The 54,843-nt window shown below is 68.8% G+C and carries 38 protein-coding genes and 1 pseudogene; 29 read left to right on the top strand and 10 right to left on the bottom strand.

Translation table 11 applies throughout. From position 1 onward, the window contains the following. The 17 genes from OOT46_RS26485 to OOT46_RS26565 form a co-directional block, all read left to right on the top strand. Positions 1-1,054, top strand: a 1,054-nt coding sequence (locus tag OOT46_RS26485) for a phage tail sheath C-terminal domain-containing protein (RefSeq protein ID WP_265406633.1), incomplete at its 5' end; no start/stop codon positions are given. After that, entirely contained in the window at positions 1,054-1,509 is a 456-nt protein-coding gene (locus OOT46_RS26490) for a phage tail protein (protein WP_265406634.1), read from the top strand. The genes OOT46_RS26485 and OOT46_RS26490, both read left to right, overlap by 1 nt. Before the next feature lie 2 nt (positions 1,510-1,511). Further along, positions 1,512-2,258: a hypothetical protein gene (locus OOT46_RS26495; RefSeq protein WP_265406635.1), complete on the top strand. Its 747-nt coding sequence runs from the start codon at positions 1,512-1,514 to the stop codon at positions 2,256-2,258. 13 nt (positions 2,259-2,271) lie between these two features. Further along, the gene (locus OOT46_RS26500) at positions 2,272-2,439 is read left to right on the top strand and encodes a hypothetical protein (protein ID WP_265406636.1); all 168 of its coding nucleotides are present in this window, start codon (positions 2,272-2,274) and stop codon (positions 2,437-2,439) included. Between the two features lies 1 nt (position 2,440). Beyond that, on the top strand, positions 2,441-3,514 hold the full coding sequence (locus OOT46_RS26505; protein ID WP_265406637.1) for a phage late control D family protein: 1,074 nt from the start codon (positions 2,441-2,443) through the stop codon (positions 3,512-3,514). After that, on the top strand, positions 3,511-4,233 hold the full coding sequence (locus OOT46_RS26510) for a phage baseplate assembly protein V (protein ID WP_265406638.1): 723 nt from the start codon (positions 3,511-3,513) through the stop codon (positions 4,231-4,233). Before OOT46_RS26505 ends, OOT46_RS26510 begins: the two co-directional genes overlap by 4 nt. Positions 4,234-4,240: 7 nt before the next feature. Then, the gene (locus OOT46_RS26515) at positions 4,241-6,322 is read left to right on the top strand and encodes a hypothetical protein (protein ID WP_265406639.1); all 2,082 of its coding nucleotides are present in this window, start codon (positions 4,241-4,243) and stop codon (positions 6,320-6,322) included. Then, positions 6,322-6,726, top strand: coding sequence for a GPW/gp25 family protein (locus tag OOT46_RS26520; RefSeq protein WP_265406640.1), 405 nt, complete (start codon positions 6,322-6,324; stop codon positions 6,724-6,726). The genes OOT46_RS26515 and OOT46_RS26520 overlap by 1 nt, the downstream gene beginning before the upstream one ends. A 16-nt stretch (positions 6,727-6,742) precedes the next feature. Next, entirely contained in the window at positions 6,743-9,004 is a 2,262-nt protein-coding gene (locus OOT46_RS26525; RefSeq protein WP_265406641.1) for a baseplate J/gp47 family protein, read from the top strand. Continuing rightward, on the top strand, positions 9,004-11,949 hold the full coding sequence (locus OOT46_RS26530) for a phage tail protein (protein ID WP_265406642.1): 2,946 nt from the start codon (positions 9,004-9,006) through the stop codon (positions 11,947-11,949). The genes OOT46_RS26525 and OOT46_RS26530 overlap by 1 nt, the downstream gene beginning before the upstream one ends. 17 nt (positions 11,950-11,966) lie before the next feature. Then, positions 11,967-13,802, top strand: coding sequence for a hypothetical protein (locus OOT46_RS26535; protein WP_265406643.1), 1,836 nt, complete (start codon positions 11,967-11,969; stop codon positions 13,800-13,802). A 109-nt stretch (positions 13,803-13,911) separates the two neighbouring features. Beyond that, on the top strand, positions 13,912-16,284 hold the full coding sequence (locus OOT46_RS26540) for a hypothetical protein (RefSeq protein WP_265406644.1): 2,373 nt from the start codon (positions 13,912-13,914) through the stop codon (positions 16,282-16,284). Positions 16,285-16,339: 55 nt separating this feature from the next. Next, entirely contained in the window at positions 16,340-18,097 is a 1,758-nt protein-coding gene (locus OOT46_RS26545; protein ID WP_265406645.1) for a hypothetical protein, read from the top strand. Between the two features lie 6 nt (positions 18,098-18,103). Beyond that, complete coding sequence (locus OOT46_RS26550; RefSeq protein ID WP_265406646.1) at positions 18,104-20,059, top strand: AAA family ATPase; 1,956 nt, start codon at positions 18,104-18,106, stop codon at positions 20,057-20,059. A gap of 14 nt (positions 20,060-20,073) precedes the next feature. Beyond that, positions 20,074-23,418 carry an eCIS core domain-containing protein gene (locus tag OOT46_RS26555; protein WP_265406668.1) on the top strand — a complete coding sequence of 1,115 codons (3,345 nt, stop codon included), beginning with the start codon at positions 20,074-20,076 and terminating at the stop codon, positions 23,416-23,418. A 10-nt stretch (positions 23,419-23,428) separates the two neighbouring features. Next, on the top strand, positions 23,429-26,374 hold the full coding sequence (locus tag OOT46_RS26560; protein WP_265406647.1) for a glycosyltransferase family protein: 2,946 nt from the start codon (positions 23,429-23,431) through the stop codon (positions 26,372-26,374). Next, positions 26,371-27,792, top strand: coding sequence for a hypothetical protein (locus OOT46_RS26565; RefSeq protein ID WP_265406648.1), 1,422 nt, complete (start codon positions 26,371-26,373; stop codon positions 27,790-27,792). The genes OOT46_RS26560 and OOT46_RS26565 overlap by 4 nt, the downstream gene beginning before the upstream one ends. Before the next feature lie 108 nt (positions 27,793-27,900). On the opposite strand, the pseudogene OOT46_RS26570 reads toward OOT46_RS26565, so the two are convergent. Both OOT46_RS26570 and OOT46_RS26575 read right to left on the bottom strand, forming a co-directional pair. Then, positions 27,901-28,084 (bottom strand): annotated as a pseudogene (locus OOT46_RS26570) (IS5/IS1182 family transposase); the annotation flags it as partial. A 41-nt stretch (positions 28,085-28,125) separates the two neighbouring features. Further along, complete coding sequence (locus OOT46_RS26575) at positions 28,126-28,908, bottom strand: class I SAM-dependent methyltransferase (RefSeq protein WP_265406649.1); 783 nt, start codon at positions 28,906-28,908, stop codon at positions 28,126-28,128. A gap of 300 nt (positions 28,909-29,208) precedes the next feature. Between OOT46_RS26575 and OOT46_RS26580 the strand changes: the two genes are divergently transcribed. Then, the gene (locus OOT46_RS26580; RefSeq protein ID WP_265406650.1) at positions 29,209-29,697 is read left to right on the top strand and encodes a hypothetical protein; all 489 of its coding nucleotides are present in this window, start codon (positions 29,209-29,211) and stop codon (positions 29,695-29,697) included. Here the strand turns inward: OOT46_RS26580 and OOT46_RS26585 are convergent. The 3 genes from OOT46_RS26585 to OOT46_RS26595 form a co-directional block, all read right to left on the bottom strand. Next, a complete protein-coding gene (locus tag OOT46_RS26585; protein WP_265406651.1) occupies positions 29,689-30,615 on the bottom strand; it encodes a Fe-Mn family superoxide dismutase in 927 nt (308 codons plus the stop codon). The genes OOT46_RS26580 and OOT46_RS26585 overlap by 9 nt on opposite strands. Before the next feature lie 115 nt (positions 30,616-30,730). After that, positions 30,731-32,026: a chromate transporter gene (locus tag OOT46_RS26590; RefSeq protein ID WP_265406652.1), complete on the bottom strand. Its 1,296-nt coding sequence runs from the start codon at positions 32,024-32,026 to the stop codon at positions 30,731-30,733. 14 nt (positions 32,027-32,040) lie between these two features. Next, positions 32,041-33,015 (bottom strand): chromate resistance protein ChrB domain-containing protein, encoded by a 975-nt coding sequence (locus OOT46_RS26595; protein ID WP_265406653.1) that lies wholly within the window; start codon positions 33,013-33,015, stop codon positions 32,041-32,043. Positions 33,016-33,262: 247 nt separating this feature from the next. Between OOT46_RS26595 and OOT46_RS26600 the strand changes: the two genes are divergently transcribed. Further along, entirely contained in the window at positions 33,263-34,192 is a 930-nt protein-coding gene (locus OOT46_RS26600; protein WP_265406654.1) for a LysR family transcriptional regulator, read from the top strand. An 18-nt stretch (positions 34,193-34,210) separates the two neighbouring features. Here the strand turns inward: OOT46_RS26600 and OOT46_RS26605 are convergent, their stop codons facing one another. The 3 genes from OOT46_RS26605 to OOT46_RS26615 all read right to left on the bottom strand — a co-directional run bounded on the left by OOT46_RS26605 (position 34,211) and on the right by OOT46_RS26615 (position 38,750). Further along, positions 34,211-35,437: an acyl-CoA dehydrogenase family protein gene (locus OOT46_RS26605; protein ID WP_265406655.1), complete on the bottom strand. Its 1,227-nt coding sequence runs from the start codon at positions 35,435-35,437 to the stop codon at positions 34,211-34,213. A gap of 207 nt (positions 35,438-35,644) precedes the next feature. After that, the gene (locus OOT46_RS26610) at positions 35,645-36,730 is read right to left on the bottom strand and encodes an AAA family ATPase (protein ID WP_265406656.1); all 1,086 of its coding nucleotides are present in this window, start codon (positions 36,728-36,730) and stop codon (positions 35,645-35,647) included. Between the two features lie 310 nt (positions 36,731-37,040). Beyond that, positions 37,041-38,750 (bottom strand): site-specific integrase, encoded by a 1,710-nt coding sequence (locus tag OOT46_RS26615; RefSeq protein WP_265406657.1) that lies wholly within the window; start codon positions 38,748-38,750, stop codon positions 37,041-37,043. 725 nt (positions 38,751-39,475) lie between these two features. Between OOT46_RS26615 and OOT46_RS26620 the strand changes: the two genes are divergently transcribed. Beyond that, positions 39,476-41,947: a GH39 family glycosyl hydrolase gene (locus tag OOT46_RS26620; protein WP_265406658.1), complete on the top strand. Its 2,472-nt coding sequence runs from the start codon at positions 39,476-39,478 to the stop codon at positions 41,945-41,947. A 112-nt stretch (positions 41,948-42,059) separates the two neighbouring features. Here the strand turns inward: OOT46_RS26620 and OOT46_RS26625 are convergent, their stop codons facing one another. Together OOT46_RS26625 and OOT46_RS26630 are read right to left on the bottom strand one after the other, a co-directional pair. Then, entirely contained in the window at positions 42,060-42,455 is a 396-nt protein-coding gene (locus OOT46_RS26625; RefSeq protein WP_265406659.1) for a DUF302 domain-containing protein, read from the bottom strand. A gap of 29 nt (positions 42,456-42,484) precedes the next feature. After that, a complete protein-coding gene (locus OOT46_RS26630) occupies positions 42,485-42,868 on the bottom strand; it encodes an ArsR/SmtB family transcription factor (protein ID WP_265406669.1) in 384 nt (127 codons plus the stop codon). A gap of 183 nt (positions 42,869-43,051) precedes the next feature. Here OOT46_RS26630 and OOT46_RS26635 point away from each other — a divergent pair, with 183 nt between their 5' ends. The 9 genes from OOT46_RS26635 to OOT46_RS26675 all read left to right on the top strand — a co-directional run bounded on the left by OOT46_RS26635 (position 43,052) and on the right by OOT46_RS26675 (position 54,821). Next, a complete protein-coding gene (locus OOT46_RS26635) occupies positions 43,052-44,095 on the top strand; it encodes an efflux RND transporter periplasmic adaptor subunit (protein WP_265406660.1) in 1,044 nt (347 codons plus the stop codon). Beyond that, positions 44,092-47,307 carry an efflux RND transporter permease subunit gene (locus tag OOT46_RS26640; protein WP_265406661.1) on the top strand — a complete coding sequence of 1,072 codons (3,216 nt, stop codon included), beginning with the start codon at positions 44,092-44,094 and terminating at the stop codon, positions 47,305-47,307. Before OOT46_RS26635 ends, OOT46_RS26640 begins: the two co-directional genes overlap by 4 nt. Before the next feature lie 2 nt (positions 47,308-47,309). Next, positions 47,310-47,519: a DUF2892 domain-containing protein gene (locus OOT46_RS26645; protein WP_265406662.1), complete on the top strand. Its 210-nt coding sequence runs from the start codon at positions 47,310-47,312 to the stop codon at positions 47,517-47,519. A gap of 11 nt (positions 47,520-47,530) precedes the next feature. Further along, on the top strand, positions 47,531-48,982 hold the full coding sequence (locus tag OOT46_RS26650) for a TolC family outer membrane protein (protein ID WP_265406663.1): 1,452 nt from the start codon (positions 47,531-47,533) through the stop codon (positions 48,980-48,982). A 41-nt stretch (positions 48,983-49,023) separates the two neighbouring features. Next, on the top strand, positions 49,024-50,295 hold the full coding sequence (locus tag OOT46_RS26655; RefSeq protein WP_265406664.1) for an NAD(P)/FAD-dependent oxidoreductase: 1,272 nt from the start codon (positions 49,024-49,026) through the stop codon (positions 50,293-50,295). Between the two features lie 711 nt (positions 50,296-51,006). Then, positions 51,007-51,780 (top strand): sulfite exporter TauE/SafE family protein, encoded by a 774-nt coding sequence (locus OOT46_RS26660; RefSeq protein WP_265406665.1) that lies wholly within the window; start codon positions 51,007-51,009, stop codon positions 51,778-51,780. Between the two features lie 10 nt (positions 51,781-51,790). Continuing rightward, on the top strand, positions 51,791-53,518 hold the full coding sequence (locus tag OOT46_RS26665; protein ID WP_265406666.1) for a nitrite/sulfite reductase: 1,728 nt from the start codon (positions 51,791-51,793) through the stop codon (positions 53,516-53,518). After that, positions 53,515-54,009, top strand: coding sequence for a DUF934 domain-containing protein (locus OOT46_RS26670; protein ID WP_265406667.1), 495 nt, complete (start codon positions 53,515-53,517; stop codon positions 54,007-54,009). Before OOT46_RS26665 ends, OOT46_RS26670 begins: the two co-directional genes overlap by 4 nt. After that, positions 54,006-54,821 (top strand): phosphoadenylyl-sulfate reductase, encoded by an 816-nt coding sequence (locus OOT46_RS26675; protein WP_416136260.1) that lies wholly within the window; start codon positions 54,006-54,008, stop codon positions 54,819-54,821. Before OOT46_RS26670 ends, OOT46_RS26675 begins: the two co-directional genes overlap by 4 nt. The last annotated feature ends 22 nt before the right edge of the window (positions 54,822-54,843 follow it).

A 54,843-nucleotide genomic window follows, 5' to 3' on the forward strand; every position in this document is an offset into this window, starting at 1 on the left:
TGGCGCCACCTACCGGCTGGAGGAGTCGGCTGATGCCGACTTCGCGAGCGCGGCGCCGCTGCACGAAGGCCCGACAGCGCGTTTCACCGTGCTCGGCAGAACGCCGGGCACGCGGTACTACCGTGTGCGCGCCGTGCTGGGCGCGCGCCGCAGCCCGTGGTCGCGCCCGGTGCGCATCGAAGTGGGCGCCCTCGGCCACGAGACGTGCGACTGGCAGCCGCGCGAGCTCCTCGCGATCCACCGGCTGATGCTGCGTGCCGCCGCCGGCCGGGGCGACGTGCTCGCGGTGCTGTCCTTGCCCGAGCACCATGACGCCGCGATGGCGGCCGAGCACGCCGAGGCCTTGCGCGACCCCAGGCCGCACGGCGACGCCTCGTTGCCGCCAGCCATCGGCCACGAGGAAGCGCATGCGTTGTCGCACGGTGCGCTCTATCACCCCTGGCCGGTGATCCGGCGCGACACCGAGATCATCCGCTTCACGCCCGACGGTGCCGCTTGCGGCCAGCTCGCCGCGGCTGCGCTGAGCCGCGGTGCCTGGGTTGCGGCGGCCAACCGGCCGCTGCGCGATGTGGTGGCGCTCAGCCCGCCGGGCATTGAGCCCACGCTCGCGCACCGGCAGCAGTTGCTGGATGCGCAGGTCAACCTGCTGCGCAGCGCCCCGCACGGCTTCGTGATCTCCAGCTCGGACACGCTGACGCTCGACAGCGCCTGGCGCCCGGTCAATGTACGGCGGCTGATGTGCCTGCTGCGCCGGCTGGTGCTGCGGCGCGGCGCCGACTACGTGTTCGAGCCCAACGGCGCCACCCTGCGCCGCACTGTCGAGCGCGGCTTCGAGGCGGTGCTCGACACCCTGTTCCGACGTGGTGCCTTCGCTGGCGCACAGGCGCGCGATGCCTATCGCGTGGACGTGAGCGACGTGCTGAACACCGCACAGCGACGCGACCTCGGCCAGTTTTGGGTGGAGTTGAAGGTGGCGCCGGCGCTGCCGATGAGCTTCCTGACCCTGCGGCTGGTCCGGGAGGGCGAGCGTTTGGTGTCACGGGAGGTGTATTGATGAGCGCCGTGCCGTTCACCGCCTTCAACTTTGCCGTCGAGATCGTTCCGGAGGGTGGCTCGTCGCCGCTCGTCAGTGCCGCGTTTGCCGAATGCGACGGGCTCGAAATGGGCATGGAGGTGAAGACCATCCGCGAAGGCGGCAACAACGACCGCCAGATCCGCCTGGCCGGCCCGGCCACCTTCGGCCAGCTCACGCTCAAGCGTGGCATGACCGAAGCGAGCTTCGAGCTGTGGCAGTGGATGAGCGATAGCGTGGCCGACCCCAGCCTGCGTGCCGAGGCGGAGTTGGTGCTGTTCGCCGCCGACGGCAACACCGAGCGAGCACGTGTGGTGCTACAGCGCTGTCTGCCAGTGAAGCTGAAGGTGCCGGCGCTGCATGCCAAGGACGGCGCGGTGGCGGTGGAGGAGCTTCAGCTTGCGTACGAACGCTTCACCGTCAAGCGGGGACGTTGACCATGACCCAAGCAGCAACTGCCAAGGCCCAGTTGACCGAGCTCGACGAGGCGCTGCACGAAGCGCTACCCGGTGGCAAGCGTGTGACCGTGCAGTTCAATCCCGAGTCACTCAAGCTCACCTTCGCCAACCAGATCCAGAACAACAACACCCGCAGCAACGGCGGCAGTGCCGCAGGCGGCTCCGGCGACCAGGCGCAGGGCACACAGGGCCGCCAATTCGTCGGCGCCGGCACCACCAAGCTCGCGGTGCAGTTGTGGTTCGACGCCAATGCGGTGGACCAGGGCGGCGACCGAATCGACGACGTGCGGCGGCTGACGCAGGAGGTCATCTACTTCATCACACCGAAGGAAGCCAGCTCCGACCCGACCAAGTTCCTGCCGCCGGGCGTGCGTTTCGCGTGGGGCTCGTTCCTCTTCAACGGCCTGGTCGACGGTATCGAGGAGACGATGGACTTCTTCTCGCCCGAGGGCAAGCCGCTGCGCGCGACGATCTCGCTCACGCTGTCGCAGCAGACCATCCTGGTCTCCAGCTTCAGCGATTCCGAACGCGTTGCCGGCCGTCCACGCACACCGGGTACTTCACCGATGACGCCTGCCGCCGCCGGCAGCACCTTGCAGGGCCTGGCCGCCGTGGCAGGTGCGCAATGGCAGCACATCGCGGCGGCCAACGGCATCGAGAACCCGCGCCTGCTACAGGCGGGGCAGTTGGTCGATCTTTCGGCACGCGTGCCGCAAGAACCGTTCTGAAAGGAGAAGCGAGATGCCCGTGGTCATCAACGAATTCGAGGTGGTCGACACGCCGCAGGGGGCACCAGAGCGCCACGACGACGCTGCGCCAACCCCTCAATATGCGCTCCCAGACCCGCAAGACCTGCGCCGCTTGCTCGCGGAACAAGCCGAGCAGCAGATGCGTCTCTGGGCCCATTGAGATGGCCCGCGATCACAGCGCCATCGCTTCTGCCCGCCCGGGTTTCAGGGTCGGCGGCGAGGATCAGCCCAGGCTCGACGCGGGCTTGCTGCGCCTCGTGTGCGGCGAGACCGAGGTGGGGCTGGCGCATTGCGAGGCCGAGTTCGGCAATTGGGGCGACCAGAACGGCCGCACCGGCTTTCTCTGGTTCGATCGCCGCCTGCTGGAGTTCGGACGCGACTTCGTCGTGCGCATCGGCAGCGCCACGGTCTTCGACGGCCGCCTGATGGCGCTGGATGCACGCTTCCCGGCGCAGTCCCCGCCCACACTCGCGGTGCGGGCCGAAGACCGCTTGCAAGACCTGCGCATGACCCGGCGCACGCGCAGCTTCGAACGCATGAGCGATGCCGCCGTCGTGAGTCAAGTGGCGCGCGACCACGGCCTCACGCCTCAGGTGGACCTGGCCGGCGCTGAGCAGGATGTGGTGGTGCAACTCAACCAGAGCGATCTGGCTTTCGTACGTGCCCGAACGCTCGCCGCCGACGGCGAGCTGTGGCTGGAAGGCCAGACCTTGCATGCGACCCGCCGCGCGTCGCGTAACGATGCGCAGCTCGAACTGGCGCTCGGCGCGCGGCTGCGCAGTTTCGAGGTCTGTGCCGACTTGGCGCACCAGCGCACAGCGGTGCGTTGCACTGGCTGGGACGTGACCCGCAAGCAGGCGGTCGCGGCCGAGGCAGCCGCGAGCGCCATTTCCAGCGAGTCCAGTGGCGGCACCAGCGGCCCCGACGTGCTGCGCCAGGCCCTGGGCGAGCGCAAGGACACGGTGGCGCACACCGTGCCGTCCGACGACGGCGCGGCCCGCGGCTGCGCCGAGGCACATTTGCGCGCGACCGCACGGCGCTTCCTGCGTGGTCGCGGCCTGGCCGACGCCGATGCGCGCATCCGCGTAGGACGCCGGATCACGCTGCAAGGCCTGGGGCCCTTGTTCTCCGGCGCTTACGGCGTGGTGGAGGTGTGCCACCGCTTCGATCCGACGCACGGCCTGTGGACCGAGTTCGTCGTCGAACGGCCCTGGATCGGGAACGCCTCCTCATGAACGCTGCCCAACGCCCGATGCTCGACGCGCTGCTGCAGGCTCGCTTGCCCGAAGGCTGGGGGGGGCTTTGGCATGGCGTGTACCCCGCGCTGGTCGTCGATATCAAGGATCCCGAGGCTCAGGGCCGCGTGAAGCTGCAGCTGCCCTGGGTGCCCGATGCGGCGGGAGGGTCCTGCGAGCTGTGGGCACGGCTGGCCACGCTGATGGGTGGCAACAACCGTGGAAGCTGGTTCATCCCCGACGTGGACGATGAGGTGCTGGTCGCTTTCGAGGCCGGCGATGCAAAGCGTCCTTACGTCATCGGCGCACTGTGGAACGGCCGGGACCAGCCGCCCGAGTCGATGGACGGCGCGGGCAGCAACGACAAGAAGGTGGTCTGTTCGCGCAACGGCGTGAAGCTCACGCTGGTCGACCAGGACGGTCAGGAGAAGCTGATCCTCGAAACCCCTGGCGGCCAGAAGATCACGCTGAAGGACGGCCCCGGCGCGGTGGAGATCGCTGACAGCAACGGCAACTCGATCACGCTCGAAACGGCGGGCATCACGATCAGCGCCTCGGCCAAGGTCACCGTGCAAGCCAGCCAGGTCAAGGTGTCGGCGGGCATGGTGCAGGTGGATGCGGGCCTGTCCAGGTTTTCCGGCGTGGTGCAGGCCGACACCGTCATCGCCAACAGCGTGATCAGCGCCTCGTACACACCGGGCGCGGGCAACATCTGGTGAGGCAGCCATGACCCAGCACCCTCTCGCCTGGACCGCACCACCCCCCTTCTGGACCGATTCCAGCGGCCGTGTCGTGCCGCATGGAGACCTGGCGCGCCCGCAGATCCTGCGTTTCGCCACCGACGACTTCATGCCCGAGCTGCTGTCGCTGCTGGAGCATGAGCCCAGCTCGCTGGCGCAGTACGCGGTCTTCAAGGAAACCTGGCGCGGCCCTGCAGGGGCACCTGCTGCCGATGCCCGGCGCTGGCTGCAGCGGGAGCCGAAGCGTCTGCTTGGTGTACGGCGTGCGTCCTCGAAGCGTGCGCCTGCGGTCGGGACGGCCAGCCTCCCGCTGGCGCGCAACACCGCACAGCCTCTCAAGCTGTACCAGCCGGCGCACCTGCGCCACTACCTGGTCAGCGGCTCGCTGGTGTGCCGCACGCCGGGTCTGCCCGACCGGCAGGTGGATCCGGCGCGGCACAAGGTGTCGTTCGTCGTGCGTCGACTCTTCCCCAAGACGACGGTACCACCGCCGAACGAACTGCCCGATCCGGCCGACACCGACCAATGGGACGAGCACGCGTTCCTGCCGAAGGGCCAGGCTGGCGCCTGGCACAAGGTGGGCACCGCCGACAGCGAGCGCGCGGCCGCGCTGCTGCCCGGCGAGGAGCGCCTGGCCATGTTCCCTTCGGCCTTTGTGCAGGACGACGGCCGGCCGCGCCGGCTCTATGTAGGCAGCGTACCAGTGGGACGGCGCGAGGCCTACCAGGCGGCAAGCCAGGCACCGGTCCCGGGCGGCGCGCAGGCGCCGATGGACCCACGGCTGGCCTTGTTCCATACGCAGGTGCTGGCGCCGTGGAAGGCGCTGGTCAACCGGGTGATGCTCAACGGTCCGACAGGCGAGCCCGAGTCCCCCGCACAACGAGCCGCCTGGCTGAAGGCGGCCCGACCCGAGTGGGTGTTCGCGAACACCAGCACCGGGTTCGATCGCAACGCGCCAGATGTCGATGCCCTGCGCGCCACGCGAAGCGGCGTTCAGACCGCGTCGTGGTACCTGCTGCTCGACCTCTCCCTCTACCTGAAGGAACAGCTCAAGTCCGGCTTCTGGGATGTCGTGCAAGCAGGCGGGGTGCCCGTGGGTCCAGCGCGTTCGCTCTACGATGCCTTGAGCAGCGCGGCCATGCCCGGCGAGCTGACGAGCAGCAGCGACAGCTTCACCGCCGGCCCCGCACGCATCGTGGGTGATGCCTATCGAGAAGATGAGGTCGAGTTGAACCTCATCGAGGCGCTGAAACGCATCGTTGAGTTCGAGTCCGTCCTCGAAAGCGCACGAGGCAGTTTCGAGATCCCCTCGGCATCCGGGGCTGCCAAGCCCGCCGGCTGGCCCGACTTCCTGTTTCTCTTCGCCGATCCGTGGTTCGGCGTGCTGCAGCCGCCCGAACCGGACGACTTCAACCCGCCGACAGGCGACTACCTGGCAGAGAAGATCCAGGCCCGCATCCACTCGCTGGCCGGTTTCGTCGAAGCCGCACTGCCGCCGCTGGACGGCACCCGACCCTTGCCCGAACCCGCGCTCGCAACGATGACGCCCGCCGACCTGCGCGAGGCCTGGTACGTGATGCGCCTGGTCTATGAGCGGCCCGATTGCGCGCCATTCCACGGCACCGTGGTGAGCGCCGCGACGCAGCCGTTCCAGATGGCGGGCTTCTTCGATCCCGACGCGCCGGCGCGGCCCATCCGCATCGGCCTGCCGCTGGACATCAGCCCCGCGGGGCTGCGCAAGTTCGACAAGAACACCGCGTTCATGCTGTCCGACATGCTGTGCGGCCAGATCGACCGCATGAAGGGCATCGGATTGGGCGACCTGGTGCGCAGCGTGCTGCCCTGGCCGCTGCACAAGGACCTGAACGTGCCCGAGAAGGGCGACTGCAAGACCAGCGACGGCCTGTCGCTCGGCGTGATGTGCTCGCTCTCTATCCCCATCGTCACGATCTGCGCGCTGCTGCTGGTGATGATCATCGTCAGCCTGCTGGACTTCATCTTCCGCTGGCTGCCGTACTTCATCGTCTGCTTCCCGCTGCCCGGCTTCAAGGGCCGGAAGGAGCCCTGATGGACGCCGCGCGGCTCTACGGTCGAGGCATGGGTTTCCCGCCGCGTGTGGGCCTCGACGGGCGCATCGTGTGGTCCAGCGGCGAGGACAATATCCGAGAGTCCATCCGCATCATCCTGATGACCGAGCCGAGCGAGCGGTTGCGCCTGCCGCAGTTCGGCGCCGGCCTGGGGCGGTTCCTGTTCGAGCCCAACACCGCGGCCACCCATGCGCTGATCGCCGAGCGCATCCGCGATGCGCTGGCGCGTTTCGAGCCCCGCGTGCGCGTGCAGGCGGTCGATGTCACGGCCGACCAGGAAGACCCCCACGCCGCCATGGCCACCCTCACCTACCGGCTGGTCGCCACCCAGGCCCTCGAGCGCGTGTCGCTCGCGGTGTCGGTGGGCGGTGTCTCGCCGGCCTGACCACTGTCTGAATGCCATGCCGATCACCCCCCCTTCCATCGACGACCGCCGCTTCCAGGACCTGGTGCGCGACGCGCTGGCGCGTGTGCCGGTGCACACGCCGGAATGGACACAACTCGGCGAAAGCGACCCCGGCGTCACGCTGGTCGAGCTGTTCGCCTTTCTCACCGAAAGCCTGCTCTACCGTGCCAACCGCGTGCCGGAGGTGAGCCGGCTGAAGTTCCTGCGCCTGCTCGGCCTGCCGCTGGCCGCCGCGACGCCGGCGCGCGGCCTGGTGGTACTGCGCAACGAACGCCCCGACGCGCGCGCCGAAACGGTAGCCGGCGGCACCGAGCTGCGCGCCGGCGAGGTGGCCTTCCGCACCGTGGCGGCCCTCGATGTGCTGCCTGTGGAAGCGCGCGCCTATGTGAAGTTCCGCGTCCAGACGGGCGAGGCCGACGAGGCCTACTACCGCCTGCTCTATGCCGCCGCACAGGCCGAGACCCCCGAGGCCGAGCTCACCCTGTACGAAACCCGGGTGCTCGACATGCGCAGCAGCGTGGACCTGGCGCGCGACACGGTCGATGGCATGTTGTGGTTGGCGCTGCTGCACGCCAAGGATGCCGATCCCGACGCGGTGCGCGCGCAGTTGGCGGGCCGCACGCTCTCGGTGGGCCTGATGCCCTATGTGGACGATGCGCCCAAGACGCTGGGCACCCAGGGCCATGGCGGCGCCGATGCGGCTGCGCCATGGGTGCGCTACGAGATGCCGGCGCTCGATACCACCGCCATCAGCGGGGGCCACCGCCAGGCCACCTACCGGGTGCGCGACGCGCGCAGCAGCGACGACGTGCTGGCGGGGCCCGGCGTGGTGGAGGTGTCGCTGCCTGCGCAGGCGGAGATCGACACCTGGCGCGACCTCGATCCGCTGGAGGCCGGCGTTGGCGACTTTCCGCCCGCGATCGACGATTCCGCGCTGGCCGATCGCGTGCTCACCTGGCTGCGCATCGTGCCCTCATCGTCGGCCCGCGCGCGCTTCCTGTGGGCCGGCGTCAACGCCGTTCGCATCGAGCAGCGCATCGCGGTGGTCAACGAGCTGGTGGGCGAAGGCGACGGCCGCCCGGACCAGCAGTTCAAGCTCGCACGCGCGGGTGTCGTGGCGGGTTCGGTGCGCCTGGACCTTGCGCTTGCCGGCCGCACCGAGCGCTGGCAGTCGATCGACGACCTGATGGCCGCCGGTCCCGAAGTGCGGGCCCTCGATGCACAGCGCGCGCCGGGCCAGGTGTGGCACGACCCACGGCCGAGCGAGGTGTTCGTGGTGGACGCCGAGGCCGGCACGCTGCGCTTCGGCGACGGCCTGCGCGGCCGCCGCCCGCCCGCCGGCGCCCGCCTGGTCGCTCACTACGACAGCTGCGACGGTGCGCGCGGCAACGTGCCAGAACACGCCCTCACCAGCGGCCCGACGCTGCCGCCCGGCGTGAAGCCTGACAACCCCCTGCCCACCTGGGGCGGCGCCGATGCCGAGTCGGCACAAAGCGGCGAGAAGCGGGTTTCAAGTTTCATCCGCCACCGTGACCGCCTGGTCACTGCGGACGACTTTGCCGAGATCGCGCGCCGTGCGCCCGGCGTGGACCTGGCGCGGGTCGAAGTGCTCGCGGCCTACCACCCCGATCTCGGTGCCAGCGAGCCCGGCGACGCGCCCGGTGTCGTGACGCTGATGCTGGTGCCTCGACACGATCCACGCCAGCCCAGCGCGCCGGCGCCGGACCGTGCGCTGCTCGATGCGCTGTGCCGCCATCTCGATCCGCGTCGCCTGGTCACCACCGAGCTGGTGCTGCGAGGGCCCGAGTACGTGCCCTTGTGGATCTCGCTCGGCATCACGGTGGCCGGCGGCTTCGCGGTGCCCGCTGTGCGCGACCGCGTGAAGCAGCGCCTCATTGACTACCTGGCGCCGGCACGGGATGCCGAGCGCACCGCTGCCCAGGCAGTGAGTGCGCTCGCGCTGCCGGGCATGGAGAACGGTTGGCCGCTGCGCAAGGCGGTGAACCGTCTGGAGCTGATGGCCGAGGCCAGCCGCGAACCCGGCGTGCTGCGGGTCGATGAGCTGCAGCTGGCGCAAGGTGCCGAGGGCCAGGTGCCGGTGGACGTGCCGATGCGCGGCCTGCAGTTGCCGCGCATTGCCGGGCTGTCGGTGGAGCTGGGCAGTGCGCTGCCGCTGGATGCCTTGCGCGGCAGGTCCGGCAGCGGCGACCCGCAACGCCGCATCGTGCCGGTGCCGGTGGTTCCGCAGGAGTGCTGATGAAGGACGCCAACGGCAGCCGCTTCGAACTCCTGCTTGGCGAGGCCGACTGGGGGCGTTGCCAGCTCGCGGGCGAGGAAGACCCTGCGCGTACGCTGAGTGACGCCTGGACCGATGCGGATGCGGCCGTGCCGCTGCTGTTCGACCGCGACCATCAGAGCCTGTCGCTGGCACTGCGCATCGCGCACTTCCGTGCCGCGCGCAGCGACGCGCCGGCCGACCCGGCTGCGCGACTCGGTGCGGCGGCTGACGCCTTCGGCAACGTCTACTGGGTAGCCGACGGCGGCGCCCGCATCGATGTGCTCGACAGCGGTTCGCGCGCGGTCGCCGTCCACTGGCTGACCCATCCACCGCCAAGGCCGGTGACGCATGGCGACTTCGCAGCGCTTCAACCTGCGCCGGCCCAGACGTCGCGCTTGCTGCGCGGGCTCGCCGTGACGCGCGAGCACTACCTCGTCGCCGGCCTGAGGCCGCAAGAGGGCGTGCCGGGTGGGCTGTGGGTGTTCGACCTCGTGGCCGGCGGACCGCCCTTGCCACTCGCGTGGCCGGCCGACTGGCCCTTCGATCCACACGACCTGGCGCCGCGACCCTGCGGTGGGCTGGCGGTGCTGGACCGCAGGCATCGGCGCGTCTGGCAGCTCGACCGCCGGCTTGGCATGCACGCGGTGTTTCCGGTGGGGGCCGACGATGCTTCGGGTGCCGATGACTTCCTGCCGCTCGCGGGTGCGCCGCTTGTCACCCCATCGCCTCGGCGCAGGCCCTGGTTCGATCTCGTGGCCGATGCAAGGGGCGGTGCCGACCCGGTGGCGGTCGAGGTACTGGCCGATGGCGCCGTGCTGGTGATGGACGCGGCCGGCCTCGACGGCTTCGCACTGCTGTCGCTCTATGTCGATGGGCTGCTCGCGGCACGCGCCTCCACCCGTGTGGTGCTGGACATCCTCGATGCCGACGAGCGCGCCGGCTTCGCACTGCATGGCCACGATGTGGCCCTGGCCCCCGTGGCGGCCGGCCAGCCGGAGCGCATCGTGATCGCCTCGCAGGAGGGCAACCAGTGCTTCGCATTCGACCTGCTGCGCGACGCCGGGGCCTTGCGCCTGCAGCCGCTGCGCCTGTTCCTGCCGATGCGCCGCTTCGCCGGCAAAGGCCTGGTACGGAGCCGCCCCGACACCGACAGCCGCCTGGCCGAAGACAGTGGTCTGTTGTACGACAGCCTGGGCACCTGGCTGCCACTGGTGGTCGAGAAGCGGCCGCGCTATGCGCGCGAAGCGGCGCTGCAGGCACCGCCGTTCGACAGCGGCGAGCCGGCCTGCGTGTGGCACCGCATCGTGATCGACGGCTGCGTGCCGCCGGGCAGCCGTGTGCGCATCGAGTCGCGCGCGGCGGAGAGCACCGAGCAACTCGCCGACCAGCCCTATCGGCGCGAGCCCGATCCGATGCTGCGGCCCGATGGCAGCGAGCTGCCCTGGCTGTGCGACGGCCCGGGGGCACACACCCATGCGGCGCTCGGCCGGGGCGCGTGGGAGCTGCTCTTGCAGCGGGCGCACGGCCGCTACCTGCAGCTCAGGCTCACCCTCGAAAGCGCCGACGAGCTGGCGACGCCGCGCCTCACGGCGCTGCGCGCCTGGAGCCCGCGCTTCTCGTATTCACGCCGCTACCTGCCGGCGGTGTACCGCGAAGACGCGACCTCGGCCGACTTCCTGGAGCGCTTTCTCGCCAACTTCGAGGGCTTGTTCACGGTGCTCGAAGACCGCATCGCGGCGGCTTCTGCGCTGTTCGACGTGCGCAGCGCGCCGGCCGACACGCTCGACTGGCTGGCCGGCTGGCTGGGCCTGGTGCTGGATCCTGCCGTGGACGAGTCCCGCAAGCGGCTCTTGATCCGCTTCGCGGTGCCGCTGTACCAGTACCGCGGCACCGTGCAAGGGTTGCGCCTGGCCACCGAGCTGGTGCTGTCGCGCTGCGTGAAACCGCAGGACTTCGTGCTGCCGGCGCGCTCGCAGCACCAGCCCTACGGCATTCGCATCATCGAGCAATACCTGACGCGGCGGCTGCCGCGCCAGCTGCTGGGTGAGACGACGCTCGATGTGCCGCGCCGCGTGGCCGAAGGCGCGCGCTGGACGCCGGCCGAGGGCCGCGACGGGCTGGACCGGCGCTACCGTGCCGCGCTGCAACACGCCGGCATCGAGGGCGCGGCCAGCGCAGAGTTCGAGCCGGTGGCGCCGGCGCGGGGTGCCGACGTGTGGCGCGCCTTCTGCGCCGAGCAACTCGGGGCTGTGCCGCAACTGGCCGAGGCACTGGTTGCGCGCTGGCGCGCCCACCTCGCGTCGCTGGACGCCGCCGACCGCCACGGCCTCGGTCCGCGGCTGCCGCGCCATGGTCCGACCGACTCCGATGCGCAATCGCTGTGGCGCGACTTCGTGACCCTGCGCCTGCCGCCCTCCCTGCGGCGCTGGCTGGCGCGCTGGCAGGCGTTCCTGGCCCGGCGCTACCAGCGCATCGAGGCCTACGAGCGCACGTGGGGCCTGCGCTGGCCCGAGTTCGGCCTGGTCCCGGCGCCGGACGTGCTGCCCTCCGCCACCGAGGCCTTGGCCGATTGGGCCTGGTTCGAGACCCGGCTGGAGCCCATGGCGCAGGCAGCGCACCGCTTCAGCGTGCTGGTGCCCAGCAGCGGTCCGCTGGCCGAGGTGCAGGCCCTCACGCGGCACCTCGAATGGGCCCGCCGCGTGGTGCAGATCGAAAAACCCGCGCACACCGTGTTCGACGTGCGGCCGTACTGGGCCATGTTCCGCACCGGCCACGCGCGCTTGGGACTGGACACGCTGCTGGGCGAAGGCAGCCGCGCGCCCTCGCTGGCGCCAGAGCTGATCGTCGGTCGCAGCCATGTGGGGGCGAGCCGCGTGGCGCTGGGGCGGCTTGTGCCGCCGGACCGGCTGCCGCTGGCCTGTTGATCTGAGGAGAAACCATCATGGGATGCTGTGCACCGAACGCCGTCGGACCCGGATCGGCCGCGGCGGACTCCTGCAAGCGCGTCAACTACACGCTGGGCATGCTGCTCGGTGTCGACGATTTCGTGCAGGAGTCGGCCTACCACATCGCGCGCCGGCACGAACTGGCCCGCGAGCTGCTGGGTTACGGCACCGTGCACGGGCTGCAGGTGGTGGTGGAAGCCGACGGCGACAGCGGCCCGCGGCTGCGCGTGATGCCGGGTATGGCCTGGCTGCCCTCGGGCACGCCGGTGTGCGTGAGCAGCGCGCAGTGCGCCCACTTGAATGACTGGCTGGCCGCGCATGCGAGCGAGCTGCCGGCGGCCTCGCCGATGTCGCGCCTGACGCTGTATGTGGTGCTGTCGCATGCGCAGTGCCTGACCGACAACGTACCCATCCCCGGCGAGCCTTGCCGCAGCGACGACGAGCTGATGCAAGCCTCGCGTGTGGCCGACGGCTTCCGACTCGAGCTGCGCCTGGCCCCGCCGCCACAACGCGAAGAAGAGGCGATCCGCGACTTCGTCGCCTGGCTGCTGGCTCTGCCGGCGGTACCCAGCTCACCGCCTTTGACCGAAGCCGAGTTCGTGGAGCAATTGCGCGAAGCCGCGCGCTACTGGCTGGCGCCCACGTCCCCGCCCACGTCACCCCCCGACTTCATGCTCGGCGCGGCCCCCGCAGGGACCAGCGACGCCTTGTTCACCACCGCCTTGCGCTTGTGGACCACCGAGCTGCGGCCGCTGTGGATGGCGCGCTCCGACTGTGGCTGCAGCATGGAGCCGATCGCGCCGAAGGACGATGCCGTGCTGCTGACCGAATTGCAGGTCGAGCTGGTGAACACGGCCGAAGGCTGGCGTGTGAGCGATGCGTCCGACGCAGTGCTGCAGGACGAGAGCCGACGCCCCTTCCTGCTGAGCCTGCGCATGCTGCAGGAGCTGATCGCCCGCCATCCGGCGCCCGACCCGGGCGACAGCGTGGTCACGGAATACGCCTTCGGCCAGGCACCGGATGCCGGCGTGTCGCTGCAGTTCTCGCGTGCCGACCACACCCACGGCACGCCGGCCTGGCCCGAGCTGGGCGGTGACCTCACCGGCCCGATCGACGATGCACGCATCGACAGCCTGCAAGGTGTGCCGTTGGGGGCGGCCAGCCCGCTGGTCGACGGCCAGGTGCTCACGGTCGAGGGCGGGCAGTGGGTCCCGCGTACGCCCGGGCAGCCGGGACCGCCCGAGCGGACCGACCTTGCCGGCGACGTGAGCGGTCCGCCGGCCAGCAACCAGATCGTCCTGCTGCAGGGCCACCGGCTCAATGCATACGAACCTGGGGCCAACCAGATCCTGCGCTACATCGAAGGCGAGTGGATGACGGTGGACCTGCCGCAGGTGCCGCCGGTGTCGGGTGAGTTCGTGGACCGGGGCGACCCCGTGCGGCGCTATCAGATCGTGGCTGCCGCCGAGGTGGACCTGCTGCTGCGCCCGGGCGGCCGGCAACCCCCGCAGCTGCGCCACCGCTACGGCGAGATCGAAGGCCTGGGTGCGATGGTGGATCCGCAACAGCCAGAGCGCGCCGTGATCGGCCTGCGCGTGACGGCGCGCGATGCACGGCAGTTCTCCGGCCACATCGTCAAGCTCACGCCGGTTTGGACCGTGAGGACACGGTTCGGCTTCCGGCTGTACCTGCTCGAAGAGGTGGTCCACGAAGGCCAGGCGTTCATCGAGTTCCGCGTGCTGCTGCTGGCGGACCAGGCCATCGCCGGGAACGAGGAGCTGCCCTTCCGCTTTCAGGTGGAGCTGAGCCGGTTCGAGGAGGTAGCGACATGAAACATTCAGCGTCAACCTGTCTTTCACGGGCCGCCGCGCCGGGCCGCCCCAAGCAAGGCCCGACCCTCTCGGAGGGTCGCTGGCCGTATCCGGCCAGCGGGGTGCAGCGATGAGCGCCAGCGCCCCACCCATACGCGCCGGCACGCCGCTGCTCGAGCAGGGCATACGCGCGGTCAACTTCTTCAACGGCCGGCTGGTGAGCAGCCGCGACCTGTCCCGCGACCAGGAGGCACGCCGTGAAGGCGACGCGCGGCTGGGCCAGGCCAGCGGCGCCGGCGTGGTGTCGGGGCTGGAGGTGTTGCGCCATGGTGCGCCGGCCGATCGTCGGCTGCAGATCCGCGCCGGCCTGGCGCTCAACCGCGCGGGCCAGACCTTGTGCCTGGGCACCGACCAGGTGCTGGCGCTGGTGCCGCAGGCGGACGACCCGACGCCGGACAGCGGCGACGGCTTCGGCGCTTGCCGGCCCTTGAGCGGCGGCAGCTATGTAGCCGGCGACGGCCTGTACCTGGTGACACTGGCACCTGTCGTGCGAGGCGAAGGCCAGGCCGAGGTGCTGGCGCTGGAGCCGGGCAACCTGCGCTGCAACACCGACGTGATGGTGGAAGCAGTGCAACTGCGGCTGCTGCGGGTCAGTGCCGAGCTGCTCGAAGCGCACGGCCTGGACAGCAATGCCGTCGGAGAGGCAGCAGTGTCGCGGCTGCGCAGTGCGGCGGCAGCGGCGTGTTTCGGGCAGGCGCAGCAGGCCGTGGCGCACACCCGACCCGGCAGGCCCGCCGCGCCGGGCCTGCTGGACGACATGCGGGGCCGCGGCCTTGACGATTGCGATGTGCCGCTTGCGCTGGTGTACCTCAACGCCAGCCAGGGCCTGGTCTTCGTGGACCGCTGGGCCGTGCGGCGCCGCGTCGCGGCCGGCGGGGCCTCGCCGACCTGGGCGGCCTGGCTGGGCGAAGCGCGTGATGCGGTCGCTCATGCGCAGCTCGCGCAGTTCCAGGAGCAACTGCTCGACGTGCCGGCGGGGCTGCTGCCCGGCCTGCGCGCGGTGGACTGGTTCACCTGGTTGCCGCCAGCCGGCTTTCTCGACGTCGGGGGGCCGCGGCAGGTGGACTGGCAGGCCTTCCTGGGCGAGCGCCAGCCGATGCGCACGGTGCCGCTGGCGCCAGGCGATGCACCGGCCGTGCTGGCGCAGGCGCTGCAGCGCGATGCGGTGGCGCTGAGCTCCGCGTCCGCGACGCCCCGCTTTCGGGTCTACCGCATCGACGACGGGCCCTGGTTTTTCGTGCGCGAGGCCCCCAACGCGCCGCATGCCGAGGAGGTGTGGCTGGACGGGGAGCGTGCGCACCTGCCCGGCGTGAGCGATGTGCAGGCGGCGATCGATGCGCTGTCTTCGCGCAGCTGCCGGCAACTGGTGCTGCGGCCGGACAGTGACGAGGCACGGGCGCAGGCGCTGCTGGACGCCCTGCCCGAGGGCACCCACTTGATGCTGTGCATCGAGGCTGGCACGCTGGCACTGAAGCGACCGCTGCAGCTGCGCCGGCTGGGTCATGTGACGGTCCATGGTCATGGTGCCGGCTCGCTGCTGCATTGCGCCAGCGCGGAGGTGGCCTTGCACGTTGAAGCCTGCGCATCGCTGACCATCGAGGCGGTGGCTTTGCGAGCCGACCACCCGGGCCAGCGCAAGGCCGCCGGCATCGGCCTGCTGGGCGCGCTGACGGTGGCGGACACGCCGGACGTGCAGGTCCGACGCGTCAGCGCCCGGTGCGGCCACGGCGGTGCGTTCGGTGCGGCGGCCGTCGTGGTGACGCACCATGGCACCCAGGGTGGCCGGCGGCGCGTCCAGGTGGAGGATTGCGAGCTGCAGGTAGGCAGTGGCCAGCAGGGGCTGCTGTGCATCCACACGGACATCACGACCGTACGCGGCAACACCGTCGCTGCGCTCGACAGCAAGCGACCGATGCTGCGCGGCATCGTCGTGGCCGGCGATGTCGCGCGAGAGGTGTGCGTGGCGCACAACGTGGTGGAACAGGCGGCGCAGGGCATCACGGTCGCGCTGCCGCGCCGCGAGGACCAGCAGGACCCGCCGTTGACTGTCGAACACGGGGTGCTGATCGGCAACCGCATCACGGTCGAGGTGGATGTGGGTGACCGCGCGATCCCGGGCTATGGCCTCTTCGTCGGCAACGTGCTGTCGCTGCTGGTGCAGGCGAATCGGATCAGTGCGGGGGGCACGCCGGGAGGCACCCAGCTGCTGCGCGGGCTGTACCTCAACGGCTTGTTCGGCCGCCGGCTGGCCCTGCGCGACAACCACTTCAGCGCACTCGCAGTGGGCATTGAGGTCGTGGCTCAGGGGGATCTCCCCGGCGAGCCGGGCGAATGCCTGTGGATCGCCGAGGCCAACCTGGCCGAGCACGCCCAAGAGGTCCTCGTCGCCGACGAGCTGGTGATGGCGCTGCTGCGCCGGCAGAACAACGTGGTGACGTCATGAAGCGTTGGTGCCTGCCGATCGCAGCAGGGGGTGCGAAACCGGAAAGACGCAAGCCATGCCGAGGTGGCCGGTGAAGGCCGATGCCGTCCGCACCGCCCGCGTGCCGGCGCGCCTGTCGCGCTGGCACGGCACCCGGCCCCTGCTGGAGCACTGGCTGGCCGATGCCGACGTGTCGCGCCACGGCCTGCCGTCGCAGGCCATCGTGCTGGTGCGCCGGCTGCAAGCGCCCTGGGCGCTGCTGGGCAGCCGGGACCGCAGCATGCGGTACGGGCCCTTGGCGGCCGCCCTCGCCGGTGCCAGCCGCCCGGCGCACGGCGAGTACGGCGGCGACGCGGTGTGGTTCGCCGACGAAGCCGAGCTGCTGGCCTGCCTGGCGCGCGATGCGCTGGCCGGTGCGCTGCTCCTGCGTTGGTGGTGGCGCGTGCTGCTGCGCGAGCTGACGCCGGTCGCCGCGCGTGCGGTGTGGTGGCAGACGCCGCGGCAAGTGCCGCGGGCCTTGCTGGCGCTCGGCGAGGAGTGCGCAGTGCACTGGCTGCAGAGCTGGGGCGACGCCGAACGGCAGCAACTGATCGAGCGGCTGGCCCAGGTCTTTCCGATCGCGCTGGCGGTGCGCGTGTGGGCGGGCGGCACGGGATCTGCTGCCGCGGTCGTCTTGCGACGTGCTGCCGGCGAGGCATCGCGGCCGATGCCTGTGCAGCTCGCCCTGCCATCGCCTGCACTGAGCTTGTACCGCCTGGCGGTGGCGCTCACGCGCGACCCGATGGCGGCGAGCGAGCCCGCTCGCGCGGTGCAGATTCTTGCGGTACCCGGTCCTGTCTGCCAAAGCCTGTGCGCCACGCCCGAGAGACATCGCCTGCCGCCCGCGGCGCCGGACGAGCCGCCCGCCCTGCGACCCGCTGAGCCGCGGGAAGAACCCCAGCCCTCGGGAGGCCAGGCCGTACCGACGCCAAGGACCGATGGCGCGTTCACGAGGCCAAGCGAGGTGCTCACCCACGAGGCGTTCCGTGTCAGGCCGTCGCCAGCCGCGGCGCGGGGGGTGTCGGAACGCTTCCCTGCGTCCGGGCAGACCGCGCCTGAGCTCGCAACGCCGGCCGCGTCGACCGTTGGCTTCGACAGCGCCTTCGGTGGCTTGCTGTTCCTGCTCAACGCTGCGCTGCAACTCGGCCTGTACGGCGACTTCACGCAGCCGCTGCAGCGCGGCCTGTCGTGCAGTCCCTGGCGGTTTCTGCGCGTCGCGGGTTGCACCTGGGCGGGCTGCCGCTTCCGGGCCGACCCGCTGAGCGACTGGCTGCACGATCGCGATCCCTCGCGCAATCCGGTCGACCTGAAGTCGCCCATGCCGGCGTCGTGGCTGGCGCCGTTCGTCACTGTGGCGGGCGTGTGGCGCGCCGTCTTCGAGGAGGGTCGGCTGCGCCTGCACCATCCCGCTGGCTTTGCCGTGTTCCGCGCAACGGCCGCAGCCGCGCAATGCGAAGCCCTGATGGCCGACGAGCTCGAACGCCTGGGGGCGGTGCCGCTCGCACTGCAGCGCGTGGTGGTGGCGCGTGCGCGGGGGTGCGCACGGCAGCGCCCTGCTCCCCTGCTGTGGCCCTACCTGCGCGCCCGGCTTGCGCTGGCGCTCGGTCTCGAAGATGCGCGGCAATTGAGCGCAACGCTGCTGCGCCTGCCTGCGCACATACAGCACGGTGCCGAGCGGCTCGACCTGCACATGGCGCTCGACGCGCTGCCCTTGGCGGTGCGCCTGGCCGGCCTGGACCGCGACCCCGGCTGGATCCCGGCGGCGGGTTGCGACCTGCGTTTCCATTTCCATTGAGGGCCCATGAACGACACCGCCTCCGCCCTGCGACTGCCCGCGCACACCGCCCCGACCTCGCAGCTGCGCCTGGCGCTGTTGCGCTGCACGCTCTCGCTGCTGCAGCGTGCCACCCGCTTGCTGGCGCCGCTGGACGAGCTGCTGGCGCGTTTTCCGGGGCTGCAGGTGCACGTTGACGCCGCGGCCACCTCCGGCCTCGACGGCCTGACGCTGGAGGCAGCGGTCGCGCGACTCGACGAGCGCCTGTGGGGCGCGGGCAGCGCGACGCAGCAGCCGCTGGCCCGCTTGCGCGACGCCCTGGCGCTCGATGCAGAGGGGCTCGACACCTTCCTGCTGTGTGTGCTGGCCGACGAGGACCTGTCGCTCGGCCCGCTGATCGAAGCGCTGCGGGGCCACGATGGCCGACCCACGCGCGCCTGCCTGCCCGCCACCGACGACGACCGTGTGCCGGTGGCGTTGGACCGGTTGCTCGCCGCTGGCTTCGTCACCGAACAGAGCGTCGGCCGCTGGCGCGTGCTGGCGGTGCCGCCCGCGGTGTGGCAGGCCGCGCAAGGGAATGCGCCAGGGTGGGCGCCGCCGCAAGCCTTGCCGCGCTGGAGCGAACTGATCCTGCCGCCGGGGCTGCAGTCCGCCGCGCAGCACACGCAAGTGCAGCATGCGCCGGAGCATGTGTGCTGGGCCTTGCGCGGCCCCGCGGGCAGCGGGCGCCGGGCACTGGCCGGTGCCCTCGCGCGCAGCGCCGGGCTGGGGCGGCTCGAAGCCATCGAGGGTGAAGAGCCGCTGCAGCTGGCCGCGCGCGCCACCTTGCTCGGCGCAATGCCGCTGCTGACCCTGTCGCCCGCTGCCGGCGAGCAGCTCCGGCTGCCGCCGCTGCCCGGCCTGCGTGCGCCGCTTGCGGTGAAGCTGCCGCTGCAAGGCGGACTGGCCGCTGAAGGGCGCGTGCTGCGCTGGCTGGAGCTGCCGATGCCCGACCTCGACGAGCGCCGCCGTCATTGGCGCATGGCGCGGCGATCCGACCAGGTCGACGAGGCGCTGGTCAGCCTGCGCCTGCCACGCGGCCACATTCACCGCATCGCCGCGCAGACGCGCGGTGACGACGCGGCCACCGTGGCGGCGGAGGTGGACGCCCAGGGCCGCTTCCTGCTCGACGGCCTGGCGCAGCGCGTGCCGCCGCTGCGGGTGCAGGAATCGCTGGAGGTCGGCGACGAACTGCAGCAGGAGTTCGACCTGTTGCTCGCGCGCTGCCGCCACCGGGAGGCGCTGCACGGCCTGCTGCCCGCGGCGTTTGGCCATGCCGGCGCGACCGGTGTGCGCGCGCTGTTCAAGGGCCTCAGCGGCACCGGCAAGACCCTGGCCGCACGCCAGCTCGCCGCGGCGCTGAGGCGGCCGCTGTACCGCGTGGACCTGGCGGCCACGGTGAGCAAGTACATCGGGGAGACCGAGCGCAACCTGGAGCGTGTGTTCGAGGCCGCCGAAACGCTGGACATCGTGCTGCTGCTCGACGAAGGCGACGCGCTGATGGCCGGCCGCACCGGCGTCTCGAACGCCAACGACCGCTACGCCAACCTCGAGACCAACTATCTGCTGCAGCGGCTGGAGCGCTACGACGGCGTCCTGGTCGTGACGACCAACGCGGCCGATCGCATCGACCCCGCGTTCGCGCGCCGTATGGACGTGACGCTGGAGTTCGCGCCGCCCGATGCGCAGACGCGGCACCGGCTGTGGTGCGCGCACCTGCCGGCCGGTCATGCAGTGGAGGACACGGCGCTCGACGAGCTGGCGCTGCGCTGTACGCTCACCGGCGGCCAGATCCGCAACGCGGCGTTGCAAGCCACGCTGCTGGCGCTGGAGCGCAGGTCTGGGGCCGGCGTGGGTGTCGATGAACTGGCTACGGCCTTGCGGCGAGAGTACCGGCGGGCCGGGCAGGCCTGCCCTTCGTTGAGCTTTGGGGCGTGGTCATGAGTGGGGCCTTGGCCGTGGCACCCGAGGCGGTGCACAGCGCGTTCCGTGGCGGCAGCAGCGCTGCAGGCGTACAGCGCGCGCCGCTGCGCGTGTCCTCGCCCGAAGATGCGAGCGAGCGAGAGGCAACGACGGCGGCACGTGCAGTGATGACGATGAGCGCGCCGTCGCTGTCGCGCGCGGTGCCGGGGATCATCCATCGCAGCTCAGCGCGTAGCGGCAGTGCGGCAGTGCTGCCCGGGGGGCCGGCCGGCGGGCAGCCGCTGCCAGCCCGTGTGCGCCGCTTCATGGAGCCGCGCTTCGGTGCGGATTTCGGGTCGGTGCGTGTGCACGCCGATGCGCAGGCCGCGCTGGCCAGCCGCAACCTCGGTGCGCGCGCCTTCGCCACCGGCAACCGCATCTTCTTTGGCAGCGGCCAGTACCAGCCCGACACATTGGCCGGCCAAGAACTCATTGCGCACGAGTTGGCGCACACGGTACAGCAGGGCGCAGCGCCGCGCGCCGCCGTGCAGCGCAGCGCGGACCTGACGCTGACGCCGCAGCCGGCCGGCTCGATCCAGCGCCTGGGCCTGAGCGACATCCTCGACGGCCTGGCCGAGCTGGCCGCCAACGTGCCCGGCTTCACGCTGCTCACGCTGATCATCGGGCGCAACCCGATCAACATGCGTGCCGTCGACCGTAGCTTCGTGAATGTGCTGCGTGCCTTAATGGGCCTCATTCCCGGCGGCGAGATCCTGTTCCAGGTGCTGGAGCGCTACGGCATCATGACGCGCCTGGGCCACTGGGTGGTGGGGCAGACCAGCGCGCTCGGGTTGAGCTTCCAGGCCGTGCGCGATGCGTTCACGCGCTTCACCGATTCGCTGAGCTGGAGAGACATCTTCCATCCTGGTGACGTATGGCGGCGGGCGCGCAGAATCTTCACGCCGCTGATCGACCGCATCGGCACGTTGGTAGACCGCTTGGTCACACAGGCCATCACCTGGCTCAAGGAAACCTTTCTGGCACCGCTGGCCAGCTTCTGCCGCCAGATTCGCGGTTATGAGCTCGTGACGGTGATGCTGGGGCGCGACCCCTTCACCGGTGCGCCCGTGCCGCGCACTGCCTTGACGGTGGTGCGGGCTTTCGCTGGGTTCATTCCCGGCGGCACAGAGAAGGTGGACCAGCTCGTGCAGTCCGGTGCGTTGGAGCGGGCCTATGCCTGGTTCACTTTGGAAACCCAGACGCGCAACCTTACCTGGTCCCGTGTATCGGGCACCTTCGCCGCGGCGTGGGCATCGTTGCAGATCGACGATGTGTTGCACCCGATCGCGACCTTACAGCGCATCGTGGGCCTGTTCCGGCCGCTGCTGGCCGACCTGGTCGGATTCGCCGGTGTCGCGCTGCTCAAGCTGCTCGAGCTGATTTTCGAGGCAGCGATGGGCGCTGGAGGCCGCCGTGTCCTCACGATCCTCTCCCGTGTGCGTGGGACCTTTGTGACCATCATCCACGATCCGGTGGGATTCCTGCGCAACCTCCTTGGTGCGGTCGGCCGAGGTGTACGCCAATTCATGACCCACATCCTCGCGCACCTTCGCACTGGCGTGATCGCCTGGCTCACCGGTCCGGTGGCCCGCGCCGGCGTCCAGATGCCCGAGCGTTGGGACCTGCGCGGGATTGTGTGGTTTGTGCTGCAGGTTCTTGGCATCACGTGGCCGCGCGTGCGTGAGAAGCTGGTACGGCTGATGGGCGAGCGGCCAGTCGCCGCGCTCGAAGCGGGGTTCCAGTTGGTGCAGGAAGTTCGCCAGCGTGGCCTGGTGCAGGCGCTGCGCGAGCGCGTGAGCGAGTTCTTCGGTGGCCTGCAAGAGACAGCGCTGGGTGCGATCCGCGGTTTCATCCAGCGGCGGCTGGTGGTGGCCGGCATCACGCAGCTGCTGTCGATGCTGAACCCGGTGGGAGCCATCATCCAGGCCATCATCAAGACCTACACGACGATCCAGTTCTTCATCCAGCGCATCAACCAGATCCTCGACCTGGTGGAGTCGATCGTGAACTCCATCGCTGCCATCGCCTCCGGCGCCATCGGCGCGGCGGCCAACTTCGTCGAGCACACGATGGCGCGCACGATCCCCGTGATTCTCGACTTCCTGGCGCGGTTCATCGGGCTGGGGGATGTGGGGGCGCATATTCAGCGCACGATCCGCGAGCTGCAGGCCAGCGTTGACCGCATGCTCGACCGCGCGGTGGACTGGATCCGCAACCAGGCGCGCAACCTGGCCAGTCGCCTGCTGGGCGGAGACCCAAGCGTGCCGCAACAGCAACGGTTGCAGAACGGTGTGCGCGAGGGCACGCAGGCGGTGAACCGGTTGTCGGGTACCTGGATCGGACTTGCGGTGATCAGGCCGGTGCTCGCCGCGATACGCCTGCGCCATAACCTGCAACGGCTCGACGCAGAGCCGCGCGATGGGCGCTGGGCCGTTGTCGGCGTGGTCAACCCAACGCTGGCCGAGCTGTCGACCAAACTCGTTGACACGACCACCATAGGCGCCTTGCAGCGTACCTACGACCCGGTGAACGTGAGCCGCTTCGGCACCGTCGCCACCGTAGTAAGCCTCAGCCAGATCGGCAGTCCGCGGCCTCCGACAGCTGAGGGCAACGCCATCTGGAACCGGCTGCGTCGGCGCATGCTCAGCGCGGGCGGTGAGTACTATGTGCGAGGCCACCTGATCAACGGCACCTTCGGCGGTCCCGGCAACGACTGGCGCAACCTGACACCGCTGACCCAACGCGCGAACAACAGCTCGATCGCATCAATGTTGCGCACGTTCGAGCGGCCGGTGCGTGACGCGGTCAGGAGCGGTGCCGTGGTGACGATTCGTGTCGAAGCCGGCTACCGGCCGGCAGGGCGAGCTGCCGTGGTGGCCGCTCTGCGCGCTGGAACGACCACGATCCCCGGCCGCTCCGCGGCTCAACACAATGCGATAGCCGACGTGATCGAAGCCGAGGAGGCCGTGCCGGCCGAGGTTGTGGCCACTGGTACCGTGCGTCGCGGCACGAGCACGACTCCGTTGCCTCCCAGCCGTACGCAAAACGCGATCGACACCGATCTGGCGCGCTACTTCCTCGTCGCAGCACCGGGCTCGTCGGCCGTCAAGGCCCCCGCCACTCGTCGCGTGGTCAATTTGAGTACCGCCAACGCGGCAACGATGGCGACGCTTGCAGGCATGGACACGGTCAAAGCGGCACAGGTTATCGCCGCCCGCCCGGCAAGCGGTTTCGTCGATCGCGATGACTTTGTCGCGAAGATGGATCATGCGGGACTGCCCGGCGCGTCGCTACTTCATAGCATGGTGAGCACCGCCAATGTCCGCATCATCTACCGCTAGCCGAGCGCTGTTGCCGGATCACTCGGCGCTGCCCGCGTGGAGCGGGGCGCACGCGAGCGAACTCATCCTCGTCGTCGGCTGCGGCACATCGGCAGCACTCGTCACCGCCTTTCCGAGCCTCACGACCATCGGTGTCAACGACGTCGGTCGCCTCTTTGACCCCACCTACCTAGTAGTCGTGAACCCACGCAACCAGTTCAAGGCCGACCGCTTTCGGTACGTCGAACGCTCCAAAGCTCTGGCTTTGTTCACGCAGCTCGACCTCGGCCCTGTCGATCCATCCGTCGTACGCTTTCGTCTCGGCCGCTACGGCGGCACGGAGTTCGACGTTGATGGGGTGCTCCACTACACCCAGAACTCGCCCTATGTCGCGGTGTGCCTGGCCGCCCACATGGGCGCGCGCCGCATTGGCCTGATCGGCGTGGATTTCACCGACCATCACTTCTTTGCCGCCACCGGCCGCCATGCACTCGCAAGCCGGCTTGCACAGATCGACCAGGAGTACGGCGCGCTGGCCGAGGCGCTGCGCCGGCAGGGCGTGGAGTTGGTGAACCTCAGCCCCGCAAGCCGGCTGCAAAGCTTGCCACGCCTGTCGCAAGAGGCATTCACCGGAGGCGCATGCGCTGTGGCGGCGCCGGTGCGGCGCCAACGCGTCTTCGTCGTGAACTACCGCTTCCTCTCTTGCGGCGAGGTCTTCGCCGACGGCCTGCGCCACGCAGCCGCCGAGCTCGGCGTGGACCATGCCGACGCTTACTGGGACGAACCACGCCTGCCCGAGAAGGTGGCCGCCTTCCACCCCGACCTGCTGATGGTGGTGCACGGTCGTCGCTTCGCTCAGAAGTGGCGCGACCACTTCCGCGCCTACCGCACGGCGGTGTGGCTCACCGACGAACCCTACGAAGTAGATGACACCGAGCGCTGGTCGTCGGGCTTCGATGCGGTGTTCGCCAATGATCCCACCACGCTGCACCGCCACCGCAACGCGCACTACCTGCCGGTGTGCTTTGACCCCAAGGTGCACCACAGCAGCGATGAACCAAGGCCCTATAAGGTCGGCTTCATCGGCGGCTACAACGCCACGCGCGAACGTTTCCTGCTCACGCTGGCCGAGGCCGGCCTGCTCGGCTACGTGGTCGGCGGGCCCTGGCGTGCTCCGGCACTGCGGCAGCTGTGTCTGGCCACCAACATCCCGCCCGGCCGCACCGCCGATCTCTACCGCCAGACCGAGAACGTGGTCAACGTGTTCCGCGAGACCCATCACTTCAACACCCAGCACGTGCCCGCCCACGCAATGAACCCGCGCATCTATGAGGCACTGGCATGCGGCGCCGCGGTGGTGTCCGAGCGCCGGGCAGAGATCGGCGAGGTGTTTCCCGAGTTGCCGCAGTTCGACAGCCCCGAGGAACTGGTGTCCATCGTCCAGCACCTGCTGGCCGACCGCGAGGCGCTCGCGACGCTGCGCCGGCAATGCGCCGCTCACCTGGACGGCCACCGCTACCGCGACCGTCTTGCGCGCGTACTGGCAATCACGACCCAACACAAGCCCACCGAGGAGCCCAGCATGCAGCCCGTTGCGATCGCACCTTCGCCGCCTGCAGCCCCCACGCTGCCGCTGGTAGCCGGCCGTGCACCGCCAGCCGCACGCCCGGAGCCCTTGCCTTTCACCGCGCCTCCTAGGCGCAACCTGCTCTACCACATCTGGCCAGTGCGCGGCAGCACCTGGCGCTGGAACCTCGACGAGCTGAAGCGCCGCATCGATCTCTTCAACGGCCGCCGCATCATCGGCATCGTCTGCGACGCCCGCTCGGAGCCGGCCGAAGCGGTACAGGCCGACCTGGACGGCCACGGCTGCGAGTTTGTCGTCGCCCCGAACGACGAGCGCGGGGAAGCGATCACCTTCACGTCCATGCTCGAACGCGTGGCCTCGACCGAGCACAACGAGCTGTCGTTCTACGCCCACGCCAAGGGTGTGAAGTACGAGCCGCAGTTTCCGCCCAGCGTGCGCCGCTGGGCCGAGGTGCAGTACGGCGTGCTGCTCGACCACTGGCCCGCGGTGAAGGAGCAGCTGCAGCGCCACGCGATGACGGGGATCTTCCGCAAGCACGGGCGCTTCGGCAACCACCACAACCTGGGTGACTGGCACTACAGCGGCACCTTTTTCTGGATGCGCCATGCGCATGTGTTCCGCCGCCGCTGGCAGGACGTGCCCCAGTTCTATGGCGGCGTGGAGGCCTGGCCCGGCACGCTGTTCCACCGCGACGAGACCGGCTGCCTGCTGCTCGACCAACTGCGCGAACTGCCCTACCAGGACCGCTTCTGGTCGCAGCGTGGCGAGCCCGCGTTCCGCCAATGGCAGGCGGGTGTCCGGCCGGTGCCCGTGCCGCAGGACCTCGCCATGCCCCGACCCTTCGACGGCCACACCGCGCCGCGGCTGGAGCAGAAGCCCGAGGAGTTTGCGTGGTGGATCGATCGCCTGCTGCACGACAACGTGCGCAGCCTGCTGATGGTGGGCGGGGGCTGGGGCGGCGAGGAGTGGCACATCCTGCGTCGCTTCCACGAAGCCGGGCGCGAGATCGCGATCACCACGCTCGCCGCCACCGAGCGGCGCGAGTGGCACGAAGCAGCGCGCGACGCCGAGGCCCGCTACGGCCAGGCACCATCGCTCGTCGTGGGCAACACGGGCGACCCAGGTATCGAAACCCGGCTGAACGCGCACTGCGATGCCGTCTTCATCGACGGCGACCATGGCTACCGCGGCTGCCGGCAGGACTTCGAGTTCGCGCGGCGTCTGCAGCCGCGGCTGATCGGCCTGCACGACATCGTCGATTCCGACTGGCATGCCCATGCGCGCTGCTGCGTCTCGCGCCTGTGGGCCGAGCTGCAGGGCAGCGAAGCGACCGAGCAACGGGTCTCGGCCGACTGGGGCGGCATCGGCATCGTGGCATGTGCGCGATGAACAAGCCGTTCGCCGCGGCCTATCGAGAAGCCCTGGACCGCACACGTGCCTGGCTGGCCGACTTCGGCACGCGTTTCCAGCCGATCAGCATGGCCACCTCGGCCGAGACTGGCGCCCTCCTGTCGGCGCTGCTCGAGCGGCTCGCGCCGACGCGTGTGATAGAAACCGGCAGCGGCTTCAGCAGCGCGGTGCTCGCCGGCGCCTTGCACGTGGAGAACGACGCGGGCTACGAGTGCCGCGTGCGCGAGTGGCTGGCGCACCTGGGCATCGATCCAGGCACCTTCTGCGGCTACGACACCTTTCATGCCTCGGACATCGAGGGCCGCTTTCTGATGTTCCTCGACGGCGACCTGCAGACGCGCGAACGCACCGCCGTCTGGCTGCAGGACAAGCTGGACCGTGCGGTGGTGCTGATCGACGACGCTCAGCCCGGCACCTTTGTCCAGGTGCAGGCGGTGCTTGACGGGCTGAAGACCGACCCGCGCGGTCGCCTGATCGACTGTGCGGCCTGGACGCGCGATGGCTATGGGCGCTCGGCGTCGCTGTGGGTGGGCGAGGCGAGCGCCTTCCCGCAGGAGCTGATCGAGCAGCTCGCGGCAGGCCCCAGCGGGGCCGCCGCGCTGCCGGTGCGGCTGCTGCTGTGCATCAACGATACGCCCGAGAACGCCCGCTGGGAATGCACCGTGCGCTCGCTCACCAGCATCGGCATCACTGCCGATCTGCAACAGCACCCGCTGTGGATCGTCGACAACGGCAGCACCTGCGCAACCACGGCGCGCTTTCTGCGGGTGTGGTGCGGGGACCAGCGGAGCCGTGGGGCGGAAGTGCGGGTGTTCCGGCTGCCGCAGAACCGCCACGCCACTTACGCCTTCAACCGCCTGTTCGCGATGGTGCCGGCCGGAGACTGCGTGATCCGACTCGAAAACGACATCGAGTTCCACACATGCGGCTGGCCGCGGCGGATGGCCCGCTTTCTGGCGCGTAGCGGTTTCGGCCTGGTGTGCGCCAAGCCCGTGGACCTGCCCACCAAGGCGCTCGGGGTGCCAACCACCGAGGTGGCGGGCATGCGTGTGCAGGTGGTCGACGAGGTGGCCGGGTACTGCACCGCGATTGCGCCTGAACTGCGGCTTCGGCTCGGTGCGCTGGTGTGTGCCGGCGTCTACATCGAGGATGTGCTGACCAGCCGTCGCGCGCAGGCACTCGGCTATCGCATGGCCTTCCTCGACCCGCAGGAGTTGCGCTGCTACCACGTCGACCGGGCGCCAAGCGAGGCGTACCGGCGCTGGAAGCAGGGGGTGGTGGCCGCCGAGCACCAGGCGATGGCGCAGGCGCTCGCCGCTTGGGGCAGCGGTGCTCGTGCGCCATATGTCCCCTTCGCCTGGAGCGAGGATGACGGCTTTCATGAATGCCGCTTCTGAACCGTCAGCGCAAGAGACCAGCGTCCGAGATTTGCGCCGTTTCTCGTCCGAGACAAGCCAGCCACTCGCGCAACGACGACAGCCCGGTCCCGGCTGTTCCATCACCCTGGCGCTGCGTCGTTTGATCATGGCCTTCATCGTGCGGGTCACCCCGCGCTTCTGGCTTCTGACCTGATCCGAGGATCTGCACACGGCCGACATCGGCGCCCCGGTAGCCTTTGTCCGCCATGACCGTTCGCGGCCGTTGATTGGCCAGGATGCTCACCTGCTCGATGGCTTCGTCCAGCGTGTGCCTGAGCGCGTGATATTTCGGCCGATGGCCGGCGCGGCCTGTCAGGCCACGGCCTGCCTGGTCGAGACCGGGCGCTCCAGCACCAGCAGGTATTGCACGATGCCCAGTTCCTCATCGTTGATGCGCTGGTAGCGCGGCAGCATGTGAGGCTTGACGCTGGCCAAATAGGCCGGGTCTGCGCTGGCCAGGGCCTTGGCCGTCTTCACCACGAAGCCTGCGCCCTCGGCCGCCTGCACGAACTCGTGCGCACGCACGCGGTTCGTCGTGGCGATGTGCGAGAACATCATTCGCCACAACCCATCGGGGCAGGTCAGGAAATCCAGCGGCCGCTGAGGGCGGTTGAAGACATTGTGGCCACGCAGGTCGATGTTGCAGATGAACCGGCCACCAGGCTTGAGCGCCTTGTAGATGGCCTTCATCGCCACGGGCACATCGGCCACGTGCTCGAAGGCATCATTGGAAAAGGCGAAATCGACCTGCCGGTCGAGGTTCATCGATTCGATGGGTGCACGCAGCACGGACACGCCGTTCACCTGCGGCGGCTGCGCATAGCGCTCCACGGCGATCATCTTCTCGCCGCCGGCCTTGAGAAACTGGCCGCACACCTCCAGGTTGTCGCCCGGCCCGATCTCCAGGCCCGTCTGGCCGGCGACATCGCCCACGTAGGGCGACAGCACCCGGTAGATCGACTCGCCATGGGCACGCCGGGCCTCCTCGGACCAGACCGCCGTCTTGTGGCCGCCGCGCCGGATGCCACCCAGCAGACGGTGCGCCAGATTCCTGAGCACCGCCACCACCATCTGGCGGGGGGATAGTTGGACCATGCGAATCTCCGCTGTCGGCTGTTGATGTGGATAGGCCTATCCAAATGAGCAGCAAAAAGCCTCAGTTGCGCCAGCAGCATGCCGTGCTGTGCCCAGCGCCGCACAGCACGGCATGCAGCGCATCACCCAGTGCGCCTTTAAGTGGGTTTCGATGTCCCACCGGTCGGCTGCTTCTACGGGCTGGTCTCCGAGTTGCTGGGCCCCTGCGGCATTCGAGTGGAATGCGTTGAATTGAACATAGGCAGAACTGGAGCGCTATCTACCCCTCATCCGTGGGGCCGTGCGGCCTAATCGGGACCGTTGACCTTCGGCGACGTGGACGACGGCAGTGCGGCCGTCTGGCAAGACGGGCAGTTGCACGAGCTGGCCGTTCCTCCTCATTGGGCCGAAGGGCAGGTCGAGACGCGTGTCCGCTCCGCGGCCATCAACGAGGCGGGGACGGTGGTGGGATATGCCGAGGCCTATTCTGCAGAGCATCAGCGGCTGAACAGCCGGGCCATTGTTTCGCTCGACGGCGCCCCCCTCCAGGATCTCAACGAACTCGTGAACCTGCCCGGGAAGACACTGATAAGGGCTGACGCACTCAACGACGCGGGGCAAATCGTTGCCGTGGGCCAGGACGCGGTGGACGGCACCTACGGCCTCTTCTTGATGACTCCTGTCCCGGAGCCTGCTACGTGGTCCTTTGTCCTGACGGGACTGCTCGGACTCAGCTTGCGTTCCAGGCTTTGCCGAGCGATTGCGATCGAGGCAGAGGGCGCCGATGAACGTGCTGTCGTGTCATGCTGAGCCTCCTGGATGTGCCACTGCCGACAGCGGCACGCCCGCAGCCCGGCAGGCCTCGATGCCGCCGACGACGTAGCGCGCATCGAAGCCGCGGGCGCGCAGCGCCAGTGCTGCCGAGCGGCCGATGTCGAGGCCGTGCAGGCAGTACACCAGCACGGGCTGCTTCGGGTCCAGTTCCTGGCTCCATGCGGCCAGCTGCGCCGGATCCCGCCAGGTGGCGGTGGCGATCTTGTCGACCGCCTCCGCGTACGTTTCCGCGCGGCGCACGTCGATCAGCTGCGCGGCGTCCGCCACGGCGGCGGGCTGAACCGCCCAGGCCGTCGCGTCGGCAGCAATGGAAGCGCCATAGCGCCGGTAGACCTTGTCCCACTGGATGTTGTTCATGAACGCATCCACGTAGGCGGCCGCCTTCGCGCCGAAGTCCATGTGGTAGGCGTGCTCGTACATGTCCAGCGCGAGCACTGGCGTCGCGCCGGCCAGCAGCTGCGTGTGATCGGCCGCCCAGTGGTTGACGAGCCGGCCTTCCCGGGACGACCACGACAGCAGCGCCCACCCCGAGCCGCCGCCCATGGCCTTGGCCAGCGCAGTGAACTCGTCACGCCAGCGCTGCATCGAGCCGAAGTCACGCTCGATGGCGATCGAGAGCCCGCAGGACGGCAAGACGCCGTCGCCGCCCAGGACCTCGAAGTACAGCTCGTGCAGCCAGGCCGAGTTGGCGGCGACCAGCTCCTCGCGCTTCAAGCCGTTGACCACGAACACCGGTGCGGTGGCCCAGTCGAGCTGGGCCAGCTGCTGGCGGATCGCGTTCAGGCGCTTCACCGCGCCGGCGTAGTTGTTCTCGTGGTGGCTGGCCAGCAGCCGCTGGGACAGCCCATGGAGGCACGAGAGGTCAAGGGCCAAGGGACGCAGTTGCAGGTTCATGTCTCGGTGCTGGAATGGTGGAAAGGGGTCAAACCGGCCGTCAGCGTGGAACGGCGGGGCCGCTGAAGTCCGGCAGCGTCGAGACACCGATGGAGGTTGGCTGCATCTGCGCTCCTCAGGTTGAAGTCAGGAGCGGATGCACCACCAGACCGATCAGCGCCGCGACCAGCACGATCACCGGCTCCTGCAACTTCTTGAAGCGCCACAGCACCACAGCCGTCCCGACGGCAAGCGCCGCGGTGATCCAGTCCGTGATCGAGCGCTGCCCGATGACGATGACCGCGCCGGCAATGGCGCCCACCGCTGCGGCCGTGACGCCATCGACGAAGGCCACGATGGCCGGCCGCTTGCCGTGCTTCTTGAAGTACGGCGCCGGCAGCACCGTCAGCAGGTAGCAGGGCAGGAAGGTCGCGACGGCCGCCACCACGGCACCCCAGACACCCGCCACCAGGTAGCCGATGAAGCCGGTCGTGATGACCACGGGGCCGGGCGTGATCATCGCGACCGCGACGGCATCCACGAACTGCCGGTCGTTGAGCCAGCCAAAGTCCTGCACGACGCCGCTGTAGAGGAAGGGCACGATCGCCAGGCCGCTGCCGAACACGAAGCTGCCGGCGTAGGTGAAGAAGGCGCCGATCTGCCCGAGCTTCTGCCAGTCCAACGGACCGCCGGCATAGAGGCCGCTGGCCGATGCGGCGGCTCCCTGCGGGCCGCCCGCGCCGAGCGGCGTCACTGGCGCACCGAGCAGCCAGAAGAGGGTGCCGGCACCGAGGATGACGGCCACCGCCAGCGCAGCGACACGCGGCCAGCGGCCCTGCCCCAGCCACGCAGGCGGTGCCCGCCACAGCCAGACCAGTACGCCGGCGCCGAGGAACATCCAGACCACCTCGGTCTGCGTGATGACGGTGACCGCGGCGCTGACGAGGAAGATCACCCACAGCAGCTTGTCGCGGCCGACGTTTTTGGTCGTCAACTTGTAGGCGCTCATGGCGATGATGCCGATCACCGCCGCGCCAACGCCATAGAACACCGACTGCATCCAACCGATGCCGCCGTAGGCGAGGTAGGTGGCGCCGAGCGCCACCACCATCAGGAAGGACGGCAGCACGAAGGCCAGGCCGACCAGCGTGGCGCCGAGCAGCCGGTAGTGCACGTAGCCGAGGTAGATCGCCAGCTGCGCGGCCAGCGGTCCGGGCATCAGCTGAGCGAGTGCCATACCCTCCTTGTAGTCGCTCTCCGCGATCCAGCCGCGTTTCTCGACCAGGTCGCGGTACATGTAGCCGACCAGGGCCACGGGTCCGCCAAAGCCCCAGGTGCCGAGGCCCAGCATGTAGGCGACGAGCTGCCACAGGGTATAGCCGGCGGCTTCGGTCGCATTCGCTGCGCCCGGCGCCTTCGCTTCCTTGGTCATCATCAGCCTCCTCTTCAGCTTCCGGTTCGGGCGCCCTGCCCTTCGAAATGGGCGTAGAGCGAATCCAGCACCTGGCTCATCTCGTCCAGCAAGGCGTCGTCGTCCGCCACGCGCTCGCGTGCGCCGCCCATCACCGCTTCAAAACCGGCCGCCTCGGGCACCGGCTCGCCTCCCACGTCGAGCACGTGGACCAGCGCCGCAAGCCGCATCAGGGCCGCATCGCCCTCGAGCCCAAAGGCCGCCATCAGGGTCTCGAACGTGACCCGCTCCCCCACATGCGTGAACGCCGCCCCGTCGAAGTCGAAGCCCAGTGCCTCCTTGGGGCAGTCCGACGGCTGCTCCAGCCACTCGAAACGGGCATGGGGATCGATGAAGCGGCGGATCAGCCACGCACTTGCCACGCGGTCGACCCAAGGCCGGCGGCGCGTGGCCCAGGTGCGTCCCTGGTAGGCCGTCGCCTGTAACCTGGGGACGGCTCCGCTCGTGTCATTCGGTTCGTCGGGCGAGAGCAGTCGGCTGATGCGTGCACAAAGCTCGGCCCAGGCGGCCTGCGCCTCCACACTGCCCTCGCCGGGGAAAAAGTCGATCGACCGCAGTGCGTCGTACTCGCGCTGCAACTTGCGCTGCAGCCGCAGCAACTCGGCAGCTGCCAAACCGCTCAGCGTCGCAGTCGCGTCCTTCCAACTCCTGCGCAAGGTTTGGTAGTCCTCGGTGCGATCGAACAGCTGACGGAACACGGCCTCCTCGTCGCTGTGAAGAGGCTGTACCGCGAGGAGCCACGCATTGCCGCCCTCGTTGCGGCACTCCTCACCCAACTGCCGTAAGGCCTCCTGTCGGGTGGCGTCGCCGGGCAGCAGGTAGGCGCCGTCGCGCAGCGCGGCGCAGCCTGCGGCCTTGAGCGCACGCCAGACCCGCATCCTTGCGGTCGCGCTTTTGGTGGGCAACGAGACAACAAACAGCAGCCAAGACGCCGCGCCGCGTGAGTTCATGTAGAGAATAATACGCGAATGTCTCGTTCACTACAAACTCATGTGCAAACCCAGCTCCAGACGAGCAGCCCGTTCTCTTGGCGAGTCGCCGTTGGGAGTCATGCATTCCCTGAGCGCGTGAGGCGTGCAGGTCGGGCGCGCGTCAAGGTCGCCTCACCTCCTTGCATCGCGCCTGATCGCGCGACTGAGGGCGTGCCGGCGACCGGGTTCATGGGAACATAGGCACAGGTCCCCAGTTCGCTCACGCATGGTCAACATCACCCGCATCGACCTCAACCTCTTCGTCGTGCTCGACGCGATCTATACCGAGGGCGGTATCACGCGCGCCAGCGAGCGACTCAGCTTGACGCAGCCCGCCATCAGCCACGCCTTGGCACGCCTGCGCGAGATGCTGAACGACCCCTTGTTCGTGCGTGAGGGCCACAGAATGGTGCCGACGGCGCTGACGCACGAGCTGATCGGCCCGGTGCGCCGGGCGCTCAAAGAGATCGAGAGCTCGCTGAACCAGCTGAACCACTTCGATCCGGCCAGCTGCTCCAAGACCTTCACGGTCGGCGTCCGGCATATTGTGGAGTCCGCCACCATCCCGGCCCTCACCGCCAGGATCCGGGCCGTGGCGCCCCACGTCGGCATTGCAGCCATGCACCATGACAGGAACGCTCTGCACAGCGCCCTGGCCAGCGGCGAGCTGGATGTGGCGATCGACGCGCTCTTGCCGCGTGCACCCGGCGTCTCGTTCCGCTTGCTGGGGGGCAGCCGCTTCATCGTCGCAGCCCGAGCCGGGCACCCGCGTGTGCGCGACGCGCTGAGCCTCGACGAGTACCTGCAGCTCGAGCATGTGTTGGCGACGTCGCGCAAGAGCGGGCCGGGCATGGAGGACATGGCGCTGCAGCGCCTCGGGCTGGAGCGCAAGCTGGTGGCCCGCTGCCAGCACTACTGGACCGCCTGCCAGATGGTCGCGATGACGGACCTCGTGCTCACGATGCCGGAGCGTTATGCCGCCACGGCCAACGCAGCCCTGAACAACCAGCTGCTTCCCTTTCCGCTCGACGTGGCCGGCCCCGATGTCTACCTCTATTGGCACGAGAACGCCGAGAACGATCCGACGAACCGTTGGCTGCGCGAGCAGGTGGTCGCCTGCTTCGCCGAACCCGGCGCGCCGAAAGGCAAGGCTTAGCGCTCTTCGTGGGCCAGCTCACCGAGCCGGCAGATAGGCCGCCAGCTCCTGCTTCGCGATCGCGTTGCGGTGCACCTCGTCCGGGCCGTCGGCGGTGCGGAGGTGGCGCGCATAGGCGTAGTACCAGGTCAGCATCGTGTCCTGGCTGAAGCCGGCCGCACCGAAGGCCTGCATCGCGGTGTCGATGACATGACAGCAGTTCTTCGGGGCAATGACCTTGATCATCGCGATCTCCTTCGCCGCCACCTTGTTGCCCACCGTGTCCATCTTGTAGGCGGCATTCAGCACCATCCATCGGGCCTGGTCGATGAGCATGCGGCACTCCGCGACGCGCTCGCGCCAAACGCCCTGCTCGGCCAGCGTCTTGTGGAATGCGACACGCGACACCAGGCGCTGGCACATCATCTCGAGTGCAGCCTCCGCCATCCCGATGACACGCATGCAGTGGTGAATGCGGCCCGGGCCGAGGCGCCCCTGGGCGATCTCGAAGCCCCGACCCTCGCCGAGCAGCAGGTTCTCCACCGGCACCCGCACGTTCTCGAAGACGATCTCGGGATGCCCGGAGGGCGGATCGAACACGCCCAGCAAAGCCATGTCGCGCACGATCTTCACGCCAGGCGTGTCCTTCGGCACGATGATCATCGACTGCTGGCGATGGCGGTCCGGATGGTCGGGCGCGGTCTTGCCCATCACGATCAGCAGCTCGCAGCGCTCGTTCGACGCGCCGGTGATGTACCACTTGCGCCCGTTGATCACGTAGTGGTCGCCGTCGCGGCGGATGCTGCACTCGATGTTTGTCGCGTCCGACGAGGCGACGGCCGGCTCCGTCATCGCGAAGGCCGAGCGGATCTTGCCCTCCAGCAAAGGCTCCAGCCAGCGCTGCTTCTGCGCCGGACTGCCGTAGCGCGCCAGCACCTCCATGTTGCCGGTGTCGGGCGCCGAGCAGTTGAAGACTTCCCCGCACCAGTATCGGCGGCCCATGATCTCCGCCAGCGGCGCATATTCCAGGTTGGACAGGCCGGCACCGTACTCGGTTTCCGGCAGGAAGAGGTTCCACAGGCCCGCTTCGCGAGCCTTGGCCTTCAGCTCCTCCAGCAGCGGGTACGGTGCATACGCCCTGCCCCGCTTCGCGTTCTCCGCCAGTTCGGCCTCGCGCCGCTCCTCGTTGGGATAGATGTGTTCCTCCATGAAGGCGAGGAGCTTCGCCTTGAGGGCAAGGACTTTGGGTGAATACTCGAATTCCATGAACTAGACCTCGGTGGCTTGCAGGCGCCCGGGAAAGGCGCCGGATTCGGATGCCTCCGAGTCTAGGGAGGAGGAAGCTGTGGCGGCATGAACAATGCGGGGGAGCTCCATGCGCCGCTTTCATGGACGGCGCCCGGCCCAACTGCAGAGCCGGTCGAGCGGTCGCGAACCTGCAAGTCCTGCACCCTGCCCCCGCGCCCTCTCCGCTCACTCGCGGCCCGGCTCCCTGAGCCAGGCCAACAGCTGGGCATCCACGATCTCGTAGTGGCCCCGAGCCGGATTCGCAACCACATCGGGGGGCAAGGACGTCAGCGCGTGTCGGATTCCACCCGCAGTGACGGACACGCCGAGTTCACGCGCCACACGGTCCAAGGTCTCCTTGCTGGCGATCTGGCACGGGCCCGCCGCCAGCAGCGTGAGCACCGTCCGTTGCAGCGGCGTGAAGCGCTGGAAGCGGTCCCGCACGGCCTCGATCGGATAGCGGGTGCGCAGGAAGACCTGCACGCTGCCCACCACGTCCCGCACTTCGTTGATCGCCAGAAACGACAAGTAGGCCATGAAGTCGGCCGGGCGCTGTTCCATGGCCAGGAACGCCGTGTACAGCGTCTCGATGTCGATCGGCTGGCGCCGCTGCTTGTTGAACGCAGCCGCCTTGGCCTCGACGAAGTCCTGGCCCAGCCGCTGAAAGTCCTCGTGGTCGGCCAGCCCGAAGCTGGCGCGATGGCGGTCCCCGAACAGCCGCAACAGGCCTTCGCGAGACGACCCGGTGATCAGCAGGAGCAACTGCCCCTGAAAGGTATTGAAGAGGGCGCGTATCGCCTTCATGGTGCGCTCGCCGTCCTGCTGACGGACCAGTTCCTGGGCCTCGTCGAGCATCAGCAGCAAACGCACACCAGGCCGCAACCGGGTCAGGGCGGAGAACGCGTTCTGCAGTTGCACGCCGGGGTCCCCGCTGACCGGGTCGGCCGGCGCCGGCTCGAGGTCAATGGCGAAGCCGGCGGCCTTGGCCGATTTGACATGCCGCTTGGGCAGGGCCATCCGGGCCTCGTGCACCAGCTGGGCGAGCCGTGCGTTCAGCAGCTCCAGCGCGTTCGGGGACGCCATGAAGTCCACGTACAAGGTGGCGATTCCTTCACGCTGGGCCAGTGCGACGAGGTCGTGCTGCAGCAGCGTGGTCTTGCCGACCTGCCGGGGGCCGAACACCGACAGCGCCCGGTTGGGCGAGGTCAGGAGGCGGTCCAGGTAGTGGCGGGCAAGGCCCGGGCGCGGAAAGATGGAGAACGCGTCGGTCATGGCAGAGAATTTTAGTGGACCACTAAAATTCAAGCAACGTTCTATAATTGCTTGCAATCAACCATGGAGGACTCCAGGTGCTGCAAGTCGAAGCCCTGCAAACCTTGTCTGTGGTCGACCCGCGGAGCGGCATCTCGAGTCGCTCACCGCGCTGCCCGCCTTCGAAGGCCACCCGCACGGCGCACTCTTCGCGGCCGGTTCGGGTTCGCGTCCGAACCGACCGCGCGGCGTGCTGCTCGCACTCGATGCACAGGGCGAGCTTGCAGGTCAGGTGAGCCATGCTCGCAGATCTGCCTCGACCCTTGCCAGCTCATTTCGGCCGCGACTGGCCCTGCACCGGAAACGCCTCCCGCATCTGGCGCGCCCGCTTGACCTGGTCGGTGTGCAGATAGACGGAGGTCGTCGCGACCGACGCGTGGCGCAGATTGTCCCGGACGGTGGTCAACTCGGCGCCAAAGGCCAGAGCATGCGTGGCATGGGTGTGTCGCATCCAGTGCGGCGTGGCGCGTCGCAGCTTCTCCGCTGTCGCCGGGCTCGACCCTTCCAGCTGATCCGCTGCGTGCCGGAAGAAGCGCTGCAGGATCGCCCACAGACGGGACGGCGTGATGCCGCTGCCGTCTTCCGCGAGGCTGGGCACCAAGGGGGTCGCCGGTGCCCAGCGTGAGCGAGTCACCGGCAGCCGGCGTTGAACCAGGTACTTGTCGAGCGCGGCCATCGCGGACAAGGGCAGAGCCACCTCCCCCTCCTTGCTCCCTTTGCCAACGACCTTCAGCCAGTCATCGCCATGGTCGTCTCGGCGGATCGCTCCCAGTCGGCCGGCGACCATTTCGTGCGGACGCAGGCCCGTCGCGTACCAGAAATCAAGAATGAAGCGCAATCGCCGGGCGCCCTCTTCCGACCACCCGTGTGTCCATTCGATGGCGTCGGCCGCGGAGCGCAGCAGGGGCCATTCGTGCTCGGAGAACCCGCGCCCCGCATCGAGCGGTGTGCTCCGCTTCGCGCCCTTCACCCGCACACCGGCGAACGGATTGGCCAGCAGGTAGCGCTGCTCGATGAGCCAGCGGTACAAGGCCCCGATCACGGACAGCGCGTAGGCGATGGAGCGCGCCGCGAGCGTCCCCTGGAAAGGCCGCCATTCGGTTGAGGAGCGAGGGCGCGCCGGTCCGACCCAGCGCTCGCGCGGCGTCGGCCGGCGCAGGAACTGGCGGTAGGCGATCGCGTCCTCCGTCGTCAAGGACGAGAGCGCTTTGCCCCGCTCCAGGATCGCCCACAGCATCAAACGCTCGGCTTCCTTGCGATACGCCCGCTGCGTCGCCGCGGACTCCTGCAGTGCCAGCCAGGCTTGCACCGCTTCGTAGTCGTTGTCGGCAGAGAGGGCACAGGTGGCACGAGGCGCCCTGAATGTGCCGCGCGAGCCGTCGACTTCAGCGGGCACGACCAGCTGCTCCCAGGGCGCCGTCTCGGACGACGCCACCACCACCAGCGCCCTCGCCCGCTCGGTCAGCTCAGGGTGAGCCGCGAAGAAGGCCTCGATCTGCGCCGCGCCTCGCGGGCCCAGCCCTTGAAGGCCGGACCACCAGCGCTTGCGCCGTGGCACACGCAGCGTCAAGTCGGCCAGCGTCCTGATGCCGTGGCGCTGAAGCACGCCGACCGAACGAGCCGGCAGCCACCGCGCGATGTCATCGGTGATCAGTGGTGCCGGCGGCGGCGCGTGGCGGAGCGCTTCCACGACCCGCAAGACCGCCCTCGCCTGCTGCAGCCGCTGTGCCGGCGGGTGGAGCAGCAGTTCGACCCATTCATCGCGATGACGCGATCGGGCAAAGCGGACGAGCTGCTGTCGGATCGCACTGATCATCGCGCGCGACGACTGCCCTGTCGCCTTGCGATCGCCCAGGTAGTGAACGACGGCCTGGCGCGCCGGCAAGCCTGCATACCAGCCACGCAGGGCTGCCAGCTCGGCAGGCCCAGGGAACCCGTCCGGGTCTGGATACGGGGTGATGGCGGTGCGGTTCGATTTCATGCCGGCCAGTTTATGGCCCCGAATTCGCTATCCTGATAAGAACAGTTATCGTGATAGCAATATCAAGAATGCTGGGGACAGGGGGGCCGCGTCTCGGCACCCGTGTGCGGCGCCGGCCGTGGCCTGACTCTGCACCGGCGCGAACAGCTTCCGCGCGCCCTGTTGTCCTCGCGTTGCGCGGCCCGCAGTGGCGCGACGTCTGGCGCAGCGGCCACGTAGATGTCCACAAGCTGCGGCGCGGCGACCAGCCGGGATCGCCCGGTCGCTGATACCCGACACCGAGGTGCGGCTACGGGCCGATTGAGGGGCGCCGGGTATAGCCCATCTCGACGGCAGGTCGATGCGCTCGGCGAGTCGCCCAGCCGCTCGCTCGGGCCCGGACCGGCGGCGCTGGCGCCGCTACCGGTGTTCGACAGCCGCCGGCGCTGGCACATCATGAATCTTTTTGTCACATTCAGCGTAACTTTGTTGCATTCTTGACTATCAAGTCCGCCCCCTGAGCGCCGTTTAGGTGGGCATCGCACCGGTGAAAGACGCTCAGGCTCCCCTGCCTGACAACACCTAGCGGGAAGAACGAGGTCACGTCCGCTCGGACGTCACACCGACTCAGGTCGGTACCCTCCTTCGCGCGCCCGCTCTCCTGTCCAAACACGTCACTTGTACCCCGCTCACCGCGCGGCAAGGACCTGATTTGGTTTTGATCATGCACATATCCAGGACAGAGAATGAACTCGAGCGTCTATCGTTGGGCTGTTTCCTTGAGCGTGGTTCTGCTGGCTGCCTGCGGCGGCGGTTCCGTTTCGGATGACGAGATGTCGGCGGAGCCGACCGTGGTGGAAGACAGCGTGGCGTCGACGGCGGAAGCCGCCGGCGACCTGCAAGCCGTTGAGACCGATGCCCCCGTGGTCGAAGACACGGTGCCGCCCCAGCTGCAAGTGGAAGCGCTGGCGACGGAACGCGCGATGTCGGTGACGAGCGCTGCCGCGCCGGAAGAGGCGATGTCGGTGTCGGCTGCCGACACCGCGCACGTGGTGAGGGCTGATTTTGAAGGCAGCTACAGCCGTACCGCGCCGGGCTGGACCGTTTCCGCCTGGGGTGGCACGCAGTACGAGACCGCCCGTGAAACCCGTCCCACCTTCTTCCGCTCGGGCGCGTCCTCGCAGCGTTTCAAGGTGACGCAGCGCGCCGCCGGCACGAGCGCCGACGCCCAGCTGGTGCGTCCCTACCCGTTCAGCTACGGCCAGACCTACCACGTCACCGCCTACCTGCGCGCCGACATCGCGGCCAGCGTCGAGCTCATGCTGCGCCGTGATGCCGCGCCGTTCAACGTCGCCGGCAGCAAGACGGTGGCGCTGACCAGCGGTTGGACCAAGGTCGAGTTCGAAGGCACCTACCGCTGGAACGAGCCGGGCTCCTTGCGCGTGATCTCCAAGAGGCTGGGCGCCAATGTCTACATCGACGACGTGACCGTCACCGCGATCCCGTCGAGCGGCACCTCCGACGCCACCGCCATCGTGCTGCCGGCCAAGGGCGCGGCGTCGACCACCGTGACCCCGGTCGCGACCTCGGATTTTGAAGGCAGCTACGCGCTGACCGCGCCGGGCTGGAAGGTGAACTACTGGGGTCTGCCGATCGCCACCTACGACTCTTCGCGTGAAACCCGGGCGGGTTTCGTCTACGCCGGTGCGTCGTCGCAGCGCTTCCGCATGCTGAGCAAGGGCAGCGGCGATGCGCAGCTGGTCTACCCCTACGCCTTCAAGAAGGGCCGCACCTACCGCACCAGCGTCTATGTGCGCTCGGACCGCAGCGCGTCGGTGGAGCTGATGGTGCGCCGCGACGCCCACCCGTGGGACGCGGCCGGCGCCAAGACCGTCGCCGTGGGCTCGACCTGGCAGAAGATCGAGATCCAGGGCACCTACCTGGGTGACGTGCTGGGCACCGTGCGGGTCATCTCGAAGACACCCGGCGCCAACATCTGGGTCGACAACCTGAGCATCTCCGAGGTCAAGTACAACGAGATGGCCCCGTACAGCACCGCCACGGCGCCCGACACCCTGTTTGGCGTGCATGTGAACAAGCTGGGTGTGCACCACAACTGGCCGACCCTGGGTCAGGGCATCGTGCGCATGTGGAACACCGGCACCAACTGGCGCGACCTGGAGAAGGCCAACAACGTGTGGGACTGGACCAGCGGCAACGGCTATCGCATGGACATGTACGTGAACTACATCACCCGCAACGGGGGGCAGATCCTGTACACCATGGGCCAGACCCCGCAGTGGGCGTCGAGCAACCCGTCTTCCAACGGCATGTACGGTCCTGGCGCCAACATGCACCCGGCCAACCTGAACGACTGGCGCGACTATGTGCGCACCATCGCACGCCGCTACGCGGGCAAGATCAAGTTCTACGAGCTGTGGAACGAGCCGGACTTCTCGGGCACCTACCAGGGGTCGATGGAGAAGATGGTGGAGATGGCCCGCATCGCGAGCGAGGAGATCAAGGCGGCTGACCCGACGGCCAAGCTGGTGTCGCCGGGCGTGGGGGTGGACCAGGGCTACAGCTTCATGGACCGCTTCTTCCAACTGGGCGGGGGTCAGTATGTCGACTACGTGGGCTGGCACTTCTACTACAACTCCGACCCGGAAGCGCTGGGTTCGCAGATCCAGAATGCCCGCGAGGTGATGCGCAACCACGGCCTGCAGGACAAGCAGCTGTGGAACACCGAAGGCAGCTACATCTGCGATCGCACCAAGCACAACTGCTCGACCTGGGATTCGTCCTATGTGCAGAAGCGCGGCGTGAACGCACGGGCCCTGATGATGATGTGGGGCAAGGGCATCAGCAACTTCAACTACTACTTCTGGGAGCGCCAGACCGAAGCGACCGGCTCGCGCATGGTGGAAGCCGACTGGAAGACGCCGACCACCGCGGGCCTGGCCTACGCCGAGGCGATCAAGTGGATCAAGGGGGCTCGCCTGGTCGACTCCTTCCAGATCAACAACAAGGTGTATGTGTTCCGGGTCAACCGCGGCAGCGAGAACTACGTGATCGCCTGGTCCATCTCGCAGAACACGAAGGTGGTGGTGCCCAGCGAATGGGGCGTCTCGAAGGTCCGCACCCTGGCGGGTCAGGAGTCGGGCATCTCCGGCGGCATGGTCACCCTGGGTCAGGAGCCGGTGATGCTGAAGCAGTAAACCACCCGCTGGCTGCCACCCGGCAGCCTCAGCGCAAGCGCTGAAGGGCCTGCACGATGGATGTCGTGCAGGCCCTTCGGGCTTTTGACCGTCCGTCGGGACTCGACCCGCCTCACTGAAGCAGTCGGTCGCGAACCCGCTGCAGCCGCTCTTTCGCCTCGCGGGCCACGTCGTCGATCTCGGGCTTGTGCACCAGCTCGACCATCCGGTCCGGATCGATGAAAGAGACCGTCACCTGGCCCTCGGCGTCCTCCCGCACTACCACATTGCACGGCAGCAGCAGGCCGATGTCCGGCTCGGCCTGCAGCGCGCTGTGCGCCAGCGGGGGGTTGCAGGCGCCCAGAATGCGGTAGCGCGGCATGGTGGCGCCGAGCTTTTCTCGCATCGCGGCCTGGATATCGAGATCGCTCAGGACACCGAAACCCTCTTCCCGCAGCGCGGCGGTCACCTGCGTGACCACCTCGTCGAACGGCTTGTTGTCCATGCGGGCACTGAAACCATAGGTCATTGCTGCTCTCCTTTCGTCTTCACCTGGATTCACCCCTTCGTCCGTCGCTTCGGGGCGGTGGGGGTACGCCGGCGTTGCGCCGATTCGAAAAACAAGTCCCGGGTTCGCGCGGCAACTTCGAGGCGACGGGCGATGTTGCCGCAGACCAGGTCGCACAGCGCGTACACCGACGCATCGGCGATGCGGTAGTACACGCTGGTGCCGCGGTTCTCTCGCACGAGAAAACCTTGCTTGGTCAGCATGGACAAGTGCCGGGAGATGTTGGCCGCGCTGTATCCGCATATCTGGGCCAGCTCACCCACGCTGCGTTCGCCGCTGCGCAACAGGTTGAGAATGCGCAGCCGCGTGGGCTCCGACAACATCTGAAAGTACGCCGCAACCTGCTCCAGCGCTTCGTCAGGCAGATCTTCCATCTTCAAGTTCGCAGACGATGACAAGACCGTCATGATGCCTCAGTGGACAGGTTGCTTGCTTTTTCCTCAACTTGCGCAGTTGACTGATTGCGTGATCAGTTAAATACTAGAGCAAACGTTGCACCGACGGAAGCCTTCTGGCTGTTTCGAGATGTCGGTCGACGCAAGCTGGGGAGAAGGGCGATGCCGATATCGAGTTCATGCGGCGCCGTCGTGCTGGCCGTTCTGTGCACGGCCGCGGCGGCCCAACCCTCGTTGCCGACCACCGCGGCGGCGCAGGGTGCCGCTGCCCGGAGGGCCAGCTTCGATGGCGTGATCGAGGCGGTGCGGCAGACGGTCGTTGCGTCGCAGGTGGCCGGATCGGTGGTCGCCCTCGATGTCCGGGCGGGAGACCGTGTCAGGCAGGGCCAGGTGCTGCTGCGCATCGATGCCCGCACGGCCCGCCAGGACGTCGCCGCGAGCGAGGCGCAGGTGCAGGCGGCACGCGCCTCCCTCGAGGTGGCGACGCGGGAGTTCGAGCGCCAGACCCAGCTGTTCCACCGGCAGTACATCAGCCGCACCGCGTTCGAGCGCGCCGAAGCGCAGTTCAAGGCGACCCAGGCACAGGTTGCGGCGCAACTGGCCCAGGCCGGTGCCGCCCGCATCCAGACCGAGTACTTCGCGGTCAAAGCCCCCTACGCCGGCGCGGTCGCCGAGGTGCCGGTTGCACAGGGCGACATGGCCCTCCCCGGCCGCCCGCTGCTGACGCTGTACGATCCGCGCGCCTTGCGCGTGACAGTGGCCGTGCCTCAGAGCCTGCTGCCGGACCTCGCCACGGACGCCGGCATCGAGCTTGAACTGCCGGGACGCGCCGACGGACGGATACGGGTGGCACGGGAGCAGGTCACGATCTTGCCGACGGCCGATCCGGCCACCCATACCGTGCAGGTCCGGCTCGAATTGCCGGCGGGGCTGACCGGGCTCAAGCCGGGCCTGTTCGCGCGCGCTTGGATCCCCACCCGGTCGCTCGGCACACGACGCGTCCATGTCCCCGCCAAGGCAGTCGTCCAACGGGGCGAGCTGACGGGCGTTTATGTGCTGGCCACGAGCGGGCGACCGATCCTGCGGCAGGTGCGCCTGGGGCGCCCGGCCGGAGAGACGGTCGAGGTGCTGGCCGGTGTCGCGTTCGGGGAACGTGTGGTGCTCGATCCGCAGGCCGCTGCACGCGCCGGCCACGACGTCCGATGAGATCGCACCTGGGCGTTTCCGGCCGTATCGCCGCCTACTTCCAGCTGCACCGGATCACCCCGCTGCTGGCCCTGCTGGCCCTGTTGCTGGGCGTGTTTGCCGTGCTGGTCACGCCGCGCGAGGAAGAGCCGCAGATCGACGTGACGATGGCCAACGTGCTGATTCCCTTCCCCGGGGCCTCGGTACGCGACGTCGAGGCCATGGTCGCCACGCCGGCCGAGCAGGTGCTGTCCAGGATGCCCGGGATCGAACACGTGATGTCGGTGTCGCGTCCCGGGCTCGCGGTGGTGACGGTGCAGTTCCAGGTCGGCGTCGGGCGCAGCGAAGCGCTGGTGCGTCTTTACGACACGGTTCATTCCCACGCCGACTGGCTGCCGCGCGACCTGGGGGTCCTCGCGCCCGTGGTCAAACCCAAGGGCATCGACGACGTGCCCATCGTCACGCTGACCCTCTACAGCGCGTCGGCAGGCGGCTACGAGCTCGAGCGCGTCGCGCACAGCATCGAGGCCGAGCTCAAGCGTGTCGCCGGCACCCGCGATGTCTGGAGCATCGGCGGGACCGGGCGGGTGGTCCAGATCGACCTCGATCCCGCCCGGATGGCGGGCGCCGGCGTGGCCGTCAGCGACCTGCGGCAAGCGCTGCAGTCCGCCAACCAGGGCCTGCCGATCGGCGACCTGCTGATCGGTGACCGGGCGGTCGCGCTCGAGGCCGGCGAGCACCTGCGGAACGCGGCCGAGGTGGCGGAGCTGGTCGTCGCCGTGCGCGACGGCAAGCCGGTGTTCCTGCGCGATGTCGCCGACGTCCGCCTCGACGCCAAGGTTCCGGACCGTTATGTCTGGCACGGCGTGACCGGTCCCGAGCGCGGCGAGTACCCGGCGGTGACGCTGGCGGTCACGAAAAAACCGGGTGAAAACGCCATCGACGTCGCGGATGCGGTGATCCAGCGCGTCGAGGCCTTGCGCAACACGGTGATTCCGGACGCGGTGCAGGTCGTGCCGACCCGCAACTACGGGGTCACCGCCAACGACAAGGCGCGGCAGTTGATCCAAAAGCTACTGCTGGCCACGGCCTCGGTGGTCGCGCTGGTGTTTCTCGCGCTCGGGCGTCGCGAAGCGGCCATCGTCGGCGTCGCCGTGGTCCTGACGCTGACGGTCACGTTGTTTGCGTCCTGGGCCTGGGGCTTCACGCTGAACCGGGTCTCGCTGTTCGCGCTGATCTTCTCGATCGGCATCCTGGTCGACGATGCGATCGTCGTCGTCGAGAACATCCACCGCCATCGCCATCTGCACCCCGGCCGGCCGCTGGCCGAACTGATTCCCGCGGCGGTCGACGAAGTGGGCGGGCCGACCATTCTGGCGACCTTGACCGTGATCGCCGCCCTGCTTCCGATGGCCTTTGTCAGCGGCCTGATGGGTCCCTACATGGCGCCCATCCCCATCAACGCGAGCATGGGCATGCTGCTGTCGCTCGCCGTGGCCTTTGTCGTGACACCGTGGTTGGCGCGCCGATGGCTGCGCCCTGGCACGGCGGACGCTGCGCCTGCCGCCGCGCCGCAGGGCACGACGCGCAGGGCCGACCGGATCTTCGCGCGCCTGTTCGCGCCGCTGCTCGATGCGCGGCACGGCCGGCGTGCGCGTGCCCTGCTCGCCCTCGCCATCGTCGCCGTGCTCGCGCTGTCGCTCGCGCTGCCGGTGCTGGGCTGGGTACAGTTGAAGATGCTGCCGTTCGACAACAAGGCGGAACTTCAGGTGGTCGTCGACATGCCGGCTGGAACGCCGGTCGAGCGCACCGCTGCAGTGCTGCGCGAACTGGGCGCCTACCTGGCCGGACGGCCGGAGGTCACCGACTACCAGGCCTACGCCGGCGTCTCCGCGCCGATCAATTTCAACGGGCTGGTCCGGCAATATGACCTGCGCGCCGGCGGTGAGGTGGGCGACCTGCAGGTCAACCTCACGCCCAAACACCAGCGCCGCGAGCAGAGCCACGCGATAGCGACACGGCTGCGCCCGCCGCTGCAACAGATCGGGCGGCGCTTTGGTGCGAACGTCAAGGTGGTCGAGGTGCCGCCCGGCCCGCCGGTGCTGTCGCCCATCGTCGCCGAAATCTACGGACCGGACCCCGTCGGGCGGCTGCAGGTCGCGAAGGCGGTGCGCGGCGCGCTGGAGCACACCGAAGGTGTCGTGGACGTCGACGACAGCGGCATCGCGAGCGCGCCCAAGACCGTCCTGCAGATCGACCGGCGCAAGGCCGCAATGCTCGGCATCCCCCAGCAGGCCGTGGTGGCCACCCTGCGCGCCGGGATAGCCGGCGACACGGCGACCTACCTGCACGACCAGAGCAAGTACCCGACCGCGGCCTGGCTGCAGCTGCCCGCCGATCAGCACGGCGACCTCGACGCGCTGCTGCAGCTGGGTGTGCGCGGCAGCGGCGGGCAGCTGGTGCCGCTGCGCGAGTTGGTCGTGCCACACGACCGCAGGCGCGAACAGCCGATCTACCACAAGAATCTGCTGCCGGTGCACTACGTCGTCGGCGACATGGCCGGCCGCGTCGACAGCCCGCTGTACGGCATGTTCGCCGTGCGGAGTGCACTCGCGGCGATCGCGCTGCCGGACGGCGGACGGCTCGCAGAACACTTCGTCGGCCCCCCCGACGATCCCTACCGCGGCTATGCCATCAAATGGGACGGCGAATGGCAAATCACCTACGAAACCTTCCGAGACATGGGCGCCGCTTACGCGGTTGGCCTGCTGCTGATCTACCTGCTCGTGGTCGCGCACTTCGGCTCCTACCTGACCCCGTTGATCATCATGGCGCCGATTCCCCTGACGATCGCCGGCGTCATGCCTGGCCACGCGCTGCTCGGCGCGCAGTTCACCGCGACCAGCATGATCGGCATGATCGCGCTGGCGGGCATCATCGTGCGCAACTCCATCCTGCTGGTCGACTTCATCCAGCTGCAGCTGCGCGAGGGCCTGCCGATCGAGACAGCGGTGGTCCGCTCGGCAGCCATCAGAGCCCAGCCCATCCTGCTGACCGCAGTGGCTGCGATGCTGGGCGCCGTGTTCATCCTCGACGATCCCATCTTCAACGGACTCGCGATCTCGCTCATCTTCGGGATCCTGGTGTCGACCTTGTTGACACTGGTGGTCATCCCGCTGCTGTACTTCGTCGCCTACCGCCGGCGTGCGCCGGCAGCCACCACGGGAGAGTGACCATGACCACCTGGCAAGTCGTGCGCATCATCGCCGGTTCCTTCATCCTGCTGTCGCTGTTGCTCGGCGTTCCAGGCAGTCCCCTGTTCGTCAGCCCCTGGTGGCTTGCCTTCACGGCCTTTGTCGGTGTCAACCTGCTGCAAAGCGGTCTGACCCGCTGGTGTCTGATGGAGCGGCTGCTGCGTCGCTTCGGTCTGACCAGCGGCTGCTGAGGGGCACCGAGGTGCTGCTTCGACCGCCGACGACGAGCGTTGGCCAGCGCAGGGACACGAAACGACGTGCACTGCGCTGGGGGTGGGCGTGGCTGCTGGCCGCCGCGCTGCCAGCCCAGGCTGCCGATCTGATCGACGCCTGGCGCGCAGCGCAGCAGCACGACCTCGACGTCGTCGCCGCGCGTGAAGCCCACCGGGCCGGCCAGACGCGACGCGATCAGGCCAGCGGACTGTGGCGCCCCAGCCTGCACCTCAGCGCCGCGGCAGGTTACATGACACAGGACACCGAGACCCACGGGGCGCGCTTCCAAGCTCCCGGCTTCGGCCGCTCCGACGAGGTCGACTTCACCACCTCGGTGCATGGCGGCCGCTCGACGGGCTGGGCACTGACCGCGCGGCAGGCGCTGATCAATCGCGAACGCGATGCGCAGAGCCGTCAACTCGAACTGGCCGCGCAGGCGGCCGACCACGAATGGCAGACGGCGCAACAGGACTTGATCCTGAGGGTGGCCGAACGCTACTTCGACGTCGCCCTGGCCGCCGAGTCGCTGCGTCTGCTGCACGCGCAGCAGAGCGCGGTGGCGAAGGCGGCGGCCGAAGCCCGCGAGCGATTCGAGCAAGGCAGCCTGCCGATCACCGACGTGCATGAGACCACAGCACGCGCCGAAGCCATCAAGGCGCAGGTCCTCGCCGGAACGACCGAACTGCAGCTCAAGCAGAGCGCGCTGGCGGACATGACCGGCTGGCACGCTGAGGTCGGCCCGCTGGCACTGCCCTTCGAGGCACTGCCGTCCGAGCCGCTGGCCGGGCTCGATCAGTGTCTGGCGGCGGGCGAGGCCGGCAACCCGGCGCTGGCCCTGCAGGCGACAGCCGCTGCCAGCGCACGCGAAGAGGCCGCGAAGTTCAGCGCCCGCGCCGCGCCGACGCTGGACCTGGTCGCTCGCCTGGGCGACGAGCGGCTGTCTGGCGACGGCGATTTCGGCGCCAGCAGGAACCTGTCCAGGAGCCGGTCCATCGGGCTGCAGCTGAACGTGCCCCTCTGGACCGGCGGCGTGCGCGGCGCGCGCGAGCAGGAAGCGCTGCATCTGTCCGAGAAAGCTGCCACGCAGGCGGCGCGCACCCGCCAGCAGGTCGCGCTGCAGATACGTACAGCCTGGCTGGGCCTGACGACAGGCGCAGGCCGCCTGGCCGCGCTCGACGAGGCCTTGACGGCCAGCCAGGCACGCCTGGAAGCGACCCGGCTCGGGCATCAGGTCGGGGACCGGACGACGCTGGAGTTGCTGAACGCCGAGAACGACGCGGCGTCGGCCGCCTTGATGCTGGCCGAGGGTCGGGTCGCCCTGCTGCTGAATCGACTCAGGCTGGCCAGCCTCACCGGCCAACTCGGCGAGGAGCAACTGCGGGCCATCAACGCGACACTGCGCCCCCCCGATCCTGCTCCCGAGACGCCGGCCCGCCCCTGAGCTGCCGTTCACGCGCGAGAAGCTTTACGAAAGGAGAAGTCATGGCCCATATCGTCATCCTCGGCGCCGGCACCGGCGGAATGCCCGCTGCCTACGAACTGCGAGCGCTGCTCGACCGCTCCCACCGCATCACGGTGGTCAATGCCGTCGACTACTTCCAGTTCGTGCCGTCCAACCCGTGGGTGGCCGTGGGCTGGCGCGAGCGCGCAGCGATCACCTTTCCCATCCGGCCCCACCTCGAAAGAAAAGGCATCGAGTTTGTCGCGCAGGCCGTGCGGCGTGTCGACGCGGCCGGCAACCAGCTCGAACTGGAGGATGGCAGCGGCCTCGACTACGACTATCTGGTGATCGCCACCGGACCGAAGCTGGCGTTCGACGAGGTGCCAGGCGCGGGCCCCGGCGGGCACACGCACTCCATATGCACCGTGGACCATGCCGAGAAAACCTTTGCCGCGTACCAGCGCTTCCTCGAGCAGCCCGGCCCCGTGGTGCTCGGCGCGATGGCCGGCGCCTCGTGCTACGGGCCCGCCTATGAGTTCGCCTTCATCCTGAGCAAGGACCTGCAGCGCCGGCGGCTGCGCAACAAGGTACCGATCACCTTTGTCACCAGCGAACCCTACATCGGCCACCTCGGCCTCGGCGGCGTGGGCGACTCCAAGTCGATGCTGGAGAGCGAGTTGCGCAACAGCCACATCAAGTGGATCACCAACGCACGGGTCAGCCGCGTCGAGGCCGGGCGCATGTTCGTCACCGAGCTCGACGAGCGGGGTGTCGAGCGGCAACAGCACGAGCTGCCGTTCGACTTCAGCATGATGCTGCCGGCGTTCAAGGGGGTCGACGCGATCGCTCAAGTGGAGGGGCTGTGCAATCCGAGGGGATTCGTGCTGGTCGACGAGCACCAGCGGAGCAAGAAGTACCACAACATCTTCGCCGTCGGCGTCTGCATTGCCATCCCGCCGATCGAAGCGACGCCGGTGCCGACCGGGGCGCCGAAGACTGGCTACATGATCGAGACCATGGTGGCCGCGACTGCCCGCAATATCGCGGCCGACCTCCAGGGCCAGCCGGCGACCGCCAAGGGCAGCTGGAACGCGATCTGCCTCGCCGACATGGGCGACACCGGGGTGGCCTTTGTCGCGCTGCCGCAGATCCCGCCGCGCAACGTCAACTGGTTCAAGAAGGGGAAGTGGGTCCATGTGGCCAAGGTCGCCTTTGAAAAATACTTCCTCTACAAGATGAAGATCGGCAGCAGCGAGCCCTTCTACGAGCGCAGCATGCTCAAGCTGCTGGGGATCGAACGGCTGGATCACTGAGCACGGCATCCCCCCATGCCCTTGCTTGCGCCCAGGGTGGGCTCACGCTCCCCTGGCGCTGACCGGCGCGTTCGCCGCAAGGTCGCGTCCGCCACAAGACCGGCACGCGCATTAGCTTCACTACTGCACCAAATAGTCAGTATCTGAAGTGACTGTTGGCCATCATGGCCACCACAAGAATCCCACGTGGACGACGCTCCCCGGCGCGGGAGCACAACGCTCTGCGTGGCTCGCTCGCCAACTCATTCGAGCAGCGGCGGCAAGCACATGCGCTTGTGACTATGTGCGTATATGCGCATGTTCGAAAGTGCATATGTGCGCGAACCCTGCACTGTCTTCGAGAACTCGCATGTCAAGTGCAGACCTGTCATGTTTCCAGGTTGTGCGCCAGCGAATATGCATCCAACAATCTCCCGCAGTGCGCGCCGATCTGGCAGCTCTTAAAGAGGTGGCTTCATGTTGAAGAAGATCAGATGGATCGCTTTCATTGCACTGCTTGCATTGATGGCGCATCCCCTAACTGCTTCTGCAGGCGACCGATGCCAGGCGCACGAACATGAGGCTGGCACAACCAGTCGGTGCACCACGGATGACGCTTCTGCACCGAAAGCAATCCCTCCGCATGCACACGCTTCCGTTTCTAGTGCGTATATATCGTTCACAAGTGAATCTTCTGATTCACGTGCACGCTACTCCCTTTTTGGAGGCGGCATGAGGCTCGTTCTCGCCGCCCTGATCGGCGGTTTTTTCGTCGGCATGATCGTGGGGCTGACCGGTGTAGGCGGCGGCTCCTTGATGACTCCCCTGCTGCTGTCGGTCTTCAAGCTCAACCCCGCGGTCGCGATCGGCACCGATCTGTGGTTCGCGGCAGTGACCAAGTCCTGGGGCTCGGTGGCACACCACCGTGCCGGCCATGTCGACTACCGCATCACCGGACTCCTGCTGCTCGGCAGCATCCCCGCATCGCTCACCATGGTCGGGCTGATGCATCTGACCGGGCTCACCAAAGGCTGGGCCAGCACCTTGACCTTCTCGCTGGGCATCGCCCTGCTGCTGACCGCCGTGACGGTCTTCTTCAGGGAAACCTGGCACGCGGCCGGACTGCGCCTCGAACGCTGGATCCCGCCCCACCGCAAGCCCCCGCTGACCGTGCTGTCCGGCGCCCTGCTGGGCGTGCTTGTCTCGCTCACCTCGATCGGCGCGGGAGCGGTCGGCGCCACCTTGATCCTGTTGCTCTATCCACGGCTGGAGGCCCGCCGCCTGGTCGGCAGCGACATTGCGCACGCCGTGCCTCTCACGCTGGTCGCCGGCATCGGCCACGCGACGCTCGGCCATGTCGACTGGCGGCTGCTGGCCGAGCTGCTGGTCGGCTCGGTCCCCGGCATCTGGATCGGCGCGGAGCTCACCAAAAGGATGCCCGACCGTCTGGTCCGTGGGCTGCTGTGCATCTCGCTCGTGACGGCCGGCGTCAAAGTTTTGCATTGAGGACCCCACCATGTATCAGTACACCGAGTTCGATCGACACTTCGTCAGGCAGCGCGCCGCGCAGTTCCGCGACCAGCTGGGTCGCCACCTCGCGGGGAAGCTGAGCGCCGACGACTTCCGGCCCTTGCGACGCCAGAACGGCTGGTACGTGCAGCGCCACGCGCCGATGCTGCGAGTGGCGGTGCCCTACGGGGAGTTGAACAGCCGGCAGTTGCGCAAGCTGGCGCACATCGCCCGGGTCTACGACCGCGGCACGGCCCATTTCACGACCCGTCAGGACATCCAGTACAACTGGATCCCGCTGGATCGCGCGGCCGATGTGATGGACGAGCTGGCCGAGGTCGACATGCATGGCATCCAGACCTCGGGCAACTGCATCCGCAACATCACCAGCGACGCCTTCGCCGGCATTGCGCCCGACGAGTCGGTCGATCCCCGTCCGTATTGCGAGATCCTCAGGCAGTGGTCGACCCTGCACCCGGAGTTCGCCTTCCTGCCGCGCAAGTTCAAGATCTCCGTGATCGGCGCGACGGAAGACCGTGCCGCGATCGCCTGGCACGACGTCGGCCTGCAACTGCGCCGCAACGAGGCGGGCGAGGTCGGATTCAAGGTCCTGGTCGGCGGGGGCATGGGCCGCACCCCGGTCATCGGCACGGTGATCCGCGACTTCCTGCCCTGGCAGCAGATCCTTGTTTTCCTCGAAGCCATCGTGCGGGTCTACAACCGCCATGGCCGACGCGACAACATCCACAAGGCCCGCATCAAGATCCTCGTGAAGGCGCTGGGTGCGCAGTTCATGCAGGATGTGGAGGAGGAGTTCGCGAACATCCTGCAGCACGACTGCGGCGGTGCGGCCCATCTGATTCCTGCCGCCGAACTCGATCGGGTGGCGAAACACTTCGTCGCGCCGGACCTGCCGTCCCTGCCGGCAGCGAACCTCGACACCGAGAGTGAGGTCGCCTCGGCCGCCTTCCAACGTTGGCTGACGCGCAATGTGCACGCCCACAAGCTGGACGGCTACCGCGCCGTCACGCTGTCACTCAAACGCCCGGGCCTGGCGCCCGGCGACGTGACCGACCGGCAGCTCGATGCGGCCGCCGAGCTGGCCGACAGCTTCAGCGTCGGCGAGATACGTGCCACCCACGATCAGAACCTGCTGCTGCCCTGGGTGCCCGAGCGCCTGCTCGGCCCACTGTGGAAAGCCGCCGCCGCCGAGGGCTTCGCGACGCCCAACATCGGCCTGCTCACCGACCTGATCGCCTGCCCCGGGGGCGACTTCTGCAAGCTCGCGAACGCGCGCTCGATTCCGATCGCGGAGGCGGTCGCGATGCGCTTCCAGGACCCGGACGAACTGGACGACATCGGCGAGCTGGACCTGCACGTCAGCGGCTGCATCAACTCCTGCGGGCACCACCACAGCGGTCACATCGGCGTGCTCGGCGTCGACAAGGACGGTGCCGAGTGGTACCAGGTCACCCTGGGCGGCTCCGACGGCACGGCCCTCAGCGGCCCCGCCGTGCCCGGCCGCGTGCTCGGCCCCTCCTTTGGCGCCGAGGAGGTCCCTGACGTGGTCGAGGCCCTGGTGCAGGCCTACCGCGGGCAGCGCATCGGCGGCGAGCGTTTCATCGACACCGTCAAGCGCGTCGGGCTGGACCCTTTCAAGGCCGCCGCCAACGCCGCGCGCCACAGCGCGGCTGAAGCGCAGCCGAGTTCATCGCCGAGGAGCGACAACCCATGAAACTGATCCATACGGCGGACGACCCCTGGTGTCCCGCCGCCTCCGATACGCCTTGCAGCAGCGCCGGCTGTGTGCTGATGGACTGGCCGCAGTGGCAAGCAGCACGCGAGGGGTGGCGGCGCGAGCAGCCGACCGGCGTGGTGTTTCCGATCGACGTCGACATCGAGGCGCTCGCGGGCGATCTGGGTCACCTGGCGCTGGTCGCGATCGCCTTCCCCAAGTGGACCGACGGGCGCGGCTACAGCCAGGCCCACCAGCTGCGCTCGCGCTACCGCTTCCGGGGAGAGATCCGGGCCACCGGCGACGTGGTCGTCGACATGCTGCCCCTGCTGGAGCGCACCGGCTTCGATAGCGCGGTGCTGCGTGCCGACCAGTGTGTCGACGCCGCACACCGGGCACTGGGTTTCTTCAGCGCGTACTACCAGGGCGACAGCCAGGCGCGGCCCCCGCTGTTCCGGCGTGCCGCGCCCACTGTCAAGGAGACCCCATGAACTCGCCCGGCGACCCGAAGGGCGACGTCCCTCCCGGAGCGACGCCGCGCAGCGCCCAGGCTGCTCCCACCAGCGCTGTCGAATGGTATGGCCGCCCGAGCCCCGGCTTCGAGATGCGGCTGGCGCATGCACTGGCGCTGCTGCGCACTGCCGCCGAGGCGCACCCCGGCCGACTGATCCAGTCGAGCAGCCTGGGTGCCGAGGACATGGTGCTCACCGACCTCATCGCCCGGCACCGCTTGCCGATCGCCGTCGGCACGCTGGACACCGGCGCCTTGCACGCCGAGACGCTCGCGCTGGTCGATCGCGTTCGCGAAGCCTATGGGCTGGAGATCGAGGTCCATCGGCCCGAGGCGCCCGCCGTGGCCGACTTCGTCACCCGGCACGGCGAGCTGGCGATGTACCGCAGCATCGAGTTGCGCAAGCAATGCTGCGGCCTGCGCAAGCTCGAACCGCTCGGGCGCATGCTGCAGGGGCGCGACGGCTGGATCACCGGACTGCGCCGCGAACAGTCGATGCAGCGCAGCGAGGTGGCGTTTCAGGAACGCGACGAGCACGACCGCCTCAAGCTCAGCCCTCTGGCCGACTGGAGCTGGGGTGACGTGTGGCACTACATCGGGACCCACCAGGTTCCCTACAACCCGCTGCACGACCAGTTCTACCCGAGCATCGGCTGCGCCCCCTGCACCCGCGCGATCGCGCTCGGCGAGGACTTCCGCGCCGGCCGCTGGTGGTGGGAGCAGGAGACCGTCAAGGAATGCGGTCTGCACGTCGCGCCTCTCAGCGTATCCCCCCTCGGAGCCCGACCATGAACGCCCCTGCCAGCGTCGCCGA

The organism is Aquabacterium sp. A7-Y (assembly GCF_026153205.1).
GTDB lineage: Bacteria > Pseudomonadota > Gammaproteobacteria > Burkholderiales > Burkholderiaceae_C > Caldimonas.

Coding starts and splice junctions, on each gene's coding strand:
- OOT46_RS26640 (WP_265406661.1), top strand. CDS start 44,092: ATGAGATCGCACCTGGGCGTTTCCGGCCGTATCGCCGCCTACTTCCAG.
- OOT46_RS26500 (WP_265406636.1), top strand. CDS start 2,272: ATGCCCGTGGTCATCAACGAATTCGAGGTGGTCGACACGCCGCAGGGG.
- OOT46_RS26515 (WP_265406639.1), top strand. CDS start 4,241: ATGACCCAGCACCCTCTCGCCTGGACCGCACCACCCCCCTTCTGGACC.
- OOT46_RS26660 (WP_265406665.1), top strand. CDS start 51,007: ATGAGGCTCGTTCTCGCCGCCCTGATCGGCGGTTTTTTCGTCGGCATG.
- OOT46_RS26630 (WP_265406669.1), bottom strand. CDS start 42,868: ATGGAAGATCTGCCTGACGAAGCGCTGGAGCAGGTTGCGGCGTACTTT.
- OOT46_RS26675 (WP_416136260.1), top strand. CDS start 54,006: ATGAACTCGCCCGGCGACCCGAAGGGCGACGTCCCTCCCGGAGCGACG.
- OOT46_RS26635 (WP_265406660.1), top strand. CDS start 43,052: ATGCCGATATCGAGTTCATGCGGCGCCGTCGTGCTGGCCGTTCTGTGC.
- OOT46_RS26505 (WP_265406637.1), top strand. CDS start 2,441: ATGGCCCGCGATCACAGCGCCATCGCTTCTGCCCGCCCGGGTTTCAGG.
- OOT46_RS26540 (WP_265406644.1), top strand. CDS start 13,912: ATGAGCGCCAGCGCCCCACCCATACGCGCCGGCACGCCGCTGCTCGAG.
- OOT46_RS26510 (WP_265406638.1), top strand. CDS start 3,511: ATGAACGCTGCCCAACGCCCGATGCTCGACGCGCTGCTGCAGGCTCGC.
- OOT46_RS26655 (WP_265406664.1), top strand. CDS start 49,024: ATGGCCCATATCGTCATCCTCGGCGCCGGCACCGGCGGAATGCCCGCT.
- OOT46_RS26520 (WP_265406640.1), top strand. CDS start 6,322: ATGGACGCCGCGCGGCTCTACGGTCGAGGCATGGGTTTCCCGCCGCGT.
- OOT46_RS26670 (WP_265406667.1), top strand. CDS start 53,515: ATGAAACTGATCCATACGGCGGACGACCCCTGGTGTCCCGCCGCCTCC.
- OOT46_RS26565 (WP_265406648.1), top strand. CDS start 26,371: ATGAACAAGCCGTTCGCCGCGGCCTATCGAGAAGCCCTGGACCGCACA.
- OOT46_RS26585 (WP_265406651.1), bottom strand. CDS start 30,615: ATGAACCTGCAACTGCGTCCCTTGGCCCTTGACCTCTCGTGCCTCCAT.
- OOT46_RS26610 (WP_265406656.1), bottom strand. CDS start 36,730: ATGACCGACGCGTTCTCCATCTTTCCGCGCCCGGGCCTTGCCCGCCAC.
- OOT46_RS26615 (WP_265406657.1), bottom strand. CDS start 38,750: ATGAAATCGAACCGCACCGCCATCACCCCGTATCCAGACCCGGACGGG.
- OOT46_RS26575 (WP_265406649.1), bottom strand. CDS start 28,908: ATGGTCCAACTATCCCCCCGCCAGATGGTGGTGGCGGTGCTCAGGAAT.
- OOT46_RS26490 (WP_265406634.1), top strand. CDS start 1,054: ATGAGCGCCGTGCCGTTCACCGCCTTCAACTTTGCCGTCGAGATCGTT.
- OOT46_RS26600 (WP_265406654.1), top strand. CDS start 33,263: ATGGTCAACATCACCCGCATCGACCTCAACCTCTTCGTCGTGCTCGAC.
- OOT46_RS26595 (WP_265406653.1), bottom strand. CDS start 33,015: ATGAACTCACGCGGCGCGGCGTCTTGGCTGCTGTTTGTTGTCTCGTTG.
- OOT46_RS26550 (WP_265406646.1), top strand. CDS start 18,104: ATGAACGACACCGCCTCCGCCCTGCGACTGCCCGCGCACACCGCCCCG.
- OOT46_RS26590 (WP_265406652.1), bottom strand. CDS start 32,026: ATGACCAAGGAAGCGAAGGCGCCGGGCGCAGCGAATGCGACCGAAGCC.
- OOT46_RS26605 (WP_265406655.1), bottom strand. CDS start 35,437: ATGGAATTCGAGTATTCACCCAAAGTCCTTGCCCTCAAGGCGAAGCTC.
- OOT46_RS26495 (WP_265406635.1), top strand. CDS start 1,512: ATGACCCAAGCAGCAACTGCCAAGGCCCAGTTGACCGAGCTCGACGAG.
- OOT46_RS26525 (WP_265406641.1), top strand. CDS start 6,743: ATGCCGATCACCCCCCCTTCCATCGACGACCGCCGCTTCCAGGACCTG.
- OOT46_RS26665 (WP_265406666.1), top strand. CDS start 51,791: ATGTATCAGTACACCGAGTTCGATCGACACTTCGTCAGGCAGCGCGCC.
- OOT46_RS26645 (WP_265406662.1), top strand. CDS start 47,310: ATGACCACCTGGCAAGTCGTGCGCATCATCGCCGGTTCCTTCATCCTG.
- OOT46_RS26530 (WP_265406642.1), top strand. CDS start 9,004: ATGAAGGACGCCAACGGCAGCCGCTTCGAACTCCTGCTTGGCGAGGCC.
- OOT46_RS26545 (WP_265406645.1), top strand. CDS start 16,340: ATGCCGAGGTGGCCGGTGAAGGCCGATGCCGTCCGCACCGCCCGCGTG.
- OOT46_RS26535 (WP_265406643.1), top strand. CDS start 11,967: ATGGGATGCTGTGCACCGAACGCCGTCGGACCCGGATCGGCCGCGGCG.
- OOT46_RS26620 (WP_265406658.1), top strand. CDS start 39,476: ATGAACTCGAGCGTCTATCGTTGGGCTGTTTCCTTGAGCGTGGTTCTG.
- OOT46_RS26625 (WP_265406659.1), bottom strand. CDS start 42,455: ATGACCTATGGTTTCAGTGCCCGCATGGACAACAAGCCGTTCGACGAG.